Origin of the sequence: Hymenobacter sp. BRD67 (assembly GCF_013256425.1) — a bacterium.
GTDB lineage: Bacteria > Bacteroidota > Bacteroidia > Cytophagales > Hymenobacteraceae > Hymenobacter.
This window is the reverse complement of the sequence record NZ_CP053904.1, coordinates 632060-688987: the sequence shown is the minus strand read 5'-3', so window position 1 is coordinate 688987 and position 56928 is coordinate 632060. Positions and strand designations below refer to the sequence as shown.

The 56928-nt window shown below is 60.3% G+C and carries 54 protein-coding genes and 2 pseudogenes (2 of these 56 only partly in view); 26 read left to right on the top strand and 30 right to left on the bottom strand.

Annotation, left to right across the window (positions count from 1 at the left end; genetic code table 11):
• From GKZ67_RS03130 to GKZ67_RS03120, 3 genes are all read left to right on the top strand, one after another.
• A protein-coding gene (locus GKZ67_RS03130; RefSeq protein ID WP_173241101.1) for an outer membrane beta-barrel protein crosses the window boundary here: on the top strand, positions 1-1123 show its final stretch. 1532 nt of this gene lie to the left of the window's left edge; the window shows 1123 of its 2655 coding nt (coding positions 1533-2655); its start codon lies off the left edge, out of view; its stop codon occupies positions 1121-1123.
• Complete coding sequence (locus GKZ67_RS03125; protein WP_173241100.1) at positions 1120-1947, top strand: hypothetical protein; 828 nt, start codon at positions 1120-1122, stop codon at positions 1945-1947. The genes GKZ67_RS03130 and GKZ67_RS03125 overlap by 4 nt, the downstream gene beginning before the upstream one ends.
• Before the next feature lie 231 nt (positions 1948-2178).
• Positions 2179-3873, top strand: a complete 1695-nt coding sequence (locus GKZ67_RS03120) for a M28 family peptidase (protein WP_173241099.1) — start codon at positions 2179-2181, stop codon at positions 3871-3873.
• A 124-nt stretch (positions 3874-3997) separates the two neighbouring features.
• Here GKZ67_RS03120 and GKZ67_RS03115 read toward each other — a convergent pair whose 3' ends face one another.
• The gene (locus GKZ67_RS03115; protein ID WP_173241098.1) at positions 3998-4861 is read right to left on the bottom strand and encodes a transporter; all 864 of its coding nucleotides are present in this window, start codon (positions 4859-4861) and stop codon (positions 3998-4000) included.
• An 89-nt stretch (positions 4862-4950) separates the two neighbouring features.
• Between GKZ67_RS03115 and hisS the strand changes: the two genes are divergently transcribed.
• From hisS to GKZ67_RS03065, 10 genes are all read left to right on the top strand, one after another.
• Positions 4951-6399 (top strand): histidine--tRNA ligase, encoded by a 1449-nt coding sequence (gene hisS, locus GKZ67_RS03110; RefSeq protein WP_173241097.1) that lies wholly within the window; start codon positions 4951-4953, stop codon positions 6397-6399.
• Positions 6400-6642: 243 nt separating this feature from the next.
• A complete protein-coding gene (locus GKZ67_RS03105; RefSeq protein ID WP_173241096.1) occupies positions 6643-7797 on the top strand; it encodes a T9SS type A sorting domain-containing protein in 1155 nt (384 codons plus the stop codon).
• A gap of 64 nt (positions 7798-7861) precedes the next feature.
• Positions 7862-8041 carry a hypothetical protein gene (locus GKZ67_RS03100; protein WP_173240502.1) on the top strand — a complete coding sequence of 60 codons (180 nt, stop codon included), beginning with the start codon at positions 7862-7864 and terminating at the stop codon, positions 8039-8041.
• Complete coding sequence (hutH, locus tag GKZ67_RS03095) at positions 8010-9581, top strand: histidine ammonia-lyase (protein WP_254245032.1); 1572 nt, start codon at positions 8010-8012, stop codon at positions 9579-9581. Before GKZ67_RS03100 ends, hutH begins: the two co-directional genes overlap by 32 nt.
• A 357-nt stretch (positions 9582-9938) precedes the next feature.
• Positions 9939-11639 (top strand): gliding motility-associated C-terminal domain-containing protein, encoded by a 1701-nt coding sequence (locus tag GKZ67_RS03090; RefSeq protein WP_173241094.1) that lies wholly within the window; start codon positions 9939-9941, stop codon positions 11637-11639.
• 96 nt (positions 11640-11735) lie between these two features.
• Positions 11736-12569 carry a hypothetical protein gene (locus GKZ67_RS03085; protein ID WP_173241093.1) on the top strand — a complete coding sequence of 278 codons (834 nt, stop codon included), beginning with the start codon at positions 11736-11738 and terminating at the stop codon, positions 12567-12569.
• Between the two features lie 125 nt (positions 12570-12694).
• A complete protein-coding gene (locus GKZ67_RS03080; protein ID WP_173241092.1) occupies positions 12695-13456 on the top strand; it encodes a hypothetical protein in 762 nt (253 codons plus the stop codon).
• Between the two features lie 135 nt (positions 13457-13591).
• Positions 13592-13804, top strand: a complete 213-nt coding sequence (locus GKZ67_RS03075; RefSeq protein ID WP_173240500.1) for a PID-CTERM protein-sorting domain-containing protein — start codon at positions 13592-13594, stop codon at positions 13802-13804.
• A gap of 286 nt (positions 13805-14090) precedes the next feature.
• Positions 14091-14429: a YbaB/EbfC family nucleoid-associated protein gene (locus tag GKZ67_RS03070; RefSeq protein WP_173241091.1), complete on the top strand. Its 339-nt coding sequence runs from the start codon at positions 14091-14093 to the stop codon at positions 14427-14429.
• A 96-nt stretch (positions 14430-14525) separates the two neighbouring features.
• Positions 14526-15497: a glycosyltransferase family 2 protein gene (locus tag GKZ67_RS03065; protein ID WP_254245031.1), complete on the top strand. Its 972-nt coding sequence runs from the start codon at positions 14526-14528 to the stop codon at positions 15495-15497.
• Here the strand turns inward: GKZ67_RS03065 and GKZ67_RS03060 are convergent.
• Positions 15494-15712, bottom strand: a complete 219-nt coding sequence (locus GKZ67_RS03060; protein ID WP_151087800.1) for a PspC domain-containing protein — start codon at positions 15710-15712, stop codon at positions 15494-15496. The two genes, GKZ67_RS03065 and GKZ67_RS03060, sit on opposite strands and share 4 nt — an antisense overlap.
• 142 nt (positions 15713-15854) lie before the next feature.
• On the opposite strand from GKZ67_RS03060, the gene GKZ67_RS03055 reads away from it, so the two are divergent.
• On the top strand, positions 15855-17669 hold the full coding sequence (locus GKZ67_RS03055) for a tetratricopeptide repeat protein (RefSeq protein WP_173241090.1): 1815 nt from the start codon (positions 15855-15857) through the stop codon (positions 17667-17669).
• A gap of 208 nt (positions 17670-17877) precedes the next feature.
• A pseudogene (locus GKZ67_RS03050) lies at positions 17878-18860 on the top strand (pyruvate dehydrogenase complex E1 component subunit beta).
• Positions 18861-19071: 211 nt separating this feature from the next.
• Here the strand turns inward: GKZ67_RS03050 and GKZ67_RS22390 are convergent.
• The 7 genes from GKZ67_RS22390 to GKZ67_RS03015 all read right to left on the bottom strand — a co-directional run bounded on the left by GKZ67_RS22390 (position 19072) and on the right by GKZ67_RS03015 (position 23907).
• A complete protein-coding gene (locus tag GKZ67_RS22390; protein WP_217278674.1) occupies positions 19072-19569 on the bottom strand; it encodes a phasin family protein in 498 nt (165 codons plus the stop codon).
• A 273-nt stretch (positions 19570-19842) separates the two neighbouring features.
• Positions 19843-20547, bottom strand: coding sequence for a hypothetical protein (locus GKZ67_RS03040; protein WP_173241089.1), 705 nt, complete (start codon positions 20545-20547; stop codon positions 19843-19845).
• Positions 20481-21017, bottom strand: a complete 537-nt coding sequence (locus GKZ67_RS03035) for a hypothetical protein (RefSeq protein WP_173241088.1) — start codon at positions 21015-21017, stop codon at positions 20481-20483. Before GKZ67_RS03035 ends, GKZ67_RS03040 begins: the two co-directional genes overlap by 67 nt.
• A 68-nt stretch (positions 21018-21085) precedes the next feature.
• Positions 21086-21757: a PDZ domain-containing protein gene (locus GKZ67_RS03030; RefSeq protein ID WP_173241087.1), complete on the bottom strand. Its 672-nt coding sequence runs from the start codon at positions 21755-21757 to the stop codon at positions 21086-21088.
• 8 nt (positions 21758-21765) lie between these two features.
• A complete protein-coding gene (locus GKZ67_RS03025; RefSeq protein ID WP_173241086.1) occupies positions 21766-22326 on the bottom strand; it encodes an aspartyl protease family protein in 561 nt (186 codons plus the stop codon).
• Between the two features lie 203 nt (positions 22327-22529).
• A complete protein-coding gene (gene menC / locus GKZ67_RS03020; protein ID WP_173241085.1) occupies positions 22530-23600 on the bottom strand; it encodes an o-succinylbenzoate synthase in 1071 nt (356 codons plus the stop codon).
• Between the two features lie 25 nt (positions 23601-23625).
• A complete protein-coding gene (locus GKZ67_RS03015) occupies positions 23626-23907 on the bottom strand; it encodes a KGG domain-containing protein (protein WP_173241084.1) in 282 nt (93 codons plus the stop codon).
• 402 nt (positions 23908-24309) lie between these two features.
• Between GKZ67_RS03015 and GKZ67_RS22960 the strand changes: the two genes are divergently transcribed.
• Complete coding sequence (locus GKZ67_RS22960) at positions 24310-24678, top strand: DinB family protein (protein WP_254245203.1); 369 nt, start codon at positions 24310-24312, stop codon at positions 24676-24678.
• Positions 24606-25526, top strand: coding sequence for an ergothioneine biosynthesis protein EgtB (gene egtB / locus GKZ67_RS03010; protein ID WP_254245202.1), 921 nt, complete (start codon positions 24606-24608; stop codon positions 25524-25526). Before GKZ67_RS22960 ends, egtB begins: the two co-directional genes overlap by 73 nt.
• 90 nt (positions 25527-25616) lie before the next feature.
• Here the strand turns inward: egtB and GKZ67_RS03005 are convergent, their stop codons facing one another.
• The 4 genes and pseudogenes from GKZ67_RS03005 to GKZ67_RS24290 form a co-directional block, all read right to left on the bottom strand.
• On the bottom strand, positions 25617-26198 hold the full coding sequence (locus GKZ67_RS03005) for a TIGR00730 family Rossman fold protein (RefSeq protein ID WP_173241083.1): 582 nt from the start codon (positions 26196-26198) through the stop codon (positions 25617-25619).
• A 153-nt stretch (positions 26199-26351) separates the two neighbouring features.
• Positions 26352-28144 (bottom strand): annotated as a pseudogene (argS, locus tag GKZ67_RS03000) (arginine--tRNA ligase).
• A gap of 53 nt (positions 28145-28197) precedes the next feature.
• Positions 28198-28794: an arginase family protein gene (locus GKZ67_RS24295; RefSeq protein WP_317172291.1), complete on the bottom strand. Its 597-nt coding sequence runs from the start codon at positions 28792-28794 to the stop codon at positions 28198-28200.
• A gap of 14 nt (positions 28795-28808) precedes the next feature.
• Positions 28809-29171, bottom strand: a complete 363-nt coding sequence (locus tag GKZ67_RS24290; protein ID WP_317172219.1) for an arginase family protein — start codon at positions 29169-29171, stop codon at positions 28809-28811.
• Between the two features lie 218 nt (positions 29172-29389).
• On the opposite strand from GKZ67_RS24290, the gene GKZ67_RS02990 reads away from it, so the two are divergent.
• Positions 29390-30805 (top strand): arginine decarboxylase, encoded by a 1416-nt coding sequence (locus GKZ67_RS02990; protein ID WP_173241082.1) that lies wholly within the window; start codon positions 29390-29392, stop codon positions 30803-30805.
• Positions 30806-30938: 133 nt separating this feature from the next.
• Positions 30939-31085, top strand: a complete 147-nt coding sequence (locus GKZ67_RS02985) for a hypothetical protein (protein WP_173241081.1) — start codon at positions 30939-30941, stop codon at positions 31083-31085.
• 237 nt (positions 31086-31322) lie between these two features.
• On the opposite strand, the gene GKZ67_RS02980 is transcribed toward GKZ67_RS02985, so the two are convergent.
• The 11 genes from GKZ67_RS02980 to GKZ67_RS22950 all read right to left on the bottom strand — a co-directional run bounded on the left by GKZ67_RS02980 (position 31323) and on the right by GKZ67_RS22950 (position 40125).
• On the bottom strand, positions 31323-33725 hold the full coding sequence (locus tag GKZ67_RS02980) for a transglycosylase domain-containing protein (RefSeq protein ID WP_173241080.1): 2403 nt from the start codon (positions 33723-33725) through the stop codon (positions 31323-31325).
• Between the two features lie 51 nt (positions 33726-33776).
• Complete coding sequence (locus GKZ67_RS02975) at positions 33777-34259, bottom strand: hypothetical protein (RefSeq protein WP_173241079.1); 483 nt, start codon at positions 34257-34259, stop codon at positions 33777-33779.
• Between the two features lie 383 nt (positions 34260-34642).
• Positions 34643-34993 carry a hypothetical protein gene (locus tag GKZ67_RS02970; protein ID WP_173241078.1) on the bottom strand — a complete coding sequence of 117 codons (351 nt, stop codon included), beginning with the start codon at positions 34991-34993 and terminating at the stop codon, positions 34643-34645.
• Positions 34915-35442 (bottom strand): hypothetical protein, encoded by a 528-nt coding sequence (locus tag GKZ67_RS02965; protein WP_173241077.1) that lies wholly within the window; start codon positions 35440-35442, stop codon positions 34915-34917. The genes GKZ67_RS02970 and GKZ67_RS02965 overlap by 79 nt, the downstream gene beginning before the upstream one ends.
• A 20-nt stretch (positions 35443-35462) precedes the next feature.
• On the bottom strand, positions 35463-35828 hold the full coding sequence (locus tag GKZ67_RS02960; protein WP_173241076.1) for a hypothetical protein: 366 nt from the start codon (positions 35826-35828) through the stop codon (positions 35463-35465).
• 123 nt (positions 35829-35951) lie between these two features.
• Entirely contained in the window at positions 35952-37388 is a 1437-nt protein-coding gene (locus GKZ67_RS02955) for a B12-binding domain-containing radical SAM protein (RefSeq protein ID WP_173241075.1), read from the bottom strand.
• 185 nt (positions 37389-37573) lie between these two features.
• Positions 37574-38761, bottom strand: coding sequence for a DUF4173 domain-containing protein (locus GKZ67_RS02950; protein ID WP_173241074.1), 1188 nt, complete (start codon positions 38759-38761; stop codon positions 37574-37576).
• Positions 38716-39051, bottom strand: coding sequence for a hypothetical protein (locus GKZ67_RS02945; protein WP_173241073.1), 336 nt, complete (start codon positions 39049-39051; stop codon positions 38716-38718). The genes GKZ67_RS02950 and GKZ67_RS02945 overlap by 46 nt, the downstream gene beginning before the upstream one ends.
• Before the next feature lie 116 nt (positions 39052-39167).
• The gene (locus GKZ67_RS02940) at positions 39168-39461 is read right to left on the bottom strand and encodes a winged helix-turn-helix domain-containing protein (protein WP_151087780.1); all 294 of its coding nucleotides are present in this window, start codon (positions 39459-39461) and stop codon (positions 39168-39170) included.
• A complete protein-coding gene (locus GKZ67_RS22955) occupies positions 39461-39685 on the bottom strand; it encodes a hypothetical protein (protein WP_254245030.1) in 225 nt (74 codons plus the stop codon). Before GKZ67_RS22955 ends, GKZ67_RS02940 begins: the two co-directional genes overlap by 1 nt.
• An 8-nt stretch (positions 39686-39693) precedes the next feature.
• On the bottom strand, positions 39694-40125 hold the full coding sequence (locus GKZ67_RS22950) for a hypothetical protein (protein WP_254245029.1): 432 nt from the start codon (positions 40123-40125) through the stop codon (positions 39694-39696).
• Positions 40126-40462: 337 nt separating this feature from the next.
• On the opposite strand from GKZ67_RS22950, the gene GKZ67_RS02930 reads away from it, so the two are divergent.
• The 3 genes from GKZ67_RS02930 (at position 40463) to GKZ67_RS02920 (ending at position 43050) form a co-directional block, all read left to right on the top strand.
• On the top strand, positions 40463-41236 hold the full coding sequence (locus GKZ67_RS02930) for a DUF4197 domain-containing protein (protein WP_173241072.1): 774 nt from the start codon (positions 40463-40465) through the stop codon (positions 41234-41236).
• Between the two features lie 118 nt (positions 41237-41354).
• Positions 41355-42275, top strand: coding sequence for a class I SAM-dependent methyltransferase (locus GKZ67_RS02925; protein ID WP_173241071.1), 921 nt, complete (start codon positions 41355-41357; stop codon positions 42273-42275).
• Complete coding sequence (locus GKZ67_RS02920) at positions 42169-43050, top strand: UbiA family prenyltransferase (protein WP_173241070.1); 882 nt, start codon at positions 42169-42171, stop codon at positions 43048-43050. Before GKZ67_RS02925 ends, GKZ67_RS02920 begins: the two co-directional genes overlap by 107 nt.
• A 243-nt stretch (positions 43051-43293) precedes the next feature.
• Here the strand turns inward: GKZ67_RS02920 and rho are convergent, their stop codons facing one another.
• Entirely contained in the window at positions 43294-45453 is a 2160-nt protein-coding gene (gene rho / locus GKZ67_RS02915; RefSeq protein WP_173241069.1) for a transcription termination factor Rho, read from the bottom strand.
• A gap of 486 nt (positions 45454-45939) precedes the next feature.
• Here rho and serS point away from each other — a divergent pair, with 486 nt between their 5' ends.
• The 3 genes from serS (at position 45940) to GKZ67_RS02900 (ending at position 49129) form a co-directional block, all read left to right on the top strand.
• Positions 45940-47217 (top strand): serine--tRNA ligase, encoded by a 1278-nt coding sequence (serS, locus tag GKZ67_RS02910; protein WP_173241068.1) that lies wholly within the window; start codon positions 45940-45942, stop codon positions 47215-47217.
• Between the two features lie 557 nt (positions 47218-47774).
• On the top strand, positions 47775-48134 hold the full coding sequence (locus GKZ67_RS02905) for a hypothetical protein (protein WP_173241067.1): 360 nt from the start codon (positions 47775-47777) through the stop codon (positions 48132-48134).
• Positions 48135-48232: 98 nt separating this feature from the next.
• On the top strand, positions 48233-49129 hold the full coding sequence (locus GKZ67_RS02900; protein ID WP_173241066.1) for a DUF2911 domain-containing protein: 897 nt from the start codon (positions 48233-48235) through the stop codon (positions 49127-49129).
• A 96-nt stretch (positions 49130-49225) separates the two neighbouring features.
• On the opposite strand, the gene GKZ67_RS02895 is transcribed toward GKZ67_RS02900, so the two are convergent.
• The 5 genes from GKZ67_RS02895 to GKZ67_RS02875 form a co-directional block, all read right to left on the bottom strand.
• The gene (locus tag GKZ67_RS02895) at positions 49226-51196 is read right to left on the bottom strand and encodes a CocE/NonD family hydrolase (RefSeq protein WP_173241065.1); all 1971 of its coding nucleotides are present in this window, start codon (positions 51194-51196) and stop codon (positions 49226-49228) included.
• A 112-nt stretch (positions 51197-51308) separates the two neighbouring features.
• Complete coding sequence (locus tag GKZ67_RS02890) at positions 51309-52685, bottom strand: aspartate kinase (RefSeq protein ID WP_173241064.1); 1377 nt, start codon at positions 52683-52685, stop codon at positions 51309-51311.
• 149 nt (positions 52686-52834) lie between these two features.
• Entirely contained in the window at positions 52835-55456 is a 2622-nt protein-coding gene (locus GKZ67_RS02885) for a PIG-L family deacetylase (RefSeq protein ID WP_173241063.1), read from the bottom strand.
• Between the two features lie 121 nt (positions 55457-55577).
• Complete coding sequence (locus GKZ67_RS02880; RefSeq protein ID WP_173241062.1) at positions 55578-55865, bottom strand: cyclase; 288 nt, start codon at positions 55863-55865, stop codon at positions 55578-55580.
• Between the two features lie 215 nt (positions 55866-56080).
• Positions 56081-56275, bottom strand: a complete 195-nt coding sequence (locus GKZ67_RS02875) for a hypothetical protein (RefSeq protein ID WP_173241061.1) — start codon at positions 56273-56275, stop codon at positions 56081-56083.
• A gap of 236 nt (positions 56276-56511) precedes the next feature.
• On the opposite strand from GKZ67_RS02875, the gene GKZ67_RS02870 reads away from it, so the two are divergent.
• Positions 56512-56928, top strand: the beginning of a protein-coding gene (locus GKZ67_RS02870) for a PD-(D/E)XK nuclease family protein (protein ID WP_173241060.1). 2553 nt of this gene lie beyond the right edge of the window; only the first 417 of its 2970 coding nucleotides appear in the window; the start codon lies at positions 56512-56514; the stop codon falls past the right edge of the window.

Sequence of the window (56928 nt, the reverse complement as noted above, 5' to 3'; positions counted from 1 at the left end):
GTTTGCCTACAATTTTACGCAGGTGATGCCGGCGGCCTACGCTACCTACTCGCAGCAACTGACCCACGGCTGGAGCGCCCAGGGCGGCCTGCGCAGCGAGGGCACCTTTCTAAACGGCGGCGTGGCCAACAGCACGGCGGCGGTAAACCGCCAGTATGTCAGCCTTTTCCCCTCAGCTACGGTGGCCCGCGAGCTGGGTAAGGAGGCCGGCCAGAGCCGCCTGCAATTTAGCTACGCCCGGCGCCTGAACCGGCCCGACTTTATGCAGCAGCTGCCCATCCAGCTCTACCAGGACCCGCGCAACTACCGCCAGGGCAACGCCGCCCTGCTCCCCGAGTTCAGCCACAACCTCGAAGCAGGCCACCAGCTGAACCTGGCCAACGGGGCCAGCATTACGAACACGGTCTTCGCCCGCTTCACCCAGAATGCCATCCAGCGCATCCGCACCATCGACAGCGCCGCCACCCGCACCAATAATGTGGGCGTGGTAACCCGCGAAACCTATGACAACGTGGGCACCACCAACACCTTCGGCCTCGAAACCACCTGGGCCCAGCCCCTGGCCAAGTGGTGGCGCGTGTCGGCTACCGGCTCGGTCTATTACGCCCAGATTGCTGCCAACGCCCTTAACACCGCCAACCGCGCCGCCCTGGCCGGCACGGCCCGGCTAGCCAACAACTTCACGCCCCGCCCGGGCCTCGACGTGCAGCTGACCGGTAACATCCGCTCGGCGGTGCTCACGGCCCAGGGCCGGCAGCTGGCCACCGGCGGCCTCGACCTGGCCCTGCGTCAGCGCCTGTTCAGCGAGCGCGCTGCCCTCACGCTGCGAGTTTCTGACTTGCTCAATACCCAGGTGCGCCGCACCGAAATTGCCACCCCCGAGCTGCAAACCGCGCTCTACAACAAGTTCGAGACCCGTGTGGCGTGGCTAGGCTTCACCTGGTACATCGGCGCCACCAAGGCCAAGCCTGGCCGCATCGACGCGGCCCCAGCAGCGGCGGCGGCTTCGGCGGCTAATTATTTCCAACTACCTGGAATACAACCCTTTTTTGGAGCTTCCCAACGGCTCCCCGGCTTCCTGTTGCCCTTCTTTTTCTTAACTCTTTATTCTTTGCTCACATGAAAACCACCGCTTTGTTGCTCGCCTCCGCGCTTCTGCTGCCCGCTACCGGCGCCTTCGCGCAGTCTTTCGCCTTCACCGCGCCCGAAGCCGACCTGCGTGAGCTGGTGGGCTGCCACTCAGCCGCCAGCCATCCGGCTACACCTGCTGCCGGCACGGTCGTCACCTACTTCGGCGTCGAAACCTCGCACAACACTCAGCACGAGCAGTTTGCCCGGCTGCGGCAGGTAGTTGAAGCCAGCAAGCCCACGCTGGTTTTCTTTGAAAAGCCTGACCTGGGCGTCGATAGCAGCGAATCCCTTACCATTACCCGCCTGGGCGAGTCGGGCTATGCCCGCTACCTGGCCCAGCAGCACGGCGCCAAGGCCGAGCGCCTCGACGACCCGTTAGCCGAATACGACTACCTGCGCGCCCGCCTCGAGCCCTCGCAGCTCAAGCTGTACTACCTGCTACGGGTCGCCCGCCAGTACCAGCTGAGCACCGGGGCGTCACGGGCCCAGGTGCGGCAGGCCATGGCGGCCCTCATCGCCCAAAGCTCATACTGGCTGCCGGGCACCGAGCAAGTGGTGCCGAACGTAGCCGCGCTGCAAGCCACCTACCGCGCGCAGTGCCCCAGCGGCCACTGGGAGCAGGCCGCTATGGCTGGCCCGAGCGGCCGGGCGGCCACCTTTATGGCAGCCATCGAGGCCCAGGTGCGCGAGTACCGTGCCCAGCGCCTGCAACGCCAGGTAGCCGAGGCCCAGGGCGAACGGGTGCTGGTAGTGCTCGACCGGGCGCACCTGCCGGCCGCGCCGGCTACCCTGGCCCAGGCAAAGCCCCGCCGCTAGCCCTACCCGCCCAAAACGTAGCATCTTGCTGCCGCCGGCTGCCTGGCGCGAAGACTTTAGAGGGCAGCAGGTAGCGGCAGGGTGTTGCGTTTTGGGCCTCGGGCGGGCGTTTTACTAAACTTCGTCGCGGCAGCGGGGACGCGTTGTTTCCTTCAATGAGCAAGCGCTGCCCAGCCGGGCGGCTTTACCTTAGCACCCCTACTTTTTTTTCTCACACTACCTTCTTTTCTCATGCGAAAACACTTTTTGCTGGCGGCCGCGCTCGGCCTCTCTACGGCTGTCCTGGCCCAGCCTACGGTACCTGCACCCGCGTCGGGCAAGGTTAAAATCAAGACCAAGCCTGGCCGCAACGCCGCCCCGGCCGATGCGCCGGCTACCGCCGATGCCACCCCCACCGACTGGAGCCTGCCCTACGCCGCCACCATCACGCCCGATGCGCTGAAAGCCGACCTCTCGGTGCTGGCCTCCGATGCTTATGAGGGCCGCGAAACCGGCGCCAAGGGCCAGAAAATGGCCGCCGACTACATCGCCAAAGCCTTTGCGGCCGATGGGCTGGCCGGCCCGGTCAAAGACTCGGACAACCCCTATATTCAACATTTTACTATGAACCGGGTGAGTGTGGACCCGGCGACTTCGGTAGTTATCAAGGGTAAAACCTACGTGCTGGGCAAGGATTTTTATGCCCTGGCAGATGGCAAGTATGCCACGGCCGCGCCGGTCACGCCCACGTTCGTGGGCTACGGCATCGGGGCCGAAGGCTACTCCGACTATGCCGCTGCCGGCAATCTTAAGGGCAAAGACCTGGTGATGCTGCTGGGCGAGCCGCTTACTAAAGCCGGCAAGCCCCTGCTGGCCAAGGGCGACGAGCCCAGCCCCTACGGCACGCCCGGCATGGGCGAGCTGATGGGCCGTGTTCCCAGCCTGCGCACGGCACAGCCGGCCTCCGTGTTTATGATTGAGCCCACGGCCGCCGCCTTTGCCGAAGTGCCGAAGCTGATGAGCCAGATTTTTGGGGAGGAGCAGATGGAGTTTGCCGATGCCAAGCCCCCGCGGGGTCAGAACCTGTTCGTGGTATCGCCCGAGCTGGGTGCGGCGCTGCTCGGCACCACGCCCGCTGGCCTGGCCAAGTACGGGCAAAGCGTAGCCGCCGCCGGCCAGCCCGTAGCCTCGCCCTTCAAGCCCGTCACGGCCACCGTGCACGCGGTGAAAAAGCGCGTGCCCTTCACCACCGAAAACGTGCTGGGCTACCTCGAAGGCAGCGATAAGAAAGATGAAATCGTGGTCATTTCGGCACACTACGACCACCTGGGCATCAAGAACGGCGTGGTCTTCAACGGTGCCGACGACGATGGCTCGGGCACTGTGAGCGTGCTGGCTATGGCCCGCGCCTTTACGCAGGCCAAAAAAGATGGCCACGGCCCGCGCCGCAGCCTCTTGTTCCTGGCCAACGTGGGCGAGGAAGAGGGCCTGCTCGGGTCGCAGTACTACACCGACCACCCCATTTTTCCGCTCGAAAACACGGTTACCGACCTCAACATCGACATGGTGGGCCGCGTGGATAAGGAGCATGAGGGCAAGGGCGACTACGTGTACCTGGTGGGCGACGACAAGCTGTCGTCGGAGTTGCATACGCTCAGCGAGGCTACCAACCAGCAGTACAACCCGGTGGCCCTCGACTATAAATACAACGACCCCGCCGACCCGGAGCACATTTATTACCGCTCAGACCATTACAACTTTGCCAAGCACAAGGTGCCGGTAATTTTTTACACCAGCGGCCTGCACGCCGACTACCACAAGGAAACCGACGACGTGGATAAAATCGATTTCCCGGCCATGGCCCGCCGCGACCAGCTCGTGTTTCACACCGCCTGGGCCCTGGCCCAGCGCGATGCCCGCGTAGTCGTCGATTCGGCCAAGCCGTAGAGCGGGCAGCGTAAGCTTTAGCTTGCTTTTTGTGCCCAATACGGCCGGCTAACCCGCCCCTAGGAAAGCCCCGCTACCAGCAAGGTAGCGGGGCTTTTTGGTGCCCCGGCCAGCTAGCCAGCGCTTACCTTCTGAAGCTGATGCCCAGAAAATATTCCCTGTCTACAGAATGCGTAATGGGCAGGTGGGTCCCAAAATCAAGCTGCACATTGTCCGAGATGTCGAGCTGCGGCCCTACGTTGATGGAGCTGCGCCAGGCGGCCTGTCGTAAGTCCCAGTACCCCACCAGTTCCACAAAGGATTGGAATACTTTCGTAAACTGGTAGTCGGTGGTGAGTGTGGGGGTAAGCTGCACATAGTGCTGGCTCACTGAGCGGTCGTAGTAGAGATGGGCCGCCACCTGGCCGCCCACGCTCCATTTTTGGGTGCATTGAAAAACCGCGGGCATCGTCAGGCCGGGCTCGTAGCCGCCATCGCCCACCAGGCCGCCGGTAGGCAGCTGCACGTAGCCAATGAGGCCCAGGGCCCAGCGGCTGTCGTCATCTCCTACCAGGGTTTGCTTCACGCGCAGGGTGATATCGCCCACGCCGCGCGCCTCTACCGTGGCAGTAGGGTCGGCCGAATCGTAGTTGCGGGTATCAGTATACATATCGAGGGCCACCTGAAAATCGGTGCGGTCGGTGAGGCCCACTTTTGCCAGAAAGTGGTTGCCGTACCAGTCGTGGCCATACGTGGTGCCCTCGCGCCGGGTGAGCAGGCGCAGCACATCGGACTCGTACTGCAAGTGTCCGGCATCAACCGAATAGGGGCTTTCGGTAATGCCGGGGCGGTCGGGCACCATGGGCCGCATCACGGCGCGGGGCGTGGGGTGAAACAGGTTGAACTGCCGCTTATTGGTCAGCGTATCGTTCAGCAGCTTGGCATTTTGGGCGGCCGCCGGGGCGGCCAGGGTCAGCACCAGCGCCAGGCAGGCGTAGAGACGGAGCATCGTAGGAAAGAAAGTTAAAGGAGTGCCCCACATACGTAGCGCTTGCCTCGACAGTCATTGCTGGCTGGCCAAGCTACCTTTGTGGGGTAATGGAAAAACCCAGCATTCCGCAAGGCACCCGCGATTTTGGGCCGGCCCAGGTGGCCCGCCGCCAGCACATTTTCAACGTCATCCGGCGCACGTTCGAAACGTTTGGCTACGCCCCGCTCGAAACCCCGACCCTGGAAAACCTGTCGGTGCTCACCGGCAAATACGGCGACGAGGGCGACCAGCTATTGTTTAAAGTACTGAACTCGGGCAACTTTCTGGTGAAAGAGCGCCGGGGCGAAATCACGCCGCTGGTCACGGCCGCCGACCTCGAAGCCGGCCCCAGGGCAGTGCTGCCCAAAATTGCCGAGAAGGGCCTGCGCTACGACCTCACCGTGCCCTTTGCCCGCTACGTGGCCATGAACCGGGGCACGCTCACCTTCCCCTTCAAACGCTACCAGATGCAGCCCGTGTGGCGCGCCGACCGCCCCCAGCGCGGCCGCTACCGCGAGTTTTACCAATGCGATGCCGACGTGGTAGGTACCGACTCGCTGCTCTGCGAAGCCGAAATAGTGCTGATGATGGCCCAGGTGCTGAATGGCTTAGGGCTGGAAGATTTTACAATTAAAATCAACCACCGGGGCGTGCTGCGCAACATTTACCAGGCTTTGGGCGGCGAGGGCAAGGAAGCGGATTTGTTTGTAGCCATCGACAAGCTCGATAAAATCGAGCGCGACGGCGTGAGCAAGGAATTGCTGGAAAAAGGCTTTTCGGAGCCCACTATCGACACCCTTTTCGCCCTGCTAAGCGTGGAAGGCGACTATGCCGAGAAGCTGGAGCGCCTGCTGGCCGGCTTTGTCACGGCCGGCGTGGAGCCCGACGGCCTGCGCCCTACCGCCACCAGCGAAGACGACGATGATGCTACCTTTTACCGGGGCCTCAACGAGCTGGCTGAGGTGCGCGACCTGCTGCAAGCCAGCGGCTTTCGGCAGTTCGACCGCCTGGAGTTTGACCCCACCCTGGCCCGTGGCCTGAGCTACTACACGGGCTGCATCTTTGAAGTAAAAATCAACAACGTGGCGATGGGCAGCGTGAGCGGCGGCGGACGCTACGACAACCTCACCGGCGCGTTTGGCCTGCCGGGCGTGTCGGGCGTGGGCTTCTCCTTTGGCGTCGACAGGCTCTACGACTGCCTCGAAAGCCTGAATCTGTTTACCGAAACCGGCGAAACGCCCACGAGGGTGCTGCTCACGCACTTCAGCACGGAGGCCGGCCGGGCCGCCCTGCCGCTGCTGGCTGAGCTGCGCGCCGCCGGCATTCCGGCCGAGCTATATCCCGATGCCGGCAAGCTGCAAAAGCAGTTTAAATACGCCGATGCCAAAGGCATTCCGCTGGTGCTGGTGCTGGGCCCCGAGGAGCTGGCCGCCGGCGTGGCCAAGATTAAAATCATGAAAACCGGCGAAGAAAAGACGCTGGCGTTGAGCGAAGTGGTAGCCGCCTTAACGACTTAATTAAAATTTAATTTATAATAGCTTTCATACATATTACTGCCAATGTCTTTTCTCCCATAAGACATTGCTAATTTCAATATTAGATGGATATTTGAACGCTTTATGAAACCATCCGTACCTCTTGTTTCCGGCTGGCTACTTGGCCTCCTAATTGCCGCCCCAGCGCTAGCCCAAAATACCGTTAATGGCCCGTGGGTCTCGCTGACCAGTACGCCGCAGCCACCCGCTACCTACACCCCGCAAGTGCTGCTACAGCTACCTACCTCTGCTACGGTGTGGGCGGTGCGAATAGGATCCTTGGGCATGGGCAGTACAAGGACGCAGGCCGACGTTTCGGCCGACAATGGCACCACCTGGCAACCGGCTATTATAGCCGGTGCCGTTGATTTTTGGGCGTTTGATGCCCAACGAGCTTGGCTGATTACGGATTTCACCGGGGCCACTCGGCTGCGCGTAACGACTACCGGACCTGGCGGCTTTGCTGTGGCTCCTACCCAAATACCAGGCACCGTAGACTTTATCCGTTTTTTCAGCCCTACCGTGGGCGTGGCAATTGACAATGTATCGGCCGGGGCTACCAGCTGGCCAATCTACCGCTCTACCGATGGGGGCCAGAGCTGGCAGCTAGTAACCAGCGCGCCCGCTCTCGCAGCCGACGCCCAGCCTAGCGCCTGCACCCTGCTGGGCAACAACCTGTGGGTAGCCACTACGAAAGGCCAGCTCCTGCTTACAGCTAATGCGGGCCTGACCTGGACTAGTGCCAGCACGCCCGAGCCCTTAACCCAAGTGAGCTTCCGCGATGGTCAGCATGGTCTAGCAATGGGTACCAGCGTAGCCCACTTGCTCTACCGCACTGTGGATGGCGGCCTCACCTGGACTCTGAGCAGCCCCACCGGCCCACGGCGCCTGCGGGCGCTTGTAGCGGTGCCCGGTACACCCGGCACTTACCTCAGCGTAGGCAGTAACCTGGACAACCCCAACGATACCAACGGCACCGCCCGTAGCGCCGACGACGGTCAAACCTGGCAGGATCTGGGCGGCACCACGGCTCTCGGCAGCATCGTTGCCAATAGTGCCGGCCAGGCCTGGGTGAGCCAGAGCTATAGCGGCACTCTCCAGCGGTTTGCCGGAGCGGCCTTACCTACCTACACGGCCGTGCAATCAGTGGTTTCAGGGGTATACCCTAACCCTACTACAGGCCGGGTGCAGCTACCCACTGCGGGGGCCTACCGCACCGTAGCTGTGTACGATACCACTGGCCACCAGTGCCGTACCGCTACACTTGGGGCCACTGAAACCGCGCTCGACCTGAGTAGCCTCGGCGCGGGCCTTTACCTACTGCGCTGGGAAGGTGGCAGCGCGGCTCCCCAGCAGCAGCGCCTGGTAGTGGCACCTTAGCCAGGGCCTTTTTCACTGGTTAGCTGTGCGTAGCAAGGCTTCCATTGCCGAAGCCGTAGCCTAGGTGCGCACGCACTGGGGCAGTCTAGACTTGCTGGTGAATAAGGCTGGCATTGGGATGCGCACCGTCAATCCTGACCTCCTGCCCCGGCCGCAGATGACTTCCGACGCTAGTAATGACCTTACGGGCCAGCGCATTATCGCTACGGAATTTGCCAGCTGCTTGGCCCAGCTGCCGCAGTAGCCGAGCCGGGCAGCCCAGGGCCGCAATCGAAGCGCCTACTTTTGCAGCCTATGCCTCTGCTCTCCCCCATCCACCCCTTACCCTGCCCGAGCTGGCTGCTGCCCTGCAAAGCCGCGACGCCTTGCACCTGCCCGCCGAGGCGGAAACCCGGATTCAGGCCTGCTACGATTATTTGCATCAGCGCCTGGCCGCCGCGCCCGACCAGCCCATCTACGGCATCAATACCGGCTTTGGCTCGCTCTATAATGTCAGTATTCCGGCCGAAGCGCGGGCCCAGCTGCAAGTAAACTTAGTGATGTCGCACGCCTGCGGCAGCGGCCCCGAAGTACCCGCCGACCTCGTACGGCGCATGCTGCTGCTCAAAGCCCAGAGCCTGAGCTACGGCCACAGCGGCGTGCAAGTGGCCACGGTTAAGCGCCTGCTCGACTTTTTCAACCGCGATGTGTGGCCGGTGGTGTATGAACAGGGCAGCCTGGGCGCCAGCGGCGACCTGGCCCCGCTCGCTCACCTATGCCTGCCGCTGCTGGGCCTTGGCGAAGTAAACTACCAGGGCTATCGCCTGGCGGCCAGCGATGTTCTCAGCCTGTTTGGCTGGGAACCCTTGCCGCTGCAAGCCAAAGAAGGCCTGGCACTGCTCAACGGCACCCAGTTTATGCTGGCCTACGCCACCGAGGCGCTGGAGCGTACCCAGCGCCTGCTCAACGCCGTCGACGTTATTGGGGCGCTGTCTGTAGAGGCTTTTGGGGCGCACGCCCAGCCTTTTGCCGAGCCGCTGCACCGCGTGCGGCCGCACGCCGGGCAGGTGCGGGTGGCCGAGCGCCTGCGCCAGCTGCTGGCCGGCTCCGAATTGCAGGCCCGCGACCGCTACGCGCTGCAAGACCCGTATTCTTTTCGCTGCCAGCCGCAGGTGCACGGAGCCAGCCGCGATGCCGTGGCTTACATCGGAAATATAGTAGAAATTGAATGTAATTCAGTTACCGACAATCCCAACATCTTCCCCGAAGAAGACCTGGTTCTGAGCGGCGGTAACTTTCACGGGCAGCCGCTGGCGCTGGCCCTCGACCACCTGGCCCTGGCCGTGGCCGAGCTGGGCAGCATCTCGGAGCGGCGCACCTACCAGCTTATATCGGGGCAGCGCGGCCTGCCCGCCTTTCTGGTGGCCGAGCCGGGGCTGAACTCGGGCCTGATGATTCCGCAGTACACCGCCGCCGGCATTGTGAGCCAGAACAAGCAGCTGTGCACGCCCGCCAGCGCCGATAGCATCACGAGCAGTAACGGCCAGGAAGACCACGTGAGCATGGGCGCCAACGCAGTTACCAAGGCCCGCCGCGTGGTCGAGAACGTAGAGCAAATCCTGGGCATCGAGCTGCTGACCGCCGTGCAGGCCCTCGACCTACGCCGGCCCTACCGTAGTAGTCCGGCGCTGGAAGCCGTAGCCGCCGCCTTCCGCGAGGTGGTTACCTTCGTCCCGCGCGACCGGATTCTCTACCCCGACCTACACCGCGCGGCCCGCTTCGTGCGCGAGCACGATTGGGTATAAAAACGCCGTTACCGTGGGCATGAAACCGCTTTTTATTTTCTTGCTGCGGCAGCTGCTGCCGGCTCTGCTACTGGGCATACTTCTTTTTAGCGCCACTACGCCGGCGCTGGCGCAGTGCATTATCAGTCCACCACTGCCGGGCTGCCCGGCTCCCTTTATCGCCATCGACGTAGCAACGGGCCAGGAAGTACAGGCCTTTTGCGTGGGCCGGCCCGTTCGGTTTGAACCGGCTTGCGGGCGCACGGTATCGCCCAATCTCCTGTACTACAACGCCGCGCTGACCAGCGGCGGCACTTTCACCACTCCGCCTAACTGCGATTTTGTGCCGGGCAAGCTGCCCAATAACACCTACACCCCGTGCCGAGCAGCTTTGTTACGGTATCGGAACTTACTAACCCCACGCTCAATGGTGGCACCGGCACGGTGTATGCGCGCAATTTTACGGTGTATAATCCCGTACCTCCCATTATATACAGCCTGCTGCCCTGCGTAAATAATACAGCGTTACTCATTATTGGTGACCATTATTTTGACCAGTATTTTGCGCAGGTCAATAATGGCCCGCGTATCGGCCCCTTGTATTCGGGTCGGCAGATTTTTCTGCCCGCGGCGCCCGGCAGCACGGTTACCGTAACGGGCAGCTTCCTGGCTACGGGCCTGTGCGAAGCCAGCGTGAGCCAGGTGGTACCGGCGCTGCCCGCTTCCCTACCCGCCCTAGTGCTGAGCCGCCTTACCATCACGGGCAGTTTGCCGGGTAGCATTCAGCTCGCATTCAGTGGCTTGCTGGCTCCCTATGAATACAGCCTCGAACAGGCTGCGGCCGGTAGCTCAGGCAGCTTTAAGCAGCTGGCAATGCTATCGGCCGGCGCGGGCAGCCTCGCTCTTACCGGAGCTACGGCCGGCGTGTATCGCCTGCGGCGGCGCGACGTATGTCATACCGATTCGGCTTTTTCGGCCCCGGTGCCGACCATCGTCCTCAGCGGAGCTTCACTGAATAATGTCAACACGCTGACCTGGCAGACGGCCGGCCCGGTAGATACCTACACGCTACTTCGCGACGGCAAGCCCCTGACGACGCTGGCTGCCTCGGCCACCAGCTACGTGGATGCCGCCGTTACCTGCGGCACCAGCTATACCTATGAACTGCAAGCCATTGTAGCCAGGAGCAGTCAATCGGTTTCTAACGACGTGCCGGTGCAAACCCGCTCTACCCTGGCTCCACCCGCGCCGCTGCTCAACGCCAGCTTCGACTTGTCCAACCGCTTGGTGCTGACTGCCTCACTGCCCGGTGGAGGCGCGCTCCCCACCGGCGGCCAGATACTTTACAGCCGTCAGGGAGGCCCGGCCGCTACCGACTTTGGTCCTGTGCCCACCGCCACCGATACCCTGCACGACCCTGCCGCCCTGGCCGACCTGCTCGCCACGCCGCCCTGCTACACGGCCCGCCTGCTCGACGTGTGCGGCAATACTTCGCCGACCAGCCCGCCTACCTGTCCGAGCCTGCTCACGGTAGCCGCCGTCGACCCCGAGGGCCTTACCGCCCGCCTGAGCTGGACGGCCTTTCGCGGGCCCGGCAGCCCAGCAGCTGGCGTGAGCTACCGGGTTATCTCTGTGGCTGCCGATGGCACGGTGCTGGCCACTTCGGCCCCTACCACCGCGCTCAGCTACCTCGACCCGGCCCCGCCCACCGACCGCCAGGTGCTGCGCTACCGCATCGAGGCCAGCGGGGCGGGGCTGCCGGCTGGCACGGTCAGCTACTCCAACGTAGCCAGCCTGGCCCGGCAGCCGCGCGTGGTAGTGCCCAACGCCTTCACGCCCAACGGTGATGGTCTGAATGACGTGCTGGAGCTGAAAGGCCGTTACCTAACCAGCTTTACTTTCGTAGTAGTTGACCGCAATGGCCAGGAAGTTTTTCGGGCCACCGACCGCAGCCAAACCTGGGACGGTACCATCCAGGGCCACGCCCCGGTAAACGGAGCTTACGTATGGCGCTTCACCATGCGGGAGGAAACCGGCCAGAATTTCAGCCAGACCGGCACAGTTACTATCTTGAAATAACCTTTTCGCAGTTGGTTGATAAGCTAGGTGTTTAGTACGCTTTGGCTGGCCTTCCCTCTTACAACCAACAACCGCCAATTAACCAACACCTTCCACATGCCAGACACCCATTTTTCCGCCACCTACCACCTGGGCCAGTACCAGCCCGCCGTTGAGGCTGAAATTACTACGCTCAACCAGCACGATTTCACTACCCGCTTCTGGCAAAAGGATGCCACGCTGTGGACCCAGGACGCCGAGGCTCAGCAGAGCATTCGCAGCTTCATGGGCTGGCTCCGGACTCCCGAAACCATGCTGGCGGCCGTGGCCGAAATCAAGGCTTTCGTACACGAGGTAAAGCAGGCAGGCTTTCAGCACGTAGTGGTAATGGGCATGGGCGGCAGCACCATGGCCCCGATTGTGTTTAAAAGCTCGTTTCACTGGGGCGCGGGCGATTTGCCGCTTTCCATCCTCGACACCACCGACCCTGGTACCGTAGCTGCCCTCGAAGCGGAGCTGCCGCTGCGCCACACGCTCTTTATCGTGGCCAGCAAGTCGGGCACCACGGCCGAGCCGCTGGCCTTCGGCGACTATTTCTACGATAAGCTCAAAGCTATTAAAGGCGAGCAGGCCGGGGAGAACTTCGTGGCCATTACCGACCCCGGCTCCAAGTTTGTGGACCAGGCCCGTGCCCAGGGCTACCGGCATATTTTCCTGAACTTCAGCGAAGTGGGCGGGCGGTTTTCGGCGCTTACCTATTTTGGCCTGGTGCCGGCCGCCTGCTACGGCATCAATATCGGTGCCCTGCTGCACGGAGCCGTTGAGATGATGCACGCCTGTGGTTCGCAAGGCCCCGTGGCCGATAATCCGGGCCTGGCGCTGGGGGCCGCGCTGGGCGTGCTGGCCCAGCAGGGGCGCGACAAGCTCACGCTCATCACCCCGATAACCTGAGCAGCCTGGGCCTGTGGCTGGAGCAGCTGCTGGCCGAAAGCACCGGCAAGCACGGCAAAGGCATTCTGCCCGTAGCCGGCGAGCCGCTGGGCAGCCCGGAGGAATATGGCGCCGACCGCGTATTCGTGTATGTAGGCTACGAGGAGTTTACCGATACGCCCAATCTGCACAAGCTTCAGGCCCTGGAGCAGGCCGGGCACCCGGTCATCATCATCCGCCTGAAAGAAGCCATGGACCTGGGCTCCGAGTTTTATCGCTGGGAAATTGCCGTAGCGGTGGTAGGCATCGTGCTCGGCATCAACCCCTTCGACCAGCCCAACGTGCAGGCCGCCAAAACCGCCACCGACGCGTTGATGAAGGTAGTGACCGAGAAAGGCCAGCTGCCCAGCCCCGGTCAGCCCGCTGCCAGCCAGGATGGCGTAAGCTACTACGCCCCCGTAACGGGCTCCGACGCGGCGGGGGTATTAGGCGCTTTTTTCCAGCAAGCCAAGCCCGGCGACTTCCTGAGCCTGCAAGCCTACCTCCACGAATCGGAAAAGCTCAATGCCGAGCTGGCCGAGTTCCGCCGCCTGGTGCAGGACAAGCTGCGCATTGCCACCACCTCGGGCTATGGGCCGCGCTTCCTGCACTCTACCGGCCAATACCACAAAGGTGGCCCCAATACCGGCCTGTTTGTGCAGTTCACCGCCGACCACCCGCAGGATTTGCCGCTGCCCGGCCGCACTTACACCTTTGGCACCTTCGAAAATGCGCAGGCCCAGGGCGACCTGGAGGCCCTGCGCAACAACGACCGCCGGGCCCTGCACATTCACCTGGGGCCCAATCCCGAGCAAGGTATGCAAACGGTGCTGGCTGCACTGCAAGCCGCCTTGGCGCACGTAAGCTAACGCGGGAAAATTTGGGGCAACATCGCGCAATCACCACGCGTACACAAACCCTAGCAGTAGTAAAGTGGCTGGCTTATTCAGGCCAGCCACTTTATTAGTCAGCCTATTACTCTTCAGATTTATCTCCTGCCGCTTATGAGCTTCTGTACGCTTACTCGTCAATTTGCAGCTGCGGCTGCCCTGCTACTTGGTACCGGCGCGGCCCAGCAGGCGCTAGCCCAAGCGCCCGGCTCGGGTGGCCCCGCACCTACCGACCCCACCGCTGTGCCCCTCGATGGCGGCGCTTCGCTGCTGCTGGCCGGCAGCGTAGCCTACGGCCTGCGTAAGCTGCGCCAGCGGCGCAAGTAATTCACGTTTAGCTCGTATCTGTCATAAGCCTGCCTTCTACCCGAAGGCAGGCTTTGCAATTTAAAATATTGTATATTTTTAATATTTATTAATTTTTTCATACATAGTATACGTTTCATACCAACCAGCGTCCTAAGCCAGCTGCCGCAAGCCCGCGAAGCAGGTTTGAACTAAATTTGCGCCGCTGGGTTGCCCTTATCAAAGGCCCGTAGAATGCTGCGGATGCCTTTGCAACTACCTACTACTTCCACCGTTCCGGCTCTCCAGAACTACAGATTCAATATATATGGCATTCGACATGATGGGCATGATGGGCAAGGTAAAAGAGCTGCAAGATAAGATGCAGTCGGCCCAGGCTCAGCTTCAGCATCTTACGGCTACCGGCGAGGCCGGCGGCGGCCTGGTAAAAGCTACGGCCAATGGCCACCGGACTCTTACTAAGCTCGAAATTGACCCCTCGCTGCTCACGCCCGAGGACCGCGACATGCTGCCCGACCTTATCGTGGCGGCCGTAAACAAAGCCCTCGAAGCCGTGGCCGAGCAGGCCCGCCAGGAACTGCAGCGCCAGACCAGCGGCCTCATGCCCAACATCCCCGGCCTCGACCTTGGCAGCTTTGGCGCATAAGTTTGGGGCGCTGAAGCTAACCCAAACGCCTTGACTCCTCCTTCAACCTGTACTGATGTCGCCATTGTAATCCTGAATTACAATGGCGAGCATTTTTTGCGGCAATTTCTCCCCGGTGTGCTGGCTCACGCGGCTGGGGCGCGCGTGGTAGTAGCCGATAATGCCTCGACCGACGACTCCGTGCCACTGCTGCGTCACGGCTTTCCGCAGGTCGAGCTGCTACTTTTTGCAGAGAACCTGGGCTTTTGCGAAGGCTACAACCAGGCACTGGCCCAGCTCGACAGCCCATTTTTTGTGCTGCTCAACTCCGACGTGGCCGTGCAGCCCGGCTGGCTGCCGCCCCTGCGCGAGTTGCTGCAACACAACCCGCACATTGCCGCTGTGCAGCCTAAAATACTAGCTTACAGCGACCCTACCTTATTTGAGCACGCGGGAGGTGGTGGCGGCTACCTCGACCGCCTGGCGTATCCCTTTTGCCGGGGTCGGCTTTTCGACACCCTCGAAACCGACCAGGGTCAGTACGACGACCCGCGCCCGGTAGCCTGGGCCAGCGGGGCGTGCTGCCTGGTGCGCACCAGCGCCTGGCGCGAGCTGGGCGGCCTGGAGCCTGCCTTTTTTGCCCACATGGAGGAAATTGACTTCTGCTGGCGCGCGCAGAACGCGGGCTACGAAATCTGGTACCACGGTGGGGCCTGCGTGCACCATGTAGGGGGCGGCACTTTGCCCAAATCGAGCCCGCGCAAAACCTACCTCAATTTCCGCAACGGCTTGGCGCTACTGTATAAAAATGCGGCTCCGAACGAGTTGGCGGAAGCCTTTACGCTGCGGCTTCTGCTCGACTGGGTAGCCGGCCTGCGTTTCCTGCTGGCCCGCAACTGGCCCGAGGCGCAGGCCGTGGGCCGGGCGCACTGGCACTTTTTTCAGAAGCTCGGCTATTGGCGGCAGCAACGGCAGCTGGCCAAGCCGCACTTGCTGGTGCTGCAGCGGGCGGGCACCTACGCGGGCAGCATAGTATGGGCGTATTTTGCCAGGGGCAAAAAGCGCTTTTCGGAATTAATCAAACGCTAAAGGTCCCACACCGTGCTGCGCTGCTGGCGCCAGGCGCGGCGGATATTCATCCAGAATACCCCGGCGAAGTATAGCACGATGGGCGAGCCAAATGTGAAGAACGAAGCGTACACAAACGACAGCCGGATGCTGCGCGTACTAAAGCCCCAGCGCTGCCCCAGCGCCGAGCACAGCCCGAAGGACTGCGATTCGATAAAGTCGGTAAGGCGGTGCATAGAAGAAGTTTTAAGCGGCGCGATGCAACTTTGCCGGGCTAAGATACAACCCAACCGGCAGCAAACGTTAAGCTATTTCTTACGTTAAGGCGCGAACCGGGTTGCTGCCTGGCTCCCCTGGCTGTCGTCAATTTTATTCGATTTGCATTTATTTTCACTTACTAAGCTCTGCCGGCCGGGCCTGCTGCTGGCACTGCTGCTTACGAGCTGTTCACCGCTGCCCAAGATGCTGCAGCAGGCCGAAGCTGGCCGCCGCGTGACGGTAGAGCCGGCGCCGCTCACGGCCGTGGGCGAGTCGGTACCCTTTGAAGCTACTGCCCGCGTGGCCGGCCGCCACCTGCGTAAAGGCGCCGTGTACGAGGTGTTGCTTACGTATCGCTACGACCACAACCTGCGCCTCGATACCTTGGGCCGGCTCTCCTTTGCCCAGGGCGAGTTTACCTACGACGACTCGGTGAAGGGCCGCCTTGTGAGCCGGCGCCGCTTCACCATTGCCAACACCCCAGGCCGCTCGCCGGGCCAGCTGCTGGCCAGGGGCCAGGTGCGCGAGCTAAAGCCCCGCGGCAAGGTGCTGGCTGCCAAAACTGAAACGCTGGTGGCCCGCGGTATTGCCGACCCGGCCCGCCGCGTGGTGCTGGAAGACACGCTGCTGGCGCTGCTGCCCGAGCACGCCACTAATACAATGAGCGGCACCCGTATTTTACCGCTGTATTTCGACCAGGGCCAGTGGTTTATCCGCTCGCACCTGGGCACCAATATCGCGGCCCTCGAAGACCTGATTGACCAGAATCAGCATACCCAGCGGGTGCTCATCGCGGCCGGCCACTCGCCCGATTCGCTCGATGCACACAAGCCGCAGCTGGCCAGCAAGCGCGTAAAAATGCTGCTTTACTATTACAAGCAGCGCGTGAAAGGCTTTTCGTATCTGAATAAGGTAGAGGATATTACCTTCGACACCCTGGCCTACCGCAATAGCTGGGAGCTGCTGCTCAACCAGGTGCAGAACTCGGTGCTGAAGCCCGCCCAGCAGGATTCAATAGTGAGCATCATCAACGACACGCACGGCACCTTTGCCCAGAAGGAAAAAGCGCTGCATAAGCTCAGTTACTTCGATTATCTGGAAGATTATATATATCCGGTGCTGCGCTGGGGCACCGTGGCCGTCACGTATACCGCGCCGCCGCGCTATGATTCGGAGGTATATATCCTGAGCAAGAAAATTCTCGAAAAAGAAGCCGACATCGACGCCCTCACGCCCGAGGAGCTGCGCTACTCGGCCACGCTTACGCCGCTGCTGGCCGAGAAGCAGCGCATTTACGAGTTGGCGGCGGCCAGCACGGCGCGCTGGGAGGCATTCTATAACCTGGGCACGGTGCTGGCCCTGCGGGCCGAAAAGGAAATATCGTTGCGGGTACAGCAAAACTACTACCACCGGGCAGCCGTCAACTTTACGCTGGCGGCCCACCGCCATCCCACGGCCGAGCTGTTTTACCGCGCGGCCTCGGCCCACCACCACGCCCAGGAGCGCCTGGAAGCCTTGCAGGACTACGACTATGCTATTAAGCTGGGTGGCGCCCGCAATATATTACGCAAGGTATTTTCCGACAAGGCCGCGCTGGAAATTCAGGTGGGCCAGCCCGACCAGGCACTCACCAGCCTGCGCCTGGCCGGCCCCAGCTACCAGAACTACATGAACCAGGGCCTGCTGCTCGTGCAGCGCGGGGCCTACGATGCCGCCGCTGCGCAGTATCAGCTGGCGCTCGACCTGCGCCCGCAGGCCGCCGCTCCGCACTATGGCCTGGCCGTAGCGGCCGCCCGCCGCCACGACGAGCCCGCCATGGCCGATGAGCTGCGCAAAGCCATCCACCTCAACCGCGACCTCGCCACCCAGGCCGTAGAAGACCTGGAGTTTCAGGACTATGCCCAGGGCAAGGCCTTTCGGGAAGCGCTGAAGTAGAACGAGTATCTATACTTGTTGCTAGCCCCGTCTGTCATTGCGAGCCTGCGCAGCAATCGCACCGGCACGATACCCGAACGATTTCGTTCTGATACGATTGCCTCGCAGGCTCGCAACGACAGAGGTTTTATAGTCATCGATTCCCAATTCTTGCTTCCCTATCGTAGCTTTGCGTACCGGCCGTGTGCCGGCTTTTGCTAGTCTATTGATGCGTACCATTCAATTCCGTGAGGCCCTGCGTGAGGCCATGAGCGAAGAAATGCGCCGCGACCCGTCGGTTTTTCTGATGGGCGAGGAAGTGGCCGAGTACAACGGCGCCTACAAGGTGAGCCAGGGAATGCTCGATGAGTTTGGGCCGGAGCGCGTGATTGATACCCCGATTGCCGAGCTGGGCTTTGCCGGCATTGGCGTGGGCGCGGCGGCCAACGGCCTCAAGCCGATTATCGAGTTTATGACCTTCAATTTCTCGTTGGTGGCTATTGACCAGGTAATTAACTCAGCCGCTAAAATCTATTCCATGTCGGGCGGGCAGTATTCCTGCCCCATTGTATTCCGCGGGCCTACCGGCAATGCCGGGATGCTCAGCAGCCAGCACTCCCAGAATTTTGAGAACTGGTACGCCAACTGCCCCGGCCTGAAAGTGGTGGTGCCGTCGAACCCCTACGACGCGAAGGGCTGATGAAAGCCGCCATCCGCGACCCCGACCCCGTTATTTTCATGGAGTCGGAGCTGATGTACGGCGACAAGGGCGAGGTGCCCGAAGAAGAATACATCCTTGAAATCGGCAAGGCCAACGTGGTGCGCGAAGGCAAGGACGTTACGCTGGTGAGCTTCGGCAAAATGATGAAGCTGCTCTACACCGCCGCCGATGAGCTGGCCAAGGAAGGCATCTCGGCCGAGGTAATCGACCTGCGCTCGGTACGCCCCATCGACTACGATACGCTCATCAACTCGGTTAAGAAAACCAATCGCCTGGTGGTGATTGAGGAAGCCTGGCCGCTGGCCAGCATCTCGGGCGAGCTGGCCTACATGGTGCAGCGCCGCGCATTTGACTACCTCGATGCCCCGGTTATCCGCATCACCTGCGCCGACGTGCCGCTGCCCTACGCGCCTACCCTCATCGAAGCGTCGCTGCCCAATGTAGCCCGTATTCTGAAGGCGGTGAAGGAAGTAACTTACGCCAAGGCCTAACGCTGCCAGGCACTTAGCAACCAGAAAAGCGCCCCGTAACTATGCGTTACGGGGCGCTTTCGTTTTTTACTTACACCAAGCAACAGCTTAGCGCGGTTTCGGAGTCGCTGTACGGTAGCGCGGACTTTTAGTCCGCGCGTTGCTATGCTGAGCACTCGCGGACTAAAAGTCCGCGCTACTTAACCAGCCTTATCCTGATTCCGAAACCGCTTTAGTTGGTATCAAGCGCTTCGCCGCTATCGTTGGCCGACAGCACGGGGGCTTTTTTGGGCGCACCGGCTTTGGCCGCGGCCGAGTGCTGCGCCTTACTGGCGGCGGCGCTCACTTTATCGGCGGCTTTTTTGGTAGTGCCGGCTGCTTTGGCAGCGGGACTGGCAGCTGGCTTTTTAGCGGCGGGCGCTTTGGTAGCTGACGCTTTGGCGGCTGGCTTAGCGGTAGTTTTGGCTTTGCTGGCCGGCGCGGCTTTTTTGTCGTCGGCTCCCAGGCCTACGCGCTCGCGCAGGCCGTCGGTGAGGCTCTTGAACTGCTTTTCGAGGTCCGTGCGCTTGGTTTCGCCGCTTTTCAGCAGGTCTTCCATTATTTTTTTACCTTCCTGCTCCGAAAGCTTGCTCTCCTTTACCAGCTTTTCGATGGCCGTTTGCACGGCCTTGTTGCCCTGCGAGAGAAACCCGACGCCGGTGTTGATGAATTTCTTAAACAGGTCATCCATGAGTGAAAAGGTAAAGGGTGAAAGAATTGAATGTAAACACCTTGGCCCGCTATAGTAGTAGGCTTGCCTACTACCTACCGTAAACTTACGTGCCCCAGGCCCCACAATACACCAAGGTACGGGTTTTAAAGCTGGAAGTACGTCGGCGGCTGATTAACAGGGCTAAACAGCGGAGTTATCAGGTTGGAAAATGCTGCTGCCTTACTAGCCGTGACACCCGAGGGCAGGAATACAACGAACTTATAATATTATATAATATATAATATTATAATACTATTTCTGCTTTTTATCCCCCAGCTTATTATCCCGGTAGCCTTTGATGGCCAGTGGCACCCAGCCCAGCACCGGAATAAAATAGGCGATTATGAGCGGGTTGCGCCAAATCATTTTCCAGAACGCCCCCGGCTTATCGAGCTGCATATCAAAGTCGCGCTCACCGTTTTTGACGAAGCGGCGCTCAAACTCGGTAAAGACGGCCGGCCAGGCGAACGGCAGGAAAAACGGAAAAAAGCGCCGGTTTTCCTTCATGCGCTGCCAAAGCTCGCGCCAGCGGTACGGGTGCTGGCCATGGGCGGCCACGGCGGCATTCATTTCGCCCTGCATACGCTGTCGAATCTGCTCGCTGATGGCCAGCAGCTCGTCGCGGCTCAGCTCGTCGGGCTTTTTAGCGGTAAGCTCGGTGGGCCGGATACGGGTGCCCATTACGTAGGTAAGCTGGGCGGGCAGAGCCAGGTAAAACGCCCAGGGCTGAATAATGACCAGCAGCAGCAGCAAGGTAATTGGCAGGAACGGAATACCGATTTTTTTGGTCAGCCGGTTTATCCAGTCAAAGCTGTAGGCGTAGGGGTTGAGGTACTCAGCGTTGATGGTGTAAAACGGCATAATATCGGTGCCGTGCATCAGACTGAGCCTCAGCATACTGGTAGCCAGGCGCTGCAGCTGGTACTTGCGATTGAAGCCCTTGCCGATGCCCGGCACCCCTCAGGGTAAAGCATCAGGTTATGGTCCTGGTAGTACATCATGGTTTCGAAGTTGAGCGTGGTGGCATCCACGCTGCCGCACTTCTTCCAGAAGTCCGTGATGAGATAGGGGTTCATCAGCCTGGTAGCTGAGAGCATGGGCGCCGATAGCGGCCGGGGCAGGTCGCGCAGGGTGCCACGGGTGCGCAGCAGGTAGCGCCACAGATGCGAGAGCGAGATAATGGCATCCCAGGGGAATGCCATGCCCGAATGATTGGAAGCAAAGATGAGCGGCCGGGCCGGGTTGTTGCGCTGCGGAAACGGCTCAAAGCCCACCAGCCGCGAGCGAAACCACACCCGGTCGAGCAGCTGCAGGATGTTATCGTCGAGCGTCTGAGTAAACTCTTCCCGGAAATAATCGCTGTAGATGTGCTGATTGGCCCGGATAAGCGGTGGGGGCAGGGTATCGGGCACGGCAGCGGCAGACATAGCAGAAAATTAAGCAGCCGCGAAAGATAGGATTGTAACGACGAACGACTGAGGGTCAGTCTGCAAAATCATATTTGCCGCTTGAGCTTTACGCTGGCCGGGTGCAGCTCGCCATCGGCGCGGCGCAGCACCATAAACAGCACCCGGCCATCCTGCGAGTGCAGCAAGCGGCTCAGCTCCGTAATGGAAATATTCGTGAGTGGCATAAAATTGATACTGACCAGCTCTTCGCCTTCCATAATACCAGCTGAGGCTGCCGGGGAGCCGGGCACCACGCGCTGCACCAGAAAGCGATGGTAGCCCGGCCCGGCCGCCAGCAGGTCGAGGCCGCACATATCGTGCTCGAAAGGGTCGTGCAGCTCCGAAGTGGGCCGCAGCAGCAGGCGGCCATGCGGATAGTCGATAACGGCCGTGAAGCGCTTGAGGACCTCAAAGCCCAGGCTGCCATTGCGCGAGCGCTCGGTGCCGGTGAGGCGGCCATGCACCTGCGTAGAGTCGGGAAACGAGGTAAGGACCTGCGGCAGCTGATAGCGCCCCAGGTGCATGGTGGCCACCCGCCCCAGCGAACCGCTGATAAGCCCCGTGAGCCCCCGGCCCAGGTCGGTGCGCAGGCAGGTAGGCGGCAGGCTCAGGCGCTGGTCGGAAGTCGTTTCGAGGCTGAGCGCGTGGCCCGCGCCGGTATCGAGCAGCAGGCGCAGCGGCAGGTCGGTGCTCCCGGCAACCGCCGTAAGCTGCTGCACGCTGGCCGTTAAGTACGCCTTGTTGTTGTCGAGGGTAAGCGGCAGCGTAGTCCAGCGCCGGCCTTTGGGGCTTTGTAGTAGGCCGGGTCACAGAGCTCGAGCTGCTGCTGCGCCGAATAAATAGTAACCACGAACGAGCGAAAGAGGTCGGCCCCAATAATGCCGTGCACGGGCATTCCCACGTAGCCCGAGAGGTCGAGCACATCGCTACTGAGCACGAGCCAACTCATATCCGCGGCTTCGGCTCCGGCTACTTTCACACGCACATTGGTCGCCTCATAAGCCCGCAGGCCACTGTCGGTGCCACCTACGCCAAGCAGCTTGTACTGGGCTCCGTGCATCAGGCCCAGCGAGTCGGCCAGCTGCGGGTCGGTAACCAGGCTGGCGCTTACCCCGGTATCGAGCAAAAAATTGTAAGGCCCGCAGCCGTTGAGGAAGGCCGATATAATGAGCAGGTTGCGCTGGGAGGTAAAGGGCAGCCGCAGCTTATGGCAGCCCGGCTTGGTGAGTCGAAAAGGGGCCCCAGCCGTTTGGGCAGCGCACAGGCGCGGGCCGGCCGACAGCAGCAAAAGCGCAGCTATCAGTCGCCAGCCTACCCAGCACGGGCAGCTCCACCTAAACAACGCGCGCACTCGCATGGCCCCCGGCATACTTTAGCCTGTGAAAGGCTAAATATACAACGGTTTAGCAGCTTTAGCAAGCCCTTTACTGGTAAGCTTTTCGGCAGCACTTACCGCAGCAAATGTGGCACTACCTGCTCCTAAACCCGGGGCTATCCTGGATGCTGCCAGTGGCCCGCCGGGTCGTAGCGCAGGGCCCCGGCACCAATAGTGAGCGGCGCCGCCAGGTTGTTGCGGTAGAGCTGCCCGGTGCCCAGGCCCTGGGCAAAATCACCCACCGCGTACTCGCCCGTAAGCTGCGCCACGGCGTTGAGACCGATGTTGGATTCCAGCGCCGAGGTTATCCACCAGGCAATACCCTGGGCTTCGGCCAGCGCTATCCAGCGGCGGGTAGCAGCGTGCCCTCCCAGCAGCGTGGGTTTGAGCACCAGGTAGGGCGGGCGCACCTCATCAAGCAGGGCCTGCTGGCGGGCCGGTTCGGTGAGGCCAATCAGCTCCTCATCGAGCGCAATGGGGATGGGCGACTCGCGGCAGAGCGTAGCCAGCGCCGGCCACTGCCCGGCTTTGATTGGCTGCTCGATGGAGTGAATGTGAAAGCGGGCCAGCGCAGCCAGCTTGGCAGGGGCCTCGGCGGGCGCAAAGGCACCATTGGCATCCACGCGCAACACCAGCTGTGCGGGGCCGGCCTCGGCTCTTATCTCGGCCAGCAGCTCCAGCTCGGTGGCAAAATCGAGGCTGCCGATTTTAACTTTCAGGCACCCGTAGCCGGCGGCCAGCTTCTGCCTAATCTGCTCGCGCATGAAAGCGGCATCGCCCATCCACACCAGGCCATTGATGGGCAAGGCGGCCCGCCCCCGGCTAAAGTCGTTGGCATACAGCTGCTGCCGCCCGCCACCGGCCAGGTCGAGCACGGCGGTTTCGAGGGCAAAGCGCAGGGCGGGCAACTGGGCAGGCACCAGCGCGGCGGCCTCGGCGGCCGTTAGCCCAGTATGTCGGGCTTGATTGAACTGCTGGCAAAATTGCGCAACAAGCTCTTCAAAATCAGCCCTGTAATCGGGGCTAAGACCTTCGAGCGGCGCGGCTTCGCCCCAGCCCGTTACCCCGGGCTGCTGCTTGTTGTGCAGGCCAAGGTAATAAGCTACGTGCTGGCTGAGCGCGCCGCGCGAGGTGCGGGCCGGAAAGTTAAAGTGCAGCACCCGCCGCTGGTAGGTTAGAGTCAGCATGGTGCAAAGGTGCAGCCTAGCAGACCTATACGGCGTCAGAACCAGGCTTACCGGGACCGCGACGGCTTATCTGGCCACCTTTGCGGCCAGCAGCGCGAGCCTCTTCGGATGAAAAGCGGTGACCCCGGCCGCTCTCGTGCGAAGCCCGGCCACCCTCGCTGGCAATGCGCCGCTGCTGCTCGGGCGACATAGCCGCGAAGCCGCGGCGGCTTTTTTCGCCAATGCGCCGGGCCGGGCGCTTAGGCTGCTTGGCAGGATTAGCAGAAAATGAAGCGGACGCAGTGAAATCAACACCAATCGTACTCATAGAAAAGGACTTACTAAAGAAGAGAGCAGTAGAAAACAGTTTGTATTGACACCAATACCGGCGGCTAGTGCAAACCAGCTTAGTATGCGGGAAATTCCTTCTACCCAATTTTTTCTTGTCTATTTTCATTTTATGCCGCTGCCTGCAGCCCACCAGCTTACCAGAACGCGGCCGGGCCAGCCCAACTGGCCGATTTTGGGCCGGGGCGCGCAACCCTGCACCGGCTGGCGCGGTTACAAGGGCGGCCCATCTGCCACATTTTTTTTCGTCTATGGCTTTTGCTTCTTCGCTTCTCTCCTCTCCGGCCGTAGGCGCTGGCACTGTGGCAGGCTTACCAGCTCATTATCAGGCCGTGCGGGCGCAGTCGGTAGCTTTGGTGCAGCCCTGCTGCCCGAAGACACCGTGGTGCAGCCTACCCTCGACGTGAGCCCGCCCAAGTGGCACCTGGCCCACACTACCTGGTTTTGGGAGACGTTTCTGCTCAAGCAGTTCCAGCCAGGCTACGCGGTATTTCACCCCGATTACGCCTTTTTATTCAACTCTTACTACAACTCGCTCGGCTCCAGGGTAAATCGGGCCGACCGCGGTACACTCTCGCGCCCGCCGCTGGCCGACGTGTATCGCTACCGCGCCTACGTCGACGAGCACATGGCTATGCTGCTGGCTGGCCTGGGCGGACTCCCCCCACGGCCACCGAGCTGGTCGAGCTGGGCCTGCACCACGAGCAGCAGCACCAGGAGCTGCTGGCAACCGATATTAAATATATCCTGAGCACCAACCCGCTGGCACCGGCTTATATAGAAAATAATGAATATAATAAACCCGTTTTTTCCTCCCCTGAGGCCGGCGACTTTTCCAGCCCCGGCGCTACGGCGCGGCCCGCTACCTGGCTGCCGGTGCCCGGCGGAATCTACAGCATTGGTCACCAGGCAGCAGGCTTTTCATTTGACAACGAATTGCCAGTGCATGAGGTACTGGTAGCGCCTTTCGAGCTGCAAAACCGACTCGTGACCAACGCCGACTATCTGCAATTTATCGAGGCGGGCGGCTACCAGCAGTTTCAGTTCTGGCTCGGCGAGGGCTGGGATTTAGCTAGCCGCGAGGGTTGGACGGCCCCGCTCTACTGGTCGAAAAATGCGGAGGGCCAGTGGCTGCGCTATGGCCCTACCGGCCTGGAGCCGCTCAAGCTGGCGGCGCCCGTCTCGCACATCAGCTTCTACGAAGCCGATGCGTATGCCCAGTGGGCCGGTGCCCGCCTGCCCACCGAGGCCGAATGGGAAACCGCGGCCCGCTTCTTTCAGGCCACGCCCCAGGGCGGCAACTGGCTCGAAACCGGCTACTTCGACCCGCAGCCGCTCGCCACCGACGCCGACCCCAGCCAGTGCCACCAGCTGCTGGGCGACTGCTGGGAGTGGACGTATTCGGCCTACCACCCCTACCCCGGCTATCAGCGCGCCGCCGGGGCGCTGGGCGAGTACAACGGCAAGTTTATGCTGAACCAGCTGGTGCTGCGCGGGGGCTCGTGCGCCACCCCCGAGAGCCATATCCGCGTGAGCTACCGCAATTTCTTCCACGCCGATAAGCGCTGGCAGTTTACGGGGCTGCGGCTGGCGCGGTAGGTAGTGAGCAGTGAGCAGTGAGCAGTGAGCAGAAGAACGTCATGCTGAGCCTGTCGTTCTTTTTTACCTTTGGTTTATCCTTGATTCTGGCTAGCTCTTTTGCGGCGTCAGCCATTTTTCCAGCCGCAGGGGCTGGTACTGGGTCATGGCATCGAGCAGGGGGGCCGCGCTGGCATTTTGTATTACCTGGCTGCGGTTTTCCGTGCGTACAAAGCCTTCGCCCACCATGTGGTCGCAGAGGCCAAGCAGCTGGTCGTAGAAGCCTGCTACATTGAGCAACGCAACGGGCTTGCCGTGCAGGCCCAACTGGCCCCAGGTCATCACTTCAAACAGCTCTTCGAGCGTGCCGAAGCCGCCGGGCATGGCAATGAAGCCTTCGGCCAGGTCGGCTATCAGCAATTTGCGCTGGTGCATGGTTTCGACTACGTGCAATTCGGTGCAGCCCTTGTGCGCCAGCTCCTTATCGGCCAGGAAGCCGGGAATAACCCCGATAACCTTACCGCCTTCGGCCAGCACGGCATCGGCGATAACGCCCATCAGTCCCACGCAGCCACCGCCATACACGAGGGTAATACCCCGACGGGCCAGCTCGCGGCCCAGCTCCTGGGCTTGCTGGGTATAAATTTCCTGATTGCCGCTGCTGGAGCCGCAGTACACTGCTACGCTTTTCATATTAGTTGTTTAATATCAGCAAACTAAGAACGTCATGCTCATCTGGTGTCCGCTTGCCGAAGCATCTCTGCCGCTTCATCCAACGATGCGGTAAAGATGCTTCGGCAAGCGGACACCAGATGAGCATGACGTTCTTTTTTGGGTCTTGAATAATTACATACGCTCGGGCACTTCGATACCGAGCAGGCCGAGGGTAGTTTTGATGGTTTCGGCCGTTTTAGCCGAGAGCGCCACCCGGAAAGCTTTCTTGGCAGCGTCGGTTTCGGCAAAAATCGGCACTTCGGTATAAAAGCGGTTGTAGCTCTTGGCTACGTCGTAGGCATACTGCGCCACCACGGCCGGCGAGAGCGTGCGGGCCGCCTCGGCCACCACGCCCGCATAGCCGGCCAGCTGCTGAATCAGCTCCTGCTCAGTGGGTTGCAACTCGCCTAGCTGGCTGAAATCGCTGATTTCTTCCACACCCTGCTCCAAAGCCTTGCGGCGGATAGACGATATACGCGCGTAGCTATATTGAATAAACGGACCCGTGTCGCCCTCAAGCCGCACCGATTCTTCGGGTTGAAAAGCATGCGCTTTTTGGGGTCCACTTTCAGCAGGTAGTATTTCAGTGCGCCCAGGCCCAGCGTGTGGTAGAGCTGCGTTAGTTCTTCGTCGCCCAGGCCTTCGGTTTTGCCTTTTTCAAGGGTAGCTGCTTTGGCGGCTTCCTCTACTTCTTTCACTAATTCATCGGCATCAACCACGGTGCCTTCGCGGCTTTTCATCTTGCCCGAGGGCAAATCGACCATGCCGTAGCTGAGATGATGAATGGCCTCGGCGTAGGGCTTGCCCAGCTTTTTGAGCGTGGCTTGCAGCACCTGCATGTGGTAGTTCTGCTCGTCGGCAATGACGTAGATGCTGCTGTCGTAGCCGAAATCCTGGTATTTCAGCTCGGCCGTGCCCAGGTCCTGGGTGATGTAGACGCTGGTACCGTCGGCGCGCAGCAGCAGCTTTTCGTCGAGGCCTTCGGCCTGCAGGTCAACCCACACCGAGCCGTTTTCTTTCTTGAAGAACACGCCCTTTTGCAGGCCTTCCTCCACGCGCTCCTTGCCCAGCAGGTAAGTTCCCGACTCGTAGTAAAACTTGTCGAAATCAACGCCGATGTTCGCGTAGGTAGCGTTGAAGCCATCGTACACCCAGCCGTTCATGCGGTGCCAGAGGGCCATCACGTCCTCGTCGCCGGCCTCCCAGGCTTGCAGCATCTGTTGCGCTTCGAGCATCAGCGGGGCTTGTTTTTTGGCGATTTCATTCGCTACGCCTTCGGCTTCGAGCTGCTTTATTTCTTCGCGGTAGTGCTTCTCGAACAGTACGTAGTACTTGCCAGCCAGGTGGTCGCCTTTGATGCCCGCGCTCTCCGGCGTTTCGCCGTGGCCGAAACGCTGGTAGGCAATCATCGACTTGCAGATGTGGATGCCCCGGTCGTTTACCAGGTTGGCCTTGGTGACGGTGGCGCCGGTAGCTTTCAGAATCTCGGCCACGCTGTAGCCCAGGAAGTTGTTGCGCAGGTGGCCCAGGTGCAGGGGCTTGTTGGTGTTGGGCGACGAGTACTCGACCACCACCCGCTGCGGGCCGCCGGTGGGCACCGGCGTACCGGCCGGCTGGCGGTAGAGCTCACCAAATAGCTTGAGCCACTCGGCATCGGCGATTTCAATATTCAAAAAACCCTTTACTACGTTGTAGCCGCTCACGGTGGGCACGTGGGCCTTCAGCCACTCGCCCAGGGCCTGGCCGATTTGCTCCGGGCCTTTGCCAAAGGCTTTGGTGAGCGGAAACGTGACGAGGGTAAAGCTGCCGGCAAACTCCTTGCGCGTGGGCTGGAGTACGAGGCTGGCGGCGGGAATCTCCTGATTGAAAACGGCCTGGGCGGCCGCTTGCAGGGCGGTTTTTAGGGTTTGTTCAAGCTGTTGCACGAGGGCAAAGGTACGCAGCGCAGCAGCGCAGACTTACGCATTCTGCTCGCTGCTTACCGGCTCACCACCTCTTCCAGGCGCAGCCGCCGCTCAATGGCCGCCGTGGCTTTTTCGAGAATATTAAAGGCATTTTTGGCCATCGTGTTCTCATTATCGAGCGTGGGGTTGATTTCGACCATTTCGAAGCAGATAACCCGCTCGTTTTCCAGCAGGTCCTGGCACAGGTTTTCGGCTTCCGACAGGTATAGGCCCTTCTCAACCGGTGTGCCGGTGCCCTTGCTGAACTCCGAATCGAGGCTATCGACATCAAAGGAAATGTACACCAAGTCGCAGAAGCGCAGGTGCTCATAAATCTCGCGCACCAGTTGGCGCGAGCCTTTGGCCTGAATCTCGGGCAGCTTTATCCACTTGATATTCAGCCGCTCGATAACGGCGTTCTCCTCTCCTTCGATATCGCGCACGGCTACGTACACCAGGTGCTCAGGCCGCAGTTTGGGGCCGGGCTCGGCCAGATTTTGTAGCCGCCGCCAGAAAAACTCGGTTTCGGCGTCGGGCTGGTTGCGCTGGCAGGGCAGGTTATCCTCGTTGAGGGCCGCCGCTAGGGGCATGCCGTGCACGTTGCCACTGGGCGTAGTGTAGGGCGAGTGAATATCGGCGTGCGCATCTATCCAGATAACCCCAGCGTTTTATGGGGATACGCCGCTTTGATGCCGGCAATAGTGGCGTTGGCGCTGCTGTGGTCACCGGCCAGCACCAGCGGAAACTCGCCGAAGCGCAGCGTCTGCTCCACGGCGCTGGCGATGCCTTTCTGCACCGTATAGATGGAATCTATGTGCTTGGCGTAGGCAAAGTGGTTTTTCTCAAACAGCACGTGGTTGAGGTCCTGCGTGACCACGGAGTTGTAGCGCCGGAAATAGTCGGAACCTTTGTTGAGGCAGGCTACACGCAGGGCGTCGGGGCCCAGGCTGGCGCCCCGCGTGCCGGCGCCCAGTTCGGAGCGGACTTCAATAAGCTTGATGCGTTTCATCGGGTGGGAAATGGAAAGCGACTAAAATGGGCTGCATCGTGACGCCCGCCGCCCCGAGGGGCCACTGGCGTGCGCTGCCTTGCGGCGGAAACCCGCCGTAGCCATGTCGCTTCCTTTCACCGGAGTCCGATGCGTGCGGGCCGGTCGTTTCCGGCCCCGGCGGTACTTTTGACCTGCCCGCCGCAAAGGTCGGGATTATTTGCCGTTTTTCCGCCTCGATGGATACTTATCACGACCTGATTTCCCAGACTTTCGATTTTCCCACGGCCGATTTTACGGTGCAAGCCAATGAGCTGCGCTTCCACGGTATCGACCTCATGGCGCTGGTAGAGAAACACGGCACGCCGCTACGCCTCACCTACCTGCCTAAAATAAGCTCCCAGATTCAGCGGGCCAAGCAGTGGTTTGCCGACGGCATTGCTCAGACGGGTTACACGGGCTCGTATTCGTACGCCTACTGCACCAAATCGTCGCACTTCCGCTTCGTGCTCGACGAGGCGCTGAAGAACGACGTGCACCTCGAAACATCGTCGTGGTTCGATATTAGCATTATCCGCTCGCTGTTTGAGCACGGCAAGTTTGGCAAGGATAAGTATATCATCTGCAACGGGTTCAAGACCGAAGAATACAAGGCGGCTATCTCCGACCTCATCAACGATGGGTTTGTGAACTGCCTGCCCATTCTCGACTCGCCCAACGAAATCGACTACTACCACGCGCACGTCAACACCAAAACCAACCTGGGTTTGCGCCTGGCCTCCGATGAGGAGCCGCGCTTTCAATTTTATACTTCGCGCCTGGGCATCCGCTACGCCGACGCGGTGCCGCTCTACGAGCAGAAAATCAAGAGCGACCCGCGCTTTGAGCTAACGATGCTGCATTATTTTATCAGCACGGGCATCAAGGACACGTCGTATTACTGGTCGGAGCTGAGCCGCTTTATTCACAAATACTGCGAGCTGCGCAAAATCTGCCCCACGCTGCAAACCATCGACATCGGCGGCGGGCTGCCCATCCAGACTTCGATTCAGCTGGAGTACGACTACCCGTACATGATTGCCGAAATTCTGCGCACCATTCAGCGTATCTGCGCCGAGGAAGGTGTGCCGGAGCCGAATATCTTCACTGAGTTCGGCATCTTCACGGTGGGCGAAAGCGGGGCTACGATTTACTCTATCCTGGATGAGAAATTGCAGAATGACAAGGAGTTGTGGTACATGATTGACGGCTCGTTCATCACCAACCTGCCCGATACCTGGGCCCTGAACCAGCGCTTTATCATGCTGGCGCTCAACGGCTGGAACCGCCCCTACCGCAAAATCCAGCTCGGCGGCCTCACCTGCGACTCGCAGGACTACTATAACTCGGAGAAGCACATCTACCAGACCTTTCTGCCGCAGCTGCAACCTGCTCGCAATCAACCAACTACCGCCGAGCCCATCTACGTGGGCTTCTTCCACACCGGCGCCTACCAGGAAAGCCTGAGCGGCTACGGCGGCATCAAGCACTGCCTGATTCCGGCGCCCAAGCACGTCATCCTGGACCGCGCCGCCGATGACACGCTCACCGATACCGTCTTCGCGCCCAAACAGGAAGCGGCCAGTATGCTGAAAATTCTGGGCTATACCTCATAATAAATCAAGCGGTTAGGAAGTTGCCCAGGCTGGAAAGCACTTTTTCCAGAAACCGCGCCCAGGCATACCTGGCAACCGCCCGTCACTCGTACCTTTGAAACCTAACTGCGTCTTCGTCAACCACTACCTTTTTATGAAAAAGCTCCTTATCCTCGCCATTGGGGCCGCCACCCTCGGCCTCGGCGCCTGCAACCGCCAGACCTGCCCCGCCTACACCTCGGCCAAATCGGCCGCCGCGCCGGTTACGGCCAGCACCGCCACGGCGGTCGAGCGTCAGTAGCTTTCAGCTGCGTTTTTTACGAAGAGCGCCCGGCCTGCACGTACGTGCGGGCCGGGCGCTTTCAGTTGGATACGGAAGCAGTGCAGAAAGTTGTTTTGCGGTCATGCTGAACGCAGTGAAGCATCTCTGCCGCTTCATCCAACGATGCGGCAGAGATGCTTCACTGCGTTCAGCATGACGTTCTTTTTGGGTTTTTGCTATTTCCTGAACAGGCTCCTCGTCTACCCAGACAGGTCGCTAGCGCACGCTGTCCTTCCCGCCCCCGTTCAGCTGCTCCAGTAGATTATCGGCTGCCACAGTATCCTTGGCCGACTCGCGGTGGCGCGGCTCGTATTCGGTGTAGCACACGTACTTGCGGTTGATTTTGGAGGGCGGCTTGGGGAAAGGGCCGTAGTCGTAGTTCAGGCTTTTATCCTTGTAAATTGTTTCCATGTAGCGGCCGAAGATGGGCAGGGCCATGCGGCCGCCCTCGCCCTGCTGCGAGCGGAAAAAGTGAATGCTGCGGTCTTCACCGCCCACCCACACGCCGCTCACCAGGTCTTTGGTGAGGCCCATGTACCAGCCGTCGGAATAGTTGGAAGTGGTGCCGGTTTTGCCGCCAATCTGGTTGTCTTTACGCCACAGGTCCTGGAAGTCCCAGAGGCCCTGCGAGGTGCCGCCCGGCTCCTCCATGCCTCCGCGCAGCATGTAGGTCATCAGCCAGGCCGTTTCGGGCGAGATGGCGCGCTTCTGCACGGGGTCAAACTGCTGGATAACGTTGCCATTGCGGTCCTCGATGCGGGTAATAATGCGGGGCTCGGACCGAAAGCCGTTGTTGAGGAAGGTAGCGTAGGCATCTACCATCTCGTACACGCTCACGTCGCCGGCCGAGCCCAGGCCGATGCTGGGCACCGGCAGCAGCGGGCTGGTAATGCCCACTTTGTGCGCGTAGTCGGCCACCTTGCCCCAGCCTACCTTCTCGGTGAGCTGGGCCGTAACGGAGTTTACCGAGCGGGCCATGGCTGAACGCAGCGTCATATTGATTCCGGTATATTCGCGCGTCACGTTATCGGGCTGCCACTCCATGGGCTTGCCGTTTTCGATGTATTTTATCGTCACGCGCTGGTCGCGGATGCGGTCGCAGGGCGAGTAGCCGTTATCCAGCGCCGTGAGGTACACAAAAGGCTTGAACGTGGAGCCGGCCTGGCGCTTGCCTTGCTTCACGTGGTCGTACTGGAAAAAGCGATAATCTAGGCCGCCTACCCAGGCCTTGATGGAGCCTGTGAAGGGGTCCATCGTCATCATGCCGGCCTGCAGAAAATGCTTGTAATAGGCCAGTGAATCGAGCGGCGACAGTACCAGCGTGGTATCACCGTCGGTTTTTTTCCAGGTAAACACCTTCATCGGCCGCTTGGCGTGCAGGGCCGAATCGAGGCGGGCGGGCTGGCCGTGGTAGCGAGCCGCCAATGCCTTGTAGCTCTGGGTGCGCCGCATCTGGGTTTCGATGAAGTCGGGGATTTCGTGGCCTTCCTCGTCCACCCAGGGGTTCTGGCCCTTGTTGCGCCAGAAGTTATCAAACTGCTGCTGCAGCATTTTCATACGCTGGTGCACAGCCTGCTCGGCGTGGTCCTGCATGCGCGAATCGATGGTAGTATAAATGCGCAGGCCGTCGCGGTACATGTCGTAGCCGTGGGCCTCGCACCAGTGGTTCACGGCCTGGCTGATGGCACCCCGAAAATACGTATCGGGGCCATCGACATGCTTTTCAATCTGATAGTCAAGCACAATAGGCTCGGCCTGCAGGGCTTTCACTTCGGCAGGCTTCAGGTCGCCGGCCTGGCCCATACGCTGCAGCACCACATTGCGCCGGTGGCGCGAAGCGGCCGGGTGAAACCGCGGATTGAAGGCCGTTGGATTATTCAGCACCCCGATAAGCGTGGCCGCCTGAACGGGCGTCAGGCTGTCGGGCGTGGTGCTGAAAAACGTCTTGGCCGCTACCTTAATACCGAAGGCGTTGGAGCCGTACTCCACGGTATTGAGGTACATCCGCAGAATCTCTTCCTTGGTGTAGCGGCGCTCCAGCTCCACGGCCGTTATCCACTCCTTGGTTTTGGCCACCACCGTGCCCACGCCCGGAATGTGGCTGAGTCCGCCCTGGCTTTCGCCGCGCCGGGTTTTGTATAAGTTCTTGGCCAGCTGCTGGCTGATAGTAGAGCCGCCGCGCTTATCGCCCCGCAGGCCGTAGTAAAAAGTTGACACTAGCGAGGGCGCGTCGATGCCCGAATGCTGGTAGTAGCGGGCGTCCTCGGTGGCAATAAGCGCCTTCACCAGCCAGGGCGAAATCTGATTGAGCGGTACCGGCGAGCGGTTCTCGCGGAAATAGCGGCCGATGAGCACGCCATCGGAAGTGAACACCTCCGATGCCTGCTCCACCTTGGGGTTTTCTAATTCTTCGAGGCTCGGCGACTTGCCAAACAAGAACAGGAAATTGCTGCGCACCAGCAGCGGATACACCAGAAAAAAGCCTGCGCTGATAAAAAAGATGGCCCAGGCAATGCGCACCAGGCGGCGCGTGCCCCGGCCGGGGCGCTTACGAGAAGCACCCGAAGGGCGGGTGGGTAGAGAATCGGGGGCAGCAGGCGGAATAGTTTCGTCGGCCATGAACGGCAAATCAGGGGCAGGGAAAGGCAAAGATACCAGCCAGCCGCAACGCTAAGCCGTGCGCATCAGTGCCCGCCGGCCAATTCGCTCCCGATAGTAGCGGTAGCCGATTTCGAGCAGACCAGCCAGCGTGCAGACCAGCCCCAGGCCGTAGCTCCAATCCAGATAACGCAGCTGCCGGGCGGTGGGCGCGTCGTAGGCGTGCAGGTATAGGCTCAGGCCCCACAGCTCATCCACAAACGTGAACCCCCAGATGAGAGCAGCTGCCCGCCGCCGCATCCGGCCCAGCACCATCACCCAGCGCGCCAGGTAGAGCACCAGCCCCGGCAGGGCCGCCGGAGCCAGCAGCGGCTGCTGCCAGAGTAGCGGCAGGCCCAGCAGCACAATGGTCAGCGTTTCTTTAAACAGCTGCAACGCGCCAATAGCCCGCCCCACCCGGGAAAGGCGCTTGGCACGGGGCAGGGTGGCGGAAGAGCGGGCATGGGGCAGGGCGTTGAAGCGCAGGCAAGATACTGGCGAAGCGCGCAGTAGCAAATTTTTGAGCCAACGGGGTAGCCGAAACTCAACTATCCCTAGTTGAACTGAAGTTACAAATGTTTGACGAATAAACCAGGCAAAAGTTACCTGGTGCCCACAAGCAGGTTTCAAACGTTGCGTTGGTTTTTGTCCTTTTACCAGTTTCGCATAGGATAAAAAATCAGCAGCTTCATTCAATTTAGCGCAAATTTCCGGTCCGGGTACAGATTGGCTGGCAGCCCGCCCGGTACCAGAACGAGCGGCGCGAACGACGAGCGGACAGCCGGCCAAAAGCCGGCAGCCCGCCCGGTACCCGGATTTGGAAACTGCTCTGGTTGCCCGGCGGCCCTTGTGGTAGCCTGGTGTTGAGCGTGCTTATCTTTTGCGATGCTGCCTGCTGCCTACCGGGTCGGGCGTACCAGCTGCGCCGGCCACTGCCAGGCGCCTACCAGCTCAGTCGGCGGACCGGCCGCCGGCACTGCCCCGCCGCGCAGGGCCAGCAGGCCGGTGGGCCGCTGCATCTGCTCGATGCGGGCATACTCGTCGGCAATCGCCGCGCAGAAGCTCAGCAGGCCGTAGCCACCGGCCAGCAGCGTGCGCCGGTTGGTGGCGTACACGACCAGCGCCGTGCCCGCCAGCAGCGCGCGGTAGGCTTGCCGCCAGAGCCAGGCGCTCAGTCGGTTGCGCCGGGGCGACAGCTGCCGGACGGCCAGGCAATGAAAGACGAGGTGCAGCTCCTTATCGAGCAGCATGCGGCGGCAAATCTGCTGCAAAAGCCCGAGTACGTGGCATTGAACAGGGCGCGGTAGTAAACGGTGACTACTACCTCGGCCGTCAATATTACGCGCACCATATGTACCAGCCCCAGCGACCGGCCCAGGCTCCGAAAAACTGCGTGCAGCCAGTTCCTTTCCAGGCGCGGGATGCCTTGCCGGTCCATAAACCGGCCCAGCAGGGCCGCGTGGCCTTCCTTTTCCTGAATGAAAAGCTGCATGGCCGCCGCATAGTCGGCATCGCCGACCTGCCCGGCCAGAGCGGTAAGGTGGGCGCCACCGGTGCCCTCGCCGCGCTGAAACGTCTGGAGGGAAGCGCGCACGGCCCGCAGCTCGGCCGGGCCGAGCTGATGCGGGTCGTCCCAGGCCAGGTCGGCAAAGCGGGCGTGGTTAGCCTGGAAATAGGTTTTGATGTCGGCGAAGTTCATGGATTTAGAATTTATATATCTTACCAATCAATGCATTTTCCTCGCCAGCAAGTCACTGCAAATACGGTTATCAGTGTGACTGCTATTAAGGCAGCTACTTGAAAAACAACTACAATAAAAAGCCACAGCGTAATGGTTAGATTAAGAAGCCATCCACCAACTTGTGAAGCTCGTAGCCAGTACAACCCACCCCGTACCGCCTGCCACCAAATCATGAAATGCAAAGGCCAGAAACACCCATACAGGATTGGGCCGGTCATTTTAACAGATTGAATTTCTGACGTATAACCAATAATTACCCACGCACCAATACAAGCAACTGCCCAGCATATACTGCCTAACAGCCACTGCCCCGGTGAGTGCGGCTTTTCAAAGGGGTTGCGCATAAGTTTCTTTGCTCAGAAAGGCTATTAGATAGGTTGGTGCACTCCACCCAAACAGTGCGGGTAAGCTGCTTGCTTTGTAAGCATGACAGGAAGAAAAAGGAATCTAGTGCAGCACTGGCAGCTTCAGCAGCAGTTCAGGCGCGGCGCTTTCGGGGCTAGCGGGGCGGCGCCATGCCCGGCCTTTTCGTCGGCGCCGCGCACCTTGCTTAGGATGCCTTCGAGCAGCGGGCGCATGGTATCGAGGTGGCGGGTTTTGATGACGAAATTCCAGAGTGGCTCAAATTTTTTCCAGCCGCCGGCGTAGGCGAAGTGCTTGAGCTGGTGGCGCAGGGTGTCGTGCACGAGGCTGGCGCGGGTGATATTCGGCCAGGAATAGAAGTCGCGGTAAGCCTGGTCATAGCCGTTTTTGAGCTGGCGGGCGGTGAGGTACGGCCCCGGCCGGCACACCACCGTGCGGGTGTCATACTCATTCCAGCGACGGTGCAGCAGGCGGCCCTGGGCTTCCATCTGCTGAAAAAGCGCCGTGCCCGGATAAGGCGTGGCAATGTGGAAAGTCGCCGTAGTAATTCCCTGCTTTACTGCCCATTCCACAGTGCGGTCGAACACGCTGGGCCGGTCGTCGTCGAGCCCAAACACGAAGCTGCCGTTCACCATAATCCCCAAGTCGTGCAGCCGGCGGATAGCCGCCGCGTAGTCGCGCCCCAGGTTTTGGGGCTTGTTGCTCGCTTTCAGATTCGCCGGGCTCAGCGTCTCAAAGCCCACGAACAAGCTGCGCAAACCTGCCTGCGCCGCCTTTTCCAGCAAGCCATTGTCGCGCAGAATGCTATCCACTGTGGCTGCGCCCTGAAACAGCCGGCCCAGGCCGCGCATTCCCTCGAAGAGGCCGGCTGCGAAGCGCACATTGCCCAGCAGGTGGTCGTCGAGAAAGTAGAGGTGGCGGCCGGGCAGGCGGTTTATCTCGGCCAGCGCGTCGTCCACGGTTTGGGTATAAAACGACTTGCCACCGGCAAAAAAGGCATCCTTGTAGCAAAAATCGCAGTGGTGCGGGCAGCCGCGCGTCACCACAAGCGAGTTGGGCACGAGGTAGCGCTCGCGCTTGATGAGGTCGCGCCGGATAGGTGGCACGCCCACCAGTGTGCGCCCCGCTCCCGATACGTAGCGCGGCCGGGCATGGCCGGCCCGCCAGTCGGCCAGAAACGCCGGGAACGTCTCCTCGCCCGGCCCCAGAAAAATACTATCGGCATGGGGCGCGGCCTCGTCGGGCAGGCTCGTTACGTGCAGGCCGCCCAGGCACACATAGGCACCCTGCGCGCGGTAGTGGTCGGCCAGCGCGTAGGCCCGGTACGCATTGGTGATGTACACCTGGATGACGACCAGGTCGGGCGCATCGTCGAGGCGCAGCGGCTCGACGTGCTCGTCCTGCATATCGGCGTCCCAGTCGGGCGGCAGGTAAGCGGCCAGCGTAGCCAGCCCCAGCGGCGGAAACAGCGAGTACTTGATGGGCCGCCAGTACGGGTTGGTGGCCTCGGTGAGCGCGGGCAAAATGAGCTTGACTTTCATGGCAATAGCTAAAAAATCTTACTTCCGAACCAGGTCGGCTGCTCCGGCAGGTGGCCCAAGGCGAGCGGTCAGCTCCTCGTAGGCCTGCCCGGCCGCGATGGTCCGGCTCTGCCAGTTCCGGGCCGGGTACCCGGCCCGGAACCCGGCCAGGCGGGCACGGAGCAGCTGCTGCGCGGCGGCCGGACTCAGGGCCGGAAAACGCCGTACTCATCTTCCACGACCAGCTCTTTGGCCTGGCTAATCAGCACCGCGCGGGCGGCCAGCACGGGTAGCACGCGGGGCGGCATATTCAGCAAAAAGCCTATATCCAGGCGTGGAAAGCGGGCTTGCAGGTTGTAGTCGGCAATCCAGATTTCCCAGTTGCCGGCCGCCAGTAGCAGTACTACCGCATAAGCCGCCCACGAATTGAGGCGCACGAGGCTGAACGCCGAGCGCCGCTGCCAGATTTTGAGCAGCAGCGTGCCCAGTCCGAATACCGTGAGCAGCAGAAAGGCATACACCCCGATTCGCTTGTAGGCCAGCCCGGTATAGCTGATATAGTAGTAATTGCGCAGCGCTACCGACCCGGCCAGCACCACATTCTGCACCACCCACAGCGTAGCGCCCCAGCGCAGCAGCGGCAGGCCCGGCTGGTAGAAATTTAGATTGCGCCGAAAAAACCACAGCATGATGCCGGCCGCCAGCAGAATACTGAAAATCAGTACGTAAGTCCCCTCGTGCACAAACTGCGTGAGGTCGAAGCCCGTCGCGGGCACGAAGCCAAACCAGAGCCAGCGGATATCTACCATGTTCACTACCAGTAGTAGGCCATTGAGCAGGCCAAAGCTCACCACGGCCGCCAGCCACTCCTTGCGCAGGTCGGGCAGCCGCCGGGTAGTGAGCCCAAAATCGGGCCGCCGCACGCCCAGCGAGGCCACCCGGTCGCGCTGCCGCCGCACAAACTCCCCAAAACGGGCCTCCCGGTCGCTCAGAATATGCACGGGCACCGTTACCAGCGCGCCCGCCGCCCCCACCCCACACAGCACCAGAAAAAGCAGGTGCGGCACCGAGATAGTATCCAATAGCCGCGCCAGCCAGTCGGCCAGCACTGCCCACAAGCGGGCCGAAAGCGCGCCATACTGCGGATTTGCCACCGCAAATAAGACCTGAAATATTCCCAGCGCCAGCAGTGGTACCAGCAGCAAGCGTCCATAAAACCACGCGCGCCGCAGCTGTGGCCCTACCTGGCCGGGCGCTCGCACGCTGCCCAGCACCGCCGCCACGGCCGGCAGCACGCCCAGGGCCGCCGTGAGCACCGCCGAGGCCACCAGCTGCAGCGATGGCTGGTTTACCAGCCCCACCAGCAGCAAGCCCGAAGCCAGCGCCGCCAGCATGGCTGCCCCGAGCCGTACCAGGCTACCAACGCCCCGCTCCCTACGCAGCCCAGCACCGCTACCCAAAACCTCAGCGTGCGCCGTACTGGCGCGTGGCGCGGCAGCACTACCAGGTGTGCTCCCACCAGAAACACCATGTAAGCCAGCACATTCATCCCGGTCGACTCGTGCCAGAACAAATAATCGCTCAGCACGGTGGCCGAAGCCAGCAGGCTGCTTAGCAGCACGGAGAGCCGGAAAGCCGGCGCGGCAGCGGGGGCTTTCGCGCCCCAGGAAATGGATGGGTTCATATTGAAAGAACTTTGTTATGCAAAGTAAAGAATGGTAAAAAAACCGCTTGTAGCGGCCTGATTTGTTGGGTGCTGAATACGGGAGCTTCTTAACATTACTGCTTATTAGCGTAGCACTACCCACGCAACAACTTCTCCAGCGCGGCCAAATGCTCCTGAAAGGCTTGCTTACCCGCCGCCGTGGCGGTGTAGGTCGTATTCGGCTTTTTCCCAATAAACTGCTTGCTAACCAGCACATAGCCTGCTTTTTCGAGGGCCGAAACGTGCGAGGCCAGGTTCCCATCGGTGAGGTCGAGGCTTTCTTTTAAGTCATTGAAGCTCACCAGTTCGTTGGCCAACAGCACCGCCATTACGCCGAGGCGTACCCGGTGGTCAAAAGCTTTGTTGAGAGTGTGGATGGCGTACTTCACTAGGCGGTAAAGTTCGCCCGGCTTGGGCGCTCATAACGATTATACAGCAGCAGGCCATAGAAGATGTGCCCCAGGCCAAAGCCCAGCCCGAACAGCAGCAGGCCATACTCGGGCAGCAGCACGGCCACCAGGCCCAGGCCTACTTGCCAAAGGCCCAGGTATTTAATCTCATCCAGGGTATACTTGCTGCCGTTGAGCAAAGCCAGCCCGTAGAATACCAGCATGCCGGGGATTACCAGCTCAGGGGCGCCCGTGAGGTAGAGCTTGAGGCAGAAAAGCCCGCCCGCGGCCAGCGGAATGAGCAGGGCGGCCAGCAAGCGCCGGGCGGGGGCCGTCCAGAGTGAGCGCAGCCCTCGCGCCGGGTGCGGCGCAGCGTAAAAAACGCGGCTACCAGCAGCGCCGCGCCTATCATGGCCAGCGATAGCCCCAGCAGGAATGGAAGCATCTGCCAGCGCTCGCTTACGGTGCTCTGGGCCAGCTCGCGGTAGTTGTGTTGCAGCGCCCGAATGGTCAGGTAGTAATTGCCCACGGCTGTGCCCACCAGCGCCACCACGCCCGCTCCTACCCCACTCAAGCCGCTCAGCGACAGGAAGCGCGAGCTGCGTTCCATGATGGCGCGAATCTCAGTAAGCTGAGCCAGGGGGTCTTGGGCGGCGGGCTTCATGCAGGTAAGTGAAGTACTTTGTGATGCAAAGCTACTGCACCCGGACCATATTGCCAGGCTACAGCTTTTTTTTTCCTTAAAATCGCTCGCAGCTAAGAGTCTATCCAAAAAATAATCAGACCGTTATGCTCAGCTTGTCGAGGCATGACAACCTTTTTACCCAGAAACTATTTTTCGGATAGCCTCTTATTTCTGGCCGGTAGCATTCCTGACTTTGCAGAGTTTGGTACAGCTTTTGGCTAAGCGCTGGCACCTGGCGGCCGCAGTAGGGGTTACTGCCTGTGGTAGCTGGGTTGCCCGGCGTTTTCTTTGTTGCTCTCAGACTTCTTTTTTATTTATGAAAAATCGTTTTCTGCTCGCCCTGCTTGTGCTTGGCAGCTTTGTACAGGTAGCTGTGGCCCAAACCATTACCATTCCTGGCTTAGGTGGCTTCAAGCTACCGAGCGCCAAAAAAACCACGACTACCACCACTACTACCACCACAACCGGCGTGAGTGGCCTCACTAATACGGAAGCGGCCAATGGGCTTAAAGAAGCGTTAATCCAGGGTATTTCGAAGGGCTCGGACCAGGCTTCGCAGACTGACGGCTTCAACCTGAATAAGCTGATTCATATTCCCTTCCCGCCCGATGCGCAGAAGGTAGCCACCACCCTGCGCAGCATCGGGCTGGGTAGCCAGGTCGATAAGTTTGAGCTGTCGCTGAACCGGGGCGCGGAAGACGCGGCCAAGAGCGCCAAGCCGATATTTATCAATGCCATTAAGCAGCTGACTTTCACTGATGTGTGGAATATCCTGACCGGTCAGAAGGATGCGGCTACTCAATACCTCAAGCGCACCACTACCTCACAGCTCACCACGGCCTTTATGCCCATCATGCAGCAAAGCCTTGATAAAGTGGAAGCTACCCGGTATTATTCCACGCTTACCACTACCTACAACAAGCTGCCGCTCGTAACGCCGGTGCAAACCGACCTCAACCAATATGCTACCGGCAAGGCCATTGATGGGTTGTTTACGCTTATCGCTCAGGAGGAAGCGGATATCCGCACCAATCCGGTGGCCCGCACTACCTCACTGCTGAAGAAGGTATTCGGAATAGGCGGTAATTAAGAGACAGGCTGGCCGACTGATGAAACCGGACTATCGGACGGCGTGAATGCCACCCGGTAGTCCGGTTTTTTCGTTTATTCTTATCTGCCAGCAGGCTATCTGCCGTAAGTGCTTTTTTGTGAAGCTACGCCTACGTTTATTCGAGTTTGAGGACTTGCCGTGGTTTCCGGCCGTTATTCGGGCGGGCCAGATGGACTACCTGCGCTTTATGATATCGGGGCTGGGCACTTACCGCCCGGTGGCCCCGCTACTGGCCGAGGGCCTGCGCCGCACTGGCCAAACCCAGCTGCTGGAGCTGGGGGCCGGCGCGGGCGGCGGTACCGAAACCGTGCTGGCTGCCCTGCGCCACCAGCAGCTACCCAACGTTTCCATCACGCTCACCGACCTCTACCCGCAGCCAGCCGCCTGGGCCGATGTGTCCCGGCGCACTAGCGGAGCTATTCAGGGGCATCCGGCGGCCGTCGATGCGCTGGCCGTGCCCGCTGAGCTATCGGGCTTCCGGATTATTTTTTCGGCCTTCCATCACTTTGCGCCGCCCCAGGCACAAGCCCTGCTACGCGATGCCGTGGCGGGCGGCACGGGCATTGGCGTATTTGAGGGGGCGGCCAAAAGCTGGCTCGAAATCGGGCTGGCGCTTACGGTACTGCCGGTGGCGCAGCTGCTGCTCACGCCATTTTTTCGGCCTTTCCGGCTCAGCCGGCTGGTGTTCACCTACTTACTGCCGCTTATTCCGCTCACTACCATCTGGGATGGCGTGGTTTCTATCCTGCGCATGTACCCTACAGACGAGCTACTGGCCCTGGCCCACGAGGCCGACCCGGCCGGACGCTACCACTGGCAGGCCGGGCAGCTGCGCCACTGGTGGGGCCGCGCGTTACGTTTCTGGTGGGCTGGCCTGCTCATCCCATTACCTAGCCTGCTACCTTCGCCCGATGCTGCCCGCCTACCGCCGAGCTTTTGCGCTGCTGCGCCTGCCGTTTTCGCTGTTTTTGATGCCCGTGTTCTGGTTTGGTCTCAGCGCCTTGCGCGAGCCGTTTAGCTGGAGCCGGGCGGCAGCGGCTTTTACGATTTTGCACCTGCTAGTGTATCCGGCTTCCAATGGCTACAACTCCTACTACGACAAGGACGAGGGCAGCATTGGTGGCCTGAAATCCCCGCCACCCGTGACGCCCGAATTGCTGCACCTGGTGTGGCTATTCGAAACCCTGGCGCTGCTGACGTCGCTGCTAGTAGGCTGGCCCTTTGCAGCAATGGTAGTAGTGTATATTCTAATTTCCCGAGCATACAGCTACGAAGGCATTCGCCTCAAGAAATACCCTTTGCTGAGTACTGCCGTAGTGGTCGTGTTTCAGGGCGCCTTCACCTTTTTGATGGCCCAGGTGGGCGCGGGCGCTACTTCAGTCCAGCTTTTTGAGCAGACCAACTTACAACTGGCCCTGGTGAGCACCCTGTTTCTTTGCGGCTCTTATCCGCTCACCCAAATCTATCAGCACCAGGAAGATGCCCGGCGCGGCGACCGCACGCTGAGCCTGCGGCTGGGTATTCGGGGCACATTTGTATTGGCGGCGGTGGGGCTGCTGGCGGGGGCCCTGCTGCTGGGCTTTACCTACTGGCTACGGGGCGAGCCGCGCAGCCTGCTGTTATTTCTGCTGGCTACGGGGCCCGTAGTGGCGCTGTTTTCGCGCTGGGCCTGGGTGGCGTGGCATGACCCCACTCAGGCCAGCTTTGAGTGGACCATGCGCATGAATAAAGTATCTTCGCTATGTTTGAGCGTTGCCTTTATTACGGTACTGCTACTCAGCCAATCGCATTAAAAAGTGGCGGGGCAGCTGGCTGGGCATTTACTCAAACACCTCACCACGAATAGTAACGCAGCTTGCAAGCTGCGCTAGCAAGGCTTTCAAGAGGATTAAGCGTCTGCAAGTGTGCGCCTTTCTGCTTTTTATATAAAAGAAGTAACTGTTCAATAAAGGAGAATAAAATGAAAACGGGCCAAACCCTACTTCCCTTGCGGAGATAGGGTTTGGCCCGTCTGGCATTATAAAGCTGACGGCAGCTTACCCGTTCATCGCCAGCAGGAATTCTTCGTTGTCTTTGGTTCCTTTCATACGGTCTTTCAGGAATTCCATCGCCTCGGTGGCACTCATGTCGGTCATAAACTTGCGCAGCACCCACACGCGGCTCAGCTCGTCGCGGCTCATCAGCAGGTCTTCGCGGCGGGTGCCGGAAGCCGGAATGTCGATGGCCGGGAACACGCGCTTATTGGCCAGCTTACGGTCGAGCTGGAGCTCCATGTTGCCGGTGCCTTTGAATTCTTCGAAGATAACTTCGTCCATCTTGGAGCCCGTTTCGATGAGCGCCGTGGCGATAATCGTCAAAGAGCCAGGCCCTTCGATATTGCGGGCCGCGCCGAAGAAGCGCTTGGGCTTTTGCAGCGCCCCGGCATCGATACCACCCGAAAGGATACGCGAGCTGCTGGGCTGCACCGTGTTGTAGGCCCGCGCCAGGCGGGTAATGGAGTCGAGCAGAATGACGACATCGTGGCCGCACTCTACCAGGCGCCGGGCTTTGTCGAGGGCCAGCTCCGCGATTTTTACGTGGCGGTCGGCCATCTCGTCGAAGGTCGACGACAGCACTTCGGCTTTTACCGAGCGGGCCATGTCGGTTACTTCCTCAGGGCGCTCGTCAATTAGCAGAATAATGAGGTATACCTCAGGGTGATTTTCCGAAATCGCATTGGCAATTTCCTGCAAAAGCACCGTCTTACCCGTTTTGGGCTGGGCTACGATAAGGCCGCGCTGCCCCTTGCCAATGGGTGCAAACAAGTCGAGCACGCGGGTGCTTACCTGCGTAGACTTAGTGCTGAGCTTGAGCTTCTGGTCGGCAAAAAGCGGTGTTAAATGGTTGAACGGCACGCGGTCGCGCACTTCTTCCACGGTGCGGCCATTGATGCTGTCTACGTTCACGAGGGCAAAATATTTCTCGCTCTCGCGGGGCGGACGCATGGTGCAGCTTACCGTATCACCGGCCTTGAGACCAAACTGCCGCACCTGCTGCGGCGACACGTAAATGTCATCGGGCGAGGTGAGGTAGTTGTAGTAGGGTGAGCGCAGGAAGCCGTAGCCACCGTCGGCCATCAGCTCCATTGTGCCCGAGCCGGGCACCACCAGGTCGAGCTCAGGGGCGCGGGGCGGGCGCGGGGCCTGCTGCGGGCGCTGGCTTTCTTCGCGGCGCTCCTGAGGCTGGCCATTAACTGCGGCGGGTTGGTTACCAGCTGCTTGCTCGGCCGCGGGCTGACCGTCGCCGCCGGTGCGCTGGCGCTCTTCACGGCGCTGCTGGCGTTGTGCTTCGCGCTGGGCATAGCGCTCTTCGCGGCTCAGGCGGGGCTGGTCAGTGGCACCCAGGCCATTCACACGCTGCTCGTTGGGGCGGGGCTCGCGGTTTTCGCGCGGCTCCCGGTTTTCCCGAAAATCGGGCCGGCCCTGGCGCTGCGTATTGTCCCGGTTCTCGCGGGGCTCCCGGTTTTCGCGGTCGAAGCGCTGCTCGCGGGTTTCGCGGCGGTCGGGGTAGGTTTCGGTGGCCGGGGTTTCACCGGCGGGCTGCTCGCCGTCCGAGCTGCCTGCCGGAGTGGCAGTGGCTTCGGCAGCAGCTGGCTGGTTGGGGTCGCGGCGGGGCAAGGGCCGGCCGGCCCGGTCAACGCGCTCGCGGCGCTCACGCCGGAGGGGCGCGCTTTCACCAGCCGAGTGCGTTTCGGCGGTCGGGTTCGTTTCGGTGGGCGGCACGGTAGCCTCCTCGGCGGCTACCGAGGCCGTAGCCAGAGCCGCCTCATCAGCCTCTACTACTTCAAAGCGAGTAGGTTGAGGCGTTTCAACGACGGCCACGGCCGGCACAGCCACGTCAGTAAAAGGCTGCTCGGCCACCGGCGCGGCGGGCTGGCGGCGGCCGGCGCCGCCCCGAGTGCCGCGGGTAGGAGCCGCCGGGCGGGCGGGCTCGGTTGGCGGGGCCTCAACCGCAACCGGAGCGGCATCGGCCGGAATGGGAGCCGAAGCGGGCTTCTTGCCGGGCAGCTGGTCGGTAGGCAACACGGCCTGCTGGTCGAGAATTTTATAAATCAAGTCCTGCTTGCTTAGGCGCTTGAAATTGCCAACATTCAGTTGCTCAGCAATTTCCTTAAGGTCGGACAGCAGCCGGTCCTTTAGTTCGTTGAGGGTGTACATAAAGGGGAATAAGAAGAATCAGAGTAGCAGGGGCCGCTGCCCAACGGCTCAGGCAAGCCCCTAAACAGGCCACGACCTGCCCACCCGGCCCACAAGCCGGGAAACCAACAACACGGAGCGCTAAAGCGCCACACAACCAACAAAGCGGCGGGCAAACAGACAGGAAATGAGTGAGGTGTAAGGAAGGGCAGCCGGCAGCTCCACCAAAAGCAACCTGATTGAGCCGGCTACGCAGCGGGTTAGCCCGGTGAGCCAACCCTGACCGACCCCGCGGGCCGGCTTGCTGCTGCAATATTAAGACATTACGGGCAAATGGCCAACGGGTTGGTGATAGGGAGGTATGATTAATAGGGAAAGGGCACAGTAAACTCAGACTCGTTACGCATACTATGAATTTACTATATTACCGCGCTGACCTGGCTGAGCAACATTCCTCATTCGTACTTACGCGTTCGTCGGTATTCAAAAACTACCTTTGCCCGCACTATGCTGCAAATTTCCGTTCTTAAAGAGCAGACCGCCCGCGTGCTGGCCGGCCTTGCCAAACGAAACTATCCTACGGCCGAAGCCGATGTACAAGCCGTGCTCGACCTCGACCAGCGCCGCCGGGCTATGCAAACGCAGCACGACGCGGCGCAGGCCGAAGCCAATGAGCTGGCCCGCCAGATTGGGGGCCTGATGAAAAGCGGCGACCGCGCCGGGGCCGACGCTCTCAAAACCCGCACCGCCGAGCTAAAGGTTCAGATAAAGCGCCACGCCGACGAGCTGGCTGAGGCCGAAAAGCAGCAGACGCAGCTTTTATATAAATTACCTAATATTCCGCAGGCAAGCGTACCGGCTGGCCGCTCGGCCCAGGATAATGAGGTGGTACGCGAGGGCGGCACCAAGCCCGAGCTGCCCGCCGACGCGCTGCCGCACTGGGAATTAATTAAGAAATATGATATCATTGACTTTGAGCTGGGTATCAAAATTACGGGTGCCGGCTTTCCGGTGTACAAGGGCCAGGGCGCGCGCTTGCAGCGGGCGCTGATTAACTTTTTCCTGGATGAAGCCCGCGATGCGGGCTACCAGGAAGTGCAGCCGCCAATATTGGTGAACGAGGCCAGCGGCTACGGCACCGGCCAGCTGCCCGACAAAGAAGGCCAGATGTACCACGACGCGGCCGATAACCTGTACCTGATTCCTACTTCGGAGGTGCCGATTACCAACCTCTACCGCGACGAGATTATTCCGGTCGAGAAGCTGCCCATTCGCAACACCGGCTACACGCCCTGCTTCCGGCGCGAGGCCGGCTCGTGGGGCGCCGACGTGCGCGGCCTCAACCGCCTGCACCAGTTCGATAAGGTAGAGATTGTGCAGATTACCCAGCCCGAGCACTCCTACGCGGCCCACGAAACGATGGTGACGCACGTCGAAAGCCTGCTGCAAAAGCTAGAGCTGCCTTACCGCGTGCTGCGCCTGTGCGGCGGCGACATGGGCTTCACCTCCTCGCTCACCTACGACCTGGAAGTGTGGAGCGCGGCCCAGAGCCGCTGGCTCGAAGTATCGTCGGTTTCCAATTTCGAGGCTTTTCAGGCCAATCGCCTTAAGTGCCGCTACAAAGCGGAGGGCGGCAAGACCCAGTTGCTGCACACGCTCAACGGCTCGGCGCTGGCCCTGCCGCGCATCGTGGCCGCGCTGCTCGAAAACAACCAGACGCCCGAGGGTATTCGACTGCCGGAAGTGCTGCACAGCTACTGCGGCTTTTCGAAAATCTCGGCTTAACGGCAATTTCCTCCCCTCAACCCTTACTTAGAAAGAGGCTTTTTAGCTACTGAAGCTGTTTAGGAAGTCGAATTGGCCGGTATCCCCTGGCGGGCTGCCGGCTTTCCGCTCATCGGGAGCCCAAATCGTTCGGTTAACGAGCGCACAGCCGGCGAAAAAGCCGGCAGCCCGCTTCGGACCCGGTTTCCTTAGCACCTTCGTATTTTAAATAAACCTATAAGCTACCCAGGCACCGCTCACCTTTTCCTAACCAGCTTTGCGGAACGGTGGGCGAAAAGAACCGCCGGTTTGCGCAACCTGGCTACCAGGGCATTGCAGAGACAAACCGGAAAATTAGCTGCCTGAGCAGCTGCCTTTTTAGCTTAGGGAAAGAATAAGTATAAACTTTCTCTTTTCTTAGCAAAAAATATTATTCTATCCACTTAGCTGCTCTATTTTAGCCTCATCAATTACATTCCACGGCTGAGCTTATGACTATTTCTACTCTTCGATTCGGGTTTTCACTCGCATTGTGTGCTGGGTTACTGGCCTTTTCGTCGCGGGCGAACGCCCAGGCTATGGCTACCGGCGGCAGTGAGGTAGCCGCAATTTCGACAACGGCCACCGAGGCGACACGCAACCTGAGCCCCGCGCCGCCGGCTCCAACCGAATTTGAACTTTACTACGACGACTCACATAAAGACCTGCGCCAGGCGCTGGACTGGATGACCCAGACCAACGCCTTGGACCCCAAGTTCTGGAATGTGTATACAGAGGCGCGCATTCGCCTGAAAATGAATGACTACCAGGGCGCCATTGAGGCGGCGCAGCACTCGAAGCAGCTGGCCCTGGCGACCACGCCACCCAACCTCACCTACGCCCACCTCGACGATGCGCTCATAGCCGAAGCCCAGCGCCAGGCGCAGAACGCGAAGTAAGCTGTTTTGCCCTTATTTTAAAGTAAAGCCTGCCCTACCCGGCAGGCTTTGCTATTTTTGGTCCCGTAAGCCGGTTCATTAGCCCGGCCTGCCCGTTCATGAAATTTATTGTGCCTTCTTTCAAGACCGCCCTGGTCCTGACTGCTACCCTGTTGGCGGCTTCGGTTGCGCAGGCCCAGATTACCACGCCGCAGCCCAGTCCCAAAGCCACCGTGAGCCAGCGGGTGGGGCTGACCGACGTAACAATTACGTATTCGCGCCCCAGCGTGAAAAACCGGACGGTTTTTGGCGACTCGACCACCAAGGCCGTGGTGGCCTATGGCAAGCGCTGGCGCACCGGCGCCAATGCCACTACCAGCATCAAGTTTTCGGATGATGTGACGGTGGAGGGCAAGAAAGTAGCCGCTGGCGAATATGGCCTTTATACGATACCTGGCAAAACTGCCTGGACTATCGTGCTCAACAAAAGCCTGAAGCAGGGGGCCGACGTGGCCGGCTTCAAGAATGCGGAGGACGTGGCGCGCTTCACGGTGAAGCCTTACAAGCTGGGAGCCAAGGTAGAAACCTTCACCGTGACCTTCGCCGACCTGACGCCCGCCACCGCTAACGTGGCGCTGGAGTGGGAAACGACCGGCGCGAAATTTAAAATCGTGAGCGACGTGGACAGCAAAGTGCTGGCTCAGATTGATGAGAAAGTGACGAAAAATGCCAGCCCTTCGGCCACCGACCTGGCCGGCGCGGCCGTGTATTATTACGACAACAACAAGGACCTGAAGCAGGCGCTCGCCTGGATTGAGAAGGCCAACGCCACCGACCCTAAGTTCTGGAACGTGAATACGGAAGCGAAAATCCGCCTCAGGATGAAAGACTACAAAGGCGCCATCGCGGCGGCTGAGCGCTCGAAGAAGCTGGCGCTGGCGGCCACGCCCGCCAACACGGAGTACGCCAAGATGGACGATGAGCTGCTTGCCGAAGCGAAGAAAATGGGCAAGTAAGGGGTAGTGAGTTCTTAAAAGACCGTCCGGCTGAGCTGCTTCGCAAGCTCAGCCGGACGGTCTTTTTTATTGTTCAGAATCATTCAGGCGCCTTTCTTACTGCGGCAACACCTTCACTACCAGCTGCGAAGCGTGCTCCGAATTGTGGTAGAGACGGTGCGTAGCCGCTTGGAAGTCCGCTGCATCGGCTTCATAAATATTGGGCACGTACTTCTGCGGATTTCTATCCACGAGCGGAAACCAGGTGCTTTGCACCTGCACCATGAGGCGGTGGCCCTTGCGGAAGGTGTGCATCAGGTCCTGCACGGTGAAAGGCACGGCCGTTACCTCATTGGCCACGAAGGGCTTGGGCTGGCTGAAGCTGTCGCGGAAGCGGCCGCGCATCACCTCCGAGCGCACCATCTGCTGGTAGCCGCCGAGGTGCACGCCGGGCGCGGTGCGCGGGTTGTCGGGCGTGTCGTCGGGGTACACGTCGATGATTTTCACGACCCAGTCGGCGTCGGTGCCGGTGGTGGCTACCTGCAACAGCGCCTGAATGGGGCCGGCCAGGGTCATATCCTCAGTCAGCGGCTCGGTCTGGTAAGTGAGCACATCGGGGCGGCGGCTGGCAAAGCGCTGGTCGTCGGTCATGTACTCGCGGGTCATGCCGATATTCGTCGTTTCGATAAACGGCACCGGGTGCGCCGGGTCGCTGATAAACTGGTCAAACTCGAAGTTGACCCCTGCCATTCGGCGCTCGTTTTCGCCCGAAGTGGGTGCATTGAAGCTGAGGCCGCCGGCCTGCCGGAAATAGAGCGTTTTTGTTTGGGCCTGCTTCGGCGGCCATGCATCGAAGGTGCGCCAGCGGTTGGTCCCGCTCTCAAAAACCGTCGCTTCGGGCAGGTCGGAGCCGGGCTTTTCAGCTTTCAGATACGATTTGAAGAAGGGTGCCTCCACATTTTGCTGGTACCACAGCGAGGGCGACGGTCCGTAGGCCACGTTGCCGACCATCTCGCCGGTGCCGCGCGCCCAGCCGCCGTGTACCCAGGGGCCCATCACGAGGCGGTTGGAAAGGCCAGGGTTTTTTTGCTCGATGGTCTGGTACGTATTCAGCGCCCCAAACAGGTCTTCGGCATCGTTGAAGCCGCCCACCGTGAGCACAGCCGCTTTCAGGTCGTGCAGGTGCGGGCGCAGGTTACGGGCCTGCCAGAAGGCGTCGTAGTCGGGGTGCTGCATGAGCTGGTTCCAGAACGCTACCTTGCCCTTGTAGTACTGCTCATTGGCATTCTTCAGCGGACCCATGCGCAGAAAAAAGTCGTAGCCATCGGGCGTGCCGTGCTTGATGCCGGGGTTGTTGAGGGCCGTTGGCTGGGGCCGCGCCTGCCCAAAGCTGTACAGAAAATTGAAGGCATGAGGCAGAAAAAACGCCCCATTATGGTGAAAGTCATCCCAGAACCAGTCGGCAATCGGGGCCTGAGGTGAGGCGGCTTTCAGGGCCGGGTGGCGGCTCAGCAGGCCGGTTGAGGTGTAGAAGCCAGGATAGGAAATCCCCCACTGGCCCACGCGGCCGTTGCTTTTCGGGCCGTGCTTGAGCAGGTACTCAATGGTATCGAAGGTATCGGTGCCCTCGTCGGTGTCGTTTTTGGTGGCGTGCTTTTCCAGCTCGGGGCGCATATCCAGAAACTCGCCTTCCGACATATAGCGCCCGCGCACGTCCTGGTAGGCGAAGATGTACCCTTCCCGCATCATCAGGCTGCTGGGGCCAATATTCAGCTTAAACCTGGTGGGGCCGTACGGGCCAATCGAGTAGGGCGTGCGGTTGAGCAGAATGGGATAGCGCACCTTATCGGCATCCTTGGGCGCGTACACGATGGTGTAGAGCTTCACGCCGTCGCGCATCGGCACCTGGTACTCCGTCTTGGCATAATGCTGCTGAATGTAGAGCGTGTCGGCCGCCAGGGTAGCTTTATTTTCAGCATCACTCACCGACTGCGTGGCCGGCGGCAGCGCAAGGGCCTGCTGGGCGTAGGCCGCCGGCGCAGCCAGGCCGAGGGTGAGCAGAAAAGCAGCGGAGAAGAGTTTTTTCATGGGAAAGGGGTGCGGAGCGACAAGAATACTCCGAAAAAACTAAAAAAGAACATCCTGCTTCGACAAGCGGACGCCAGATGAGCAGGACGTTCTTTTTTAGTTTTTTACGCCACTACCCCAGCGCCTTATTCAAAGCGATAATGGCCGCTTTATAGTCTTCGCGCGCTAAAATAAATTGAATATTCACTTTTCTTAATGCAAAGCCGGCACTGCGAATACTGATGCCCACCTCGGCCAGGGAGCCGGCGGCCTTGGCCAGCAGGCCGGGCTGGTCGATATTGGAGCCAATCAGGCAAACCAACGAGGCTTTTTCGATGGTCACTTTCTCGTATTTGGCTTCCAGCGCTTCAATAAGCTGCGGCTTCAGGTCTTTTTCCCAGATAAGCATCGAGATGCTGTTGGCGCTGGTAGCCTTGAAGATGTAGCTGACGCCCAGGTCATAAAACGACTGCATAAGCTGCAAATCGAAGCCCACGGTGCCTACCATCAGCGGGTCGTAGATGTCAATCATCACCACTTTATCGGTGCCGGTGATGACTTCGACGTGCTTTCTGGCGGCCACGTAATCGCGGGTGATGAGCGTGCCGGGATGCTCGGGCTCGAAGGTATTCTTGATGCGCAGGTCGATGGCATTTATTTCCAGCGGCTTCGAGGCTTTGGGATGAATCGCCTCCATGCCTACATCGGCCAGCTGGTCGGCCACGTCGTAGTTGGTGAAGCCCACGGGATGGCAGTGGTCTACGCCCACCAGCATGGGGTCGGCCGAGCAGAGGTGGTACTCTTTGTGAATGATGGCCTCCTGGGGCCGCACCGCCACGGCTATCTTACTGAAGGTCACCTCCGAATAGCCGCGGTCGAACTCGCGCATGATGCCCTCCGTGCCCTTGGTGTAGCCGGTGGCAATGCAGATGGTAGTGGCAAAGTCGATGCCCGCGAAGGCCAGCCTGATGCGCTCGTCGATGGTGAGCGCCCGCGCATCGTCGAAGCCGCTGAGGTCGATGAGCGTGGCATTCACCCCCTTGTTTTGCAGGATATTAACCGAGTTGAAGGCCGAGTGCGCCTCCCCGATGCTGGCCAGGATTTCGCGGGCGGCCTGCAGGATATTGGCCCCGTTAACATAGCCCGAGGCTAATATATTCACCAGGCTTTCGAGGTAGGTCTGGGCCTGGGCTATGCGCTGCTGAATGAAGGCGTCGGCCACGGCCAGGTCGAGGCCCAGCGGCGCGTAGTGGGTATTCAGTTCCTTGAGCTTGTCGGCCACCTCCTGCAGAGCCGCCCGAAACTCCTGGTGCTCGGTGATGCGGTGGTACACACCGGGCGCGCCGGTTTTCTTGTTCTCCAGCAGCCAGTTGGTGACGTTGGCGTAGGCCGACACCACGAAAATGCGGTTGTATAATTCCGGGCCCTGGCGGCCGTGGAAGATGATGTTATCCAGAACATCGGCGAAGGCGGTCATGGAGGTGCCGCCGATTTTTTCTACTGTGAGCACGGGTAATTGCAAAAGAAAATAACGAAGGGCGTAGCGTTAGTAAACTTAAAGCTTGGTTAATTCGAACGTCATGCTTCGACAAGCTCAGCAAGACGTTCGGATTAAAATAATAAATCTCTCAAAATCTTCATTATCAGCTATTTTTAGGGCTACTGCACCGGCTCTTTGCCGTAGGAAATCATGTTGGTGATAATACGGTAGGCGCCCGGCACGCCGGCCGGTAGCTCCCGAAACAGCGACAAGCCGGTGTAGATGTAGTGGCCCTTGCCATAGTCGGTGACTAGGATGGCGCTTTCCTTGGCCGCCTCGCCGGGGTCATGGCTGCTGATAACGGGCTGGTAGTGTGCATCCCACTGCGAGGGGTAGTAGAGCCCTTGCTCCTGCACCCAGCCTTTAAAATCCTGCTCGGTGAGCTTGTTGGGGCTATTGAGGAGTGGGTGCTGGGGTTTTAGGAAGGTAACGGGCGCATCTTCCACCGTTACGCGGTCGTTGGAGAGCGTCATCGGGTAGGGGCCGATTTGCGGGATGACCACGCGGTAGTTGACCGTGTACTGCACCACCACGTTGCCGCCGCCCTCGATGTACTTGAGCAGCTCGGGCTGCACGGTTTTGAGCTTGTCGATGGTGTTATAGGCGCGCACGCCCAGCAGCACGGCATCAAACTGCTTGAGGCGGGCGGCGCTGATATCCTCGGGCTTGAGCAGGGTCACGTTGTAGCCGATTTGGCGCAGCGCGTCGGGCACTTCGTCGCCGGCACCCATGAGGTAGCCCACATTCTGGCCCCGACGCACCAGCTGGAGCTTCACCAGCGGCGCCACTGCCTCGGGGAAGAGCGTCTGGGTCGGAATGTGCGGATACTCTATGGTCTGAATGCCCCGGCTATACTGCTGGCCGCCTACGGTGGCCACGGCACGCAACTCGGCTTTGCCCTCGGCTGCGCCGGCCAGCGGCCGCAGCATGAAGTTGATGGTCTGCTCGTCGTCCTTATTCTTTAAGTCGAATGCCACCGTGGCCGGCTCGGCCTGCCAGCCGGTGGGCACCTGCAAGGCCAGTTGGCCCTGCACCCCGGCCTGACCGGCGCGCAGCGTCACGGGCACTGGCTTGGGCTGCTGGTCGGCAAAGACGTAGGCGCGGGCGGCGGGGATATTTACCATCACCGGCGGCACCACGGCCAGCGGCTGGTAGAGCTCGCCGAGGACGGGGTCGGTGTGCTTGTATTTGACGGGGATGGGAACAACGAAGTAGTTATTATGCAGCTGAATATCAAACGGCACTACCAACGCTGCTTCATTCTCGGGCTTTCCTATCAACAACTTTGCTTGTTCAGCATCATTCAGAAATGTTGGCACCTTATACATTCCGATAGTACCGGGCTTGCGCAGCCAATACGGCTGGGAGGTAGCTACAGCAGCTGGCAATGTTAATTCCATCTGCTTTTTACTGGAATTAGGCATTGCACCGGCCATGAGCTTTTTCATTTCCGCAGTGGCATAGTCAGCTACTCCTTCGGCAATTGGTATGCGACTGGTTATCTCCATTGTGACGTTAACCTTGGAGCCAGCCACTGCGGTTGGTTCGCTGGTTGTCGCTTCTATGTAAACACCTGAACAAGCTTGAATGAGCTGGAGAGCTTCTTGGCCTTTCATGTCTGCCCAATAAGCAGCGTCCATAGATTCAGCAGCTTTTTTCACCTTTACTCCAGAATTGGACACACCAGTAAGAGGTGGGTAAACTGTTACACTATTTGCAGAGGAATAGCTTTGCAAAGAGACAATAGCATTTAAAACACTAGTCAACCCCGCTACACTAGTGCTAGGATTTGCCGCATCATACTTCCGAATCACCTCATCCACCATTTTCCCAATTGCCGCACCGCCCGGCACGCGGTTCCAGGTCTGGTCGATGCCTTCGAATAAATCGGTTTTGGCAGGCGTACCTTTCACGAACTGGAAGTACTCAATGGCTTCGCCGCGCTGGGCGGCCGAGCCGAAGCCCTGGCTGCGGTGCTGCGAGCGCGAGCGCGCCGCAATTTCGCCATAGCTCTGACCCAGCAACGCGTTGTAGCCGCCGGCGTCGAGCTTGAGGTAGGCATCCATGTTTTCGCCGGGCTTCACGAAGAAGCTGCCGGTGTTCCAGTACAAGCGCTTGGGCTGCCACACCTGCACGTATTTGAGCTGCTCGGGGAAGCGCTTGGGGTCGCCGGCGGCGTCGAAGGCTTCGGCGGCCAGGATGGCGCTGGCCTGGTGGTGGCCGTGGCCGGCGCGCGGGTCGGGCGGGAAACGGGTAATGAGAATATCGGGCCGCCGCTGCCGAATTACCCACACCATGTCGGAGAGCACCTGCTCGTGGTCCCAGATGCGCAGGGTTTCCTCCGACGTTTTGCTAAAGCCGAAGTCGTTGGCGCGGGTGAAGTACTGGTGCGCCCCGTCGATGCGCCGCGCCGCCAGCAACTCCTGCGTGCGGATAACGCCGAGCTGCTCACGCAGCTCGGGGCCGATGAGGTTCTGGCCGCCGTCGCCACGAGTGCAGCTCAGGTAGCTGGTTTCGAGCAGGCGGCCGTTGGCGAGGTAAGCCAGCAGGCGGGTATTCTCATCGTCGGGGTGGGCGGCGATGTACATCACCGAGCCCACCACGTTGAGCTTTTTAAGGCCCAGCAGAATCTCGGACGAAGAATAGATTTTGGGGGCCTGGGCTTTCGCAGGAAGCAGGAAGCAGGACGTGAGGAGCAGCGCCAGGCAGAGGCGGGCAGTAGCGCGGAAGGAAAAAGGCATAGCGTGCAAACCGGTTCGGGCCGTGAAGTTACCGGGCAGTGGGGTAGTGGGCGGTAGCGCCGGTCAGCAAAAAGGCGGCCCCGTAGGAGCCGCCTTCTTGGCAGTAGCCCGTGGGCAGCGCTTACGCGTGCTTGTGCAGCATCTTGGTATCGGGGGCAGATTTTACGCCCGCACCCTTCATAGCCGCGTGAAACTCGGGGTCGGCGAAGTGCCCCTGAATGGCCTCCAGGCTGGGAGCTTCGCCGTGAATAGTTACCAGGTTGGCATTGTCGGGAGCGCTGTACACGCCATGCACCTGAAGGCCGTGGCGCGCGCGAATCGGCGCGGCAGCATCGAAAGCTTTTTTCCAGGTGGCGAAGTCTGCGACTTCGTGCGTGGTGATGCTATGAACGGGGGTGGGGTTTGCCATAAAAATGCGGGCAGAAAAAGATGAGCAAAGACACGAAACCCGTGCCGGACTACCTGTCTCAAAGGCAGCTAACCAGCCAAATGTACCCGCTATTCTTTACCCAGCAAATAGCTCCAGCGCGTTTTTTTTATAAGGCCCCTTACAGCCAGGCCTGCCCTACCTCTTCCCACTCGGTTTTGGCCGAACTGGCCCACGGGCGGCGGAATCCGACCTTACTATAGTTGTTTCGACGCACCGCGCCGTGGTAAGCCTGAGTCGCTGCCAGCCTGGGCCGACAGGGGGCAGGCCGGAGGGGTGATGAGGCTGGTGGGAGCAAACGCCGCGCAGTAGCCGGCGGCCCAGCAACTCGCACAGCCCCGGTTGGTCAGCGGCCACTCGGTAGCGGCCGAATAGTTGGTAATAGTATTCATAGCGGGATAAAAAGAAGCGGAAGAAGCGAGTAAACGGCCCCCACAAGGCGAGTAGCGAGTAGCGAGTAGCAAGGGGTTTGGTTCAAATATCTGACAGATTATCTGCTGCAAACGATTGGGGGATGCGAATAGCCGGCTTTGCTTTCCGAATGGCGCTAACTACTAGCCTGAACCAGGCAGCACGCCAAACGCCGGCCTTATCTTTGGGTAGTATGCTGCCCTCTCCTACTTTAGTTATGCCGGTCCCGGCTCCGCCGGCTTCCACGCGCACGTTTCTAGCCGATATCGCCCACGAGCTGCTGGCCAGCTACGACGTCGATGCCCTGGCCGACCTCGTGGTGGTGGTGCCCACGCGCCGGGCGGTAGTATACCTGAAGAATGAGCTGGCCCTGGCCACGCCCGACGGCCAGGCGCTGTGGGCCCCGCGCATCGCGGCCATGGAAGATTACATGGTGGAGCGCGCCAGCGTGCAGCTAGAAGAGCCCATTGCCTTGCAGCTCCTGCTTTTTGATATCTTCAAACACCTCGACCCCGACCTGCAGTTCGACCAGTTTGTGGGCTGGGGTGGCCTGCTGCTGCAGGATTTCTCGACCCTCGACCAGCACCTGGCCGACACCAAGTCGATTTTTGAGTATCTGGCCGAGGCCAAGGCC

What these genes read in the sequence shown, in the direction of transcription:
- GKZ67_RS03125 (WP_173241100.1), top strand. Translation starts at nt 1,120, where the DNA reads ATGAAAACCACCGCTTTGTTGCTCGCCTCCGCGCTTCTGCTGCCCGCT.
- GKZ67_RS03120 (WP_173241099.1), top strand. Translation starts at nt 2,179, where the DNA reads ATGCGAAAACACTTTTTGCTGGCGGCCGCGCTCGGCCTCTCTACGGCT.
- GKZ67_RS03115 (WP_173241098.1), bottom strand. Translation starts at nt 4,861, where the DNA reads ATGCTCCGTCTCTACGCCTGCCTGGCGCTGGTGCTGACCCTGGCCGCC.
- hisS (WP_173241097.1), top strand. Translation starts at nt 4,951, where the DNA reads ATGGAAAAACCCAGCATTCCGCAAGGCACCCGCGATTTTGGGCCGGCC.
- GKZ67_RS03085 (WP_173241093.1), top strand. Translation starts at nt 11,736, where the DNA reads ATGCCAGACACCCATTTTTCCGCCACCTACCACCTGGGCCAGTACCAG.
- GKZ67_RS03075 (WP_173240500.1), top strand. Translation starts at nt 13,592, where the DNA reads ATGAGCTTCTGTACGCTTACTCGTCAATTTGCAGCTGCGGCTGCCCTG.
- GKZ67_RS03070 (WP_173241091.1), top strand. Translation starts at nt 14,091, where the DNA reads ATGGCATTCGACATGATGGGCATGATGGGCAAGGTAAAAGAGCTGCAA.
- GKZ67_RS03060 (WP_151087800.1), bottom strand. Translation starts at nt 15,712, where the DNA reads ATGCACCGCCTTACCGACTTTATCGAATCGCAGTCCTTCGGGCTGTGC.
- GKZ67_RS22390 (WP_217278674.1), bottom strand. Translation starts at nt 19,569, where the DNA reads ATGGATGACCTGTTTAAGAAATTCATCAACACCGGCGTCGGGTTTCTC.
- GKZ67_RS03035 (WP_173241088.1), bottom strand. Translation starts at nt 21,017, where the DNA reads ATGTCTGCCGCTGCCGTGCCCGATACCCTGCCCCCACCGCTTATCCGG.
- menC (WP_173241085.1), bottom strand. Translation starts at nt 23,600, where the DNA reads ATGCTGACTCTAACCTACCAGCGGCGGGTGCTGCACTTTAACTTTCCG.
- GKZ67_RS03015 (WP_173241084.1), bottom strand. Translation starts at nt 23,907, where the DNA reads ATGAGTACGATTGGTGTTGATTTCACTGCGTCCGCTTCATTTTCTGCT.
- GKZ67_RS03005 (WP_173241083.1), bottom strand. Translation starts at nt 26,198, where the DNA reads ATGAAAAGCGTAGCAGTGTACTGCGGCTCCAGCAGCGGCAATCAGGAA.
- GKZ67_RS24290 (WP_317172219.1), bottom strand. Translation starts at nt 29,171, where the DNA reads ATGAAACGCATCAAGCTTATTGAAGTCCGCTCCGAACTGGGCGCCGGC.
- GKZ67_RS02990 (WP_173241082.1), top strand. Translation starts at nt 29,390, where the DNA reads ATGGATACTTATCACGACCTGATTTCCCAGACTTTCGATTTTCCCACG.
- GKZ67_RS02985 (WP_173241081.1), top strand. Translation starts at nt 30,939, where the DNA reads ATGAAAAAGCTCCTTATCCTCGCCATTGGGGCCGCCACCCTCGGCCTC.
- GKZ67_RS02980 (WP_173241080.1), bottom strand. Translation starts at nt 33,725, where the DNA reads ATGGCCGACGAAACTATTCCGCCTGCTGCCCCCGATTCTCTACCCACC.
- GKZ67_RS02970 (WP_173241078.1), bottom strand. Translation starts at nt 34,993, where the DNA reads ATGCTGCTCGATAAGGAGCTGCACCTCGTCTTTCATTGCCTGGCCGTC.
- GKZ67_RS02965 (WP_173241077.1), bottom strand. Translation starts at nt 35,442, where the DNA reads ATGAACTTCGCCGACATCAAAACCTATTTCCAGGCTAACCACGCCCGC.
- GKZ67_RS02960 (WP_173241076.1), bottom strand. Translation starts at nt 35,828, where the DNA reads ATGCGCAACCCCTTTGAAAAGCCGCACTCACCGGGGCAGTGGCTGTTA.
- GKZ67_RS02955 (WP_173241075.1), bottom strand. Translation starts at nt 37,388, where the DNA reads ATGAAAGTCAAGCTCATTTTGCCCGCGCTCACCGAGGCCACCAACCCG.
- GKZ67_RS02950 (WP_173241074.1), bottom strand. Translation starts at nt 38,761, where the DNA reads ATGCTGGCGGCGCTGGCTTCGGGCTTGCTGCTGGTGGGGCTGGTAAAC.
- GKZ67_RS02945 (WP_173241073.1), bottom strand. Translation starts at nt 39,051, where the DNA reads ATGAACCCATCCATTTCCTGGGGCGCGAAAGCCCCCGCTGCCGCGCCG.
- GKZ67_RS22955 (WP_254245030.1), bottom strand. Translation starts at nt 39,685, where the DNA reads ATGCTGGTATTCTACGGGCTGGCTTTGCTCAACGGCAGCAAGTATACC.
- GKZ67_RS22950 (WP_254245029.1), bottom strand. Translation starts at nt 40,125, where the DNA reads ATGAAGCCCGCCGCCCAAGACCCCCTGGCTCAGCTTACTGAGATTCGC.
- GKZ67_RS02930 (WP_173241072.1), top strand. Translation starts at nt 40,463, where the DNA reads ATGAAAAATCGTTTTCTGCTCGCCCTGCTTGTGCTTGGCAGCTTTGTA.
- GKZ67_RS02920 (WP_173241070.1), top strand. Translation starts at nt 42,169, where the DNA reads ATGCTGCCCGCCTACCGCCGAGCTTTTGCGCTGCTGCGCCTGCCGTTT.
- rho (WP_173241069.1), bottom strand. Translation starts at nt 45,453, where the DNA reads ATGTACACCCTCAACGAACTAAAGGACCGGCTGCTGTCCGACCTTAAG.
- serS (WP_173241068.1), top strand. Translation starts at nt 45,940, where the DNA reads ATGCTGCAAATTTCCGTTCTTAAAGAGCAGACCGCCCGCGTGCTGGCC.
- GKZ67_RS02905 (WP_173241067.1), top strand. Translation starts at nt 47,775, where the DNA reads ATGGCTACCGGCGGCAGTGAGGTAGCCGCAATTTCGACAACGGCCACC.
- GKZ67_RS02900 (WP_173241066.1), top strand. Translation starts at nt 48,233, where the DNA reads ATGAAATTTATTGTGCCTTCTTTCAAGACCGCCCTGGTCCTGACTGCT.
- GKZ67_RS02895 (WP_173241065.1), bottom strand. Translation starts at nt 51,196, where the DNA reads ATGAAAAAACTCTTCTCCGCTGCTTTTCTGCTCACCCTCGGCCTGGCT.
- GKZ67_RS02885 (WP_173241063.1), bottom strand. Translation starts at nt 55,456, where the DNA reads ATGCCTTTTTCCTTCCGCGCTACTGCCCGCCTCTGCCTGGCGCTGCTC.
- GKZ67_RS02880 (WP_173241062.1), bottom strand. Translation starts at nt 55,865, where the DNA reads ATGGCAAACCCCACCCCCGTTCATAGCATCACCACGCACGAAGTCGCA.
- GKZ67_RS02875 (WP_173241061.1), bottom strand. Translation starts at nt 56,275, where the DNA reads ATGAATACTATTACCAACTATTCGGCCGCTACCGAGTGGCCGCTGACC.